The organism is Micromonospora antibiotica, assembly GCF_017599305.1.
GTDB lineage: Bacteria > Actinomycetota > Actinomycetes > Mycobacteriales > Micromonosporaceae > Micromonospora > Micromonospora antibiotica.
In genome coordinates this window covers 57672-110187 of sequence record NZ_JAGFWR010000022.1, presented here as the reverse complement: position 1 = coordinate 110187, position 52516 = coordinate 57672, and the positions used below count along the sequence as shown (strand labels likewise).

General features: G+C 68.3%; 38 protein-coding genes, 3 pseudogenes and 1 CRISPR repeat array (1 of these 42 running past the window's edge). Of the genes and pseudogenes, 24 read left to right on the top strand and 17 right to left on the bottom strand.

What is annotated here, in order from left to right; translation table 11 throughout:
• Positions 1-117: 117 nt before the first annotated feature.
• From JQN83_RS33440 to JQN83_RS26270, 12 genes and pseudogenes are all read left to right on the top strand, one after another.
• A pseudogene (locus JQN83_RS33440) lies at positions 118-435 on the top strand (helicase associated domain-containing protein); the annotation flags it as partial.
• 3 nt (positions 436-438) lie between these two features.
• On the top strand, positions 439-909 hold the full coding sequence (locus JQN83_RS33435; protein WP_244253267.1) for a helicase associated domain-containing protein: 471 nt from the start codon (positions 439-441) through the stop codon (positions 907-909).
• A complete protein-coding gene (locus JQN83_RS26315) occupies positions 906-1847 on the top strand; it encodes a hypothetical protein (protein WP_208569828.1) in 942 nt (313 codons plus the stop codon). Before JQN83_RS33435 ends, JQN83_RS26315 begins: the two co-directional genes overlap by 4 nt.
• A 147-nt stretch (positions 1848-1994) precedes the next feature.
• Positions 1995-2633 carry a hypothetical protein gene (locus JQN83_RS26310; RefSeq protein ID WP_208569827.1) on the top strand — a complete coding sequence of 213 codons (639 nt, stop codon included), beginning with the start codon at positions 1995-1997 and terminating at the stop codon, positions 2631-2633.
• A gap of 406 nt (positions 2634-3039) precedes the next feature.
• Positions 3040-4242 (top strand): DUF932 domain-containing protein, encoded by a 1203-nt coding sequence (locus JQN83_RS26305; RefSeq protein ID WP_244253246.1) that lies wholly within the window; start codon positions 3040-3042, stop codon positions 4240-4242.
• Positions 4243-4373: 131 nt separating this feature from the next.
• Positions 4374-4910 carry a hypothetical protein gene (locus JQN83_RS26300; RefSeq protein ID WP_208569826.1) on the top strand — a complete coding sequence of 179 codons (537 nt, stop codon included), beginning with the start codon at positions 4374-4376 and terminating at the stop codon, positions 4908-4910.
• Between the two features lie 139 nt (positions 4911-5049).
• The gene (locus tag JQN83_RS26295) at positions 5050-6684 is read left to right on the top strand and encodes a ParB/RepB/Spo0J family partition protein (protein ID WP_307799737.1); all 1635 of its coding nucleotides are present in this window, start codon (positions 5050-5052) and stop codon (positions 6682-6684) included.
• Positions 6685-6885: 201 nt separating this feature from the next.
• Positions 6886-7706: a CRISPR direct-repeat array (repeat unit 28 nt; unit sequence CTGCTCCCCGCGCATGCGGGGGTGATCC).
• 828 nt (positions 7707-8534) lie between these two features.
• Positions 8535-8933, top strand: a complete 399-nt coding sequence (locus JQN83_RS26290) for a hypothetical protein (RefSeq protein ID WP_208569824.1) — start codon at positions 8535-8537, stop codon at positions 8931-8933.
• 232 nt (positions 8934-9165) lie between these two features.
• Positions 9166-9843 (top strand): hypothetical protein, encoded by a 678-nt coding sequence (locus JQN83_RS26285; protein WP_208569823.1) that lies wholly within the window; start codon positions 9166-9168, stop codon positions 9841-9843.
• A 482-nt stretch (positions 9844-10325) separates the two neighbouring features.
• A complete protein-coding gene (locus JQN83_RS26280; protein ID WP_208569822.1) occupies positions 10326-11228 on the top strand; it encodes a hypothetical protein in 903 nt (300 codons plus the stop codon).
• Between the two features lie 304 nt (positions 11229-11532).
• Positions 11533-12174, top strand: coding sequence for a GGDEF domain-containing protein (locus JQN83_RS26275; RefSeq protein WP_208569821.1), 642 nt, complete (start codon positions 11533-11535; stop codon positions 12172-12174).
• Positions 12175-12285: 111 nt separating this feature from the next.
• A complete protein-coding gene (locus JQN83_RS26270) occupies positions 12286-12963 on the top strand; it encodes a hypothetical protein (protein ID WP_208569820.1) in 678 nt (225 codons plus the stop codon).
• An 11-nt stretch (positions 12964-12974) separates the two neighbouring features.
• Here JQN83_RS26270 and JQN83_RS26265 read toward each other — a convergent pair whose 3' ends face one another.
• Entirely contained in the window at positions 12975-13403 is a 429-nt protein-coding gene (locus JQN83_RS26265) for a hypothetical protein (protein WP_208569819.1), read from the bottom strand.
• A gap of 282 nt (positions 13404-13685) precedes the next feature.
• On the opposite strand from JQN83_RS26265, the gene mobF reads away from it, so the two are divergent.
• Both mobF and JQN83_RS26255 read left to right on the top strand, forming a co-directional pair.
• Positions 13686-17891 carry a MobF family relaxase gene (mobF, locus tag JQN83_RS26260; RefSeq protein WP_208569818.1) on the top strand — a complete coding sequence of 1402 codons (4206 nt, stop codon included), beginning with the start codon at positions 13686-13688 and terminating at the stop codon, positions 17889-17891.
• Positions 17892-18266: 375 nt separating this feature from the next.
• Positions 18267-19101, top strand: a pseudogene (locus JQN83_RS26255) (IS5 family transposase).
• Positions 19102-19343: 242 nt separating this feature from the next.
• Here the strand turns inward: JQN83_RS26255 and JQN83_RS26250 are convergent.
• Positions 19344-20081: a hypothetical protein gene (locus JQN83_RS26250; protein ID WP_208569817.1), complete on the bottom strand. Its 738-nt coding sequence runs from the start codon at positions 20079-20081 to the stop codon at positions 19344-19346.
• A 448-nt stretch (positions 20082-20529) separates the two neighbouring features.
• Here JQN83_RS26250 and JQN83_RS26245 point away from each other — a divergent pair, with 448 nt between their 5' ends.
• Positions 20530-24651, top strand: a complete 4122-nt coding sequence (locus tag JQN83_RS26245) for a DEAD/DEAH box helicase (protein ID WP_208569816.1) — start codon at positions 20530-20532, stop codon at positions 24649-24651.
• A gap of 96 nt (positions 24652-24747) precedes the next feature.
• Here JQN83_RS26245 and JQN83_RS33910 read toward each other — a convergent pair.
• The 14 genes and pseudogenes from JQN83_RS33910 to JQN83_RS26175 form a co-directional block, all read right to left on the bottom strand.
• Positions 24748-24918, bottom strand: a pseudogene (locus JQN83_RS33910) (helix-turn-helix domain-containing protein); the annotation flags it as partial.
• Between the two features lie 144 nt (positions 24919-25062).
• The gene (locus JQN83_RS26235) at positions 25063-26388 is read right to left on the bottom strand and encodes an MFS transporter (protein WP_208569815.1); all 1326 of its coding nucleotides are present in this window, start codon (positions 26386-26388) and stop codon (positions 25063-25065) included.
• 197 nt (positions 26389-26585) lie between these two features.
• Positions 26586-27116, bottom strand: a complete 531-nt coding sequence (locus tag JQN83_RS26230) for a MarR family winged helix-turn-helix transcriptional regulator (protein WP_208569814.1) — start codon at positions 27114-27116, stop codon at positions 26586-26588.
• A 148-nt stretch (positions 27117-27264) separates the two neighbouring features.
• Positions 27265-28350: a M23 family metallopeptidase gene (locus JQN83_RS26225; RefSeq protein WP_208569813.1), complete on the bottom strand. Its 1086-nt coding sequence runs from the start codon at positions 28348-28350 to the stop codon at positions 27265-27267.
• The gene (locus JQN83_RS26220) at positions 28347-28841 is read right to left on the bottom strand and encodes a hypothetical protein (RefSeq protein WP_208569812.1); all 495 of its coding nucleotides are present in this window, start codon (positions 28839-28841) and stop codon (positions 28347-28349) included. The genes JQN83_RS26225 and JQN83_RS26220 overlap by 4 nt, the downstream gene beginning before the upstream one ends.
• A complete protein-coding gene (locus tag JQN83_RS26215; protein ID WP_307799735.1) occupies positions 28838-29062 on the bottom strand; it encodes a hypothetical protein in 225 nt (74 codons plus the stop codon). Before JQN83_RS26215 ends, JQN83_RS26220 begins: the two co-directional genes overlap by 4 nt.
• Entirely contained in the window at positions 29059-29319 is a 261-nt protein-coding gene (locus JQN83_RS26210) for a hypothetical protein (RefSeq protein WP_208569811.1), read from the bottom strand. The genes JQN83_RS26215 and JQN83_RS26210 overlap by 4 nt, the downstream gene beginning before the upstream one ends.
• Positions 29316-29918: a hypothetical protein gene (locus tag JQN83_RS26205; RefSeq protein ID WP_208569810.1), complete on the bottom strand. Its 603-nt coding sequence runs from the start codon at positions 29916-29918 to the stop codon at positions 29316-29318. Before JQN83_RS26205 ends, JQN83_RS26210 begins: the two co-directional genes overlap by 4 nt.
• On the bottom strand, positions 29918-31768 hold the full coding sequence (locus JQN83_RS26200; RefSeq protein WP_244253244.1) for a type IV secretory system conjugative DNA transfer family protein: 1851 nt from the start codon (positions 31766-31768) through the stop codon (positions 29918-29920). The genes JQN83_RS26205 and JQN83_RS26200 overlap by 1 nt, the downstream gene beginning before the upstream one ends.
• On the bottom strand, positions 31768-33096 hold the full coding sequence (locus tag JQN83_RS26195; protein WP_244253243.1) for a putative type IV secretion/conjugal transfer ATPase: 1329 nt from the start codon (positions 33094-33096) through the stop codon (positions 31768-31770). The genes JQN83_RS26200 and JQN83_RS26195 overlap by 1 nt, the downstream gene beginning before the upstream one ends.
• A gap of 212 nt (positions 33097-33308) precedes the next feature.
• Positions 33309-34778: an SCO6880 family protein gene (locus JQN83_RS26190; protein ID WP_208569808.1), complete on the bottom strand. Its 1470-nt coding sequence runs from the start codon at positions 34776-34778 to the stop codon at positions 33309-33311.
• A 16-nt stretch (positions 34779-34794) separates the two neighbouring features.
• The gene (locus tag JQN83_RS26185) at positions 34795-36744 is read right to left on the bottom strand and encodes a hypothetical protein (RefSeq protein WP_208569807.1); all 1950 of its coding nucleotides are present in this window, start codon (positions 36742-36744) and stop codon (positions 34795-34797) included.
• An 88-nt stretch (positions 36745-36832) separates the two neighbouring features.
• Positions 36833-37204: a hypothetical protein gene (locus JQN83_RS26180; protein ID WP_244253242.1), complete on the bottom strand. Its 372-nt coding sequence runs from the start codon at positions 37202-37204 to the stop codon at positions 36833-36835.
• A 29-nt stretch (positions 37205-37233) separates the two neighbouring features.
• Positions 37234-38088, bottom strand: a complete 855-nt coding sequence (locus JQN83_RS26175) for a MinD/ParA family ATP-binding protein (protein ID WP_208569806.1) — start codon at positions 38086-38088, stop codon at positions 37234-37236.
• 481 nt (positions 38089-38569) lie between these two features.
• Between JQN83_RS26175 and JQN83_RS26170 the strand changes: the two genes are divergently transcribed.
• From JQN83_RS26170 to cas6e, 9 genes are all read left to right on the top strand, one after another.
• Positions 38570-38998, top strand: coding sequence for a hypothetical protein (locus JQN83_RS26170; protein ID WP_208569805.1), 429 nt, complete (start codon positions 38570-38572; stop codon positions 38996-38998).
• Between the two features lie 291 nt (positions 38999-39289).
• Positions 39290-40204 carry a hypothetical protein gene (locus tag JQN83_RS26165; RefSeq protein WP_307799731.1) on the top strand — a complete coding sequence of 305 codons (915 nt, stop codon included), beginning with the start codon at positions 39290-39292 and terminating at the stop codon, positions 40202-40204.
• Positions 40205-40631: 427 nt separating this feature from the next.
• Positions 40632-43148 carry a CRISPR-associated helicase Cas3' gene (gene cas3, locus JQN83_RS26160; protein WP_208569803.1) on the top strand — a complete coding sequence of 839 codons (2517 nt, stop codon included), beginning with the start codon at positions 40632-40634 and terminating at the stop codon, positions 43146-43148.
• On the top strand, positions 43141-43536 hold the full coding sequence (locus JQN83_RS26155) for a hypothetical protein (RefSeq protein ID WP_208569802.1): 396 nt from the start codon (positions 43141-43143) through the stop codon (positions 43534-43536). Before cas3 ends, JQN83_RS26155 begins: the two co-directional genes overlap by 8 nt.
• Positions 43533-45116, top strand: a complete 1584-nt coding sequence (casA, locus tag JQN83_RS26150) for a type I-E CRISPR-associated protein Cse1/CasA (RefSeq protein WP_208569801.1) — start codon at positions 43533-43535, stop codon at positions 45114-45116. Before JQN83_RS26155 ends, casA begins: the two co-directional genes overlap by 4 nt.
• Before the next feature lie 14 nt (positions 45117-45130).
• Positions 45131-45730, top strand: a complete 600-nt coding sequence (gene casB, locus JQN83_RS26145) for a type I-E CRISPR-associated protein Cse2/CasB (protein ID WP_208569800.1) — start codon at positions 45131-45133, stop codon at positions 45728-45730.
• An 11-nt stretch (positions 45731-45741) separates the two neighbouring features.
• Positions 45742-46902: a type I-E CRISPR-associated protein Cas7/Cse4/CasC gene (gene cas7e, locus JQN83_RS26140; protein ID WP_208569799.1), complete on the top strand. Its 1161-nt coding sequence runs from the start codon at positions 45742-45744 to the stop codon at positions 46900-46902.
• Positions 46903-46907: 5 nt separating this feature from the next.
• Complete coding sequence (gene cas5e / locus JQN83_RS26135; RefSeq protein WP_208569798.1) at positions 46908-47660, top strand: type I-E CRISPR-associated protein Cas5/CasD; 753 nt, start codon at positions 46908-46910, stop codon at positions 47658-47660.
• A complete protein-coding gene (cas6e, locus tag JQN83_RS26130; RefSeq protein WP_208569797.1) occupies positions 47651-48361 on the top strand; it encodes a type I-E CRISPR-associated protein Cas6/Cse3/CasE in 711 nt (236 codons plus the stop codon). The genes cas5e and cas6e overlap by 10 nt, the downstream gene beginning before the upstream one ends.
• 371 nt (positions 48362-48732) lie before the next feature.
• Here cas6e and JQN83_RS26125 read toward each other — a convergent pair whose 3' ends face one another.
• Positions 48733-52516 carry the 3' portion of a hypothetical protein gene (locus JQN83_RS26125; protein ID WP_208569796.1) on the bottom strand. Its footprint extends 107 nt past the window's final position, so 3784 of the gene's 3891 nt are visible here — the last part of the coding sequence; its start codon lies beyond the right edge, outside the window; its stop codon occupies positions 48733-48735.

Here is a 52516-nt window from a genome sequence, read left to right as displayed (position 1 = left end):
TCATCTGCCTCGCCCGACGCCGCTGCGACGTCCTATACGCCATGCTCCGCGACAAGATCCCCTACCAACCCCGCCCCACCAGCCCCGTCCCCGCTTGACGAAACCCATAGGGACACCCCCCCCCGCCACACCACCAACGGCATCCGCCTCGACAACTGGGTTCGCCAACAGCGCTTCACCTATAAGACCGGACGACTATCCCAGGACCGCATCGATGCCCTCAACCGCATCGGCTTCGACTGGGCACCCGTCACCAGGGCCTGGGAACGGGGACTCGCCGCCGCCACCGCCTTCCACGCCGAACACGGCCACCTCAACCCGCCCCACCGGCACACCATCGGCGACGTCAACCTCACCGACTGGCTGATTGCCCAGCGCCACCTCCACCAGAAGGGACGGCTTCCCGCCGACCGGACAGCCGCCCTGACCCAGCTCGGCATGAACTGGGGACGCAAGGTCCGCACCAGCGAGGAATGCTGGCAAGCCGTCCTTGAGTTCTACCGCACCCACGGGCATCTCCGCGTGCCCTCCGGAACCACCATCAATGGTGTCGATGTCTACCTCTGGGTAGTCTCCCGGCGATTCGACTACCAGAAAGGGCGACTCACCTCCGAACGGTTCCGGACACTCACCGATATGGGCATGCAGTGGGACCCGCCGGAGAAACCGTGGCCACGCAAATACGCCGCGGCCACCGCCTACTACCGACGCGAAGGGCACCTCAGGCCACCACCGCGTCACGTCGAGGACGGCGTCAAGCTCACCCAGTGGCTCATCGAACAACGCCGCGTCTACCGCAGCGGCCGTCTGCCACCCGACCGCATCGACGCCCTCAACGCCATTGGCATGCAATGGGACTGGACAAAACCCCCCACACCCACCGACCGCCGCCCCAAGGAGGAATTGTGACACGAGTGAGCGTCGCGCTATTCAATTTTGAAAACGGCGGCCTGCGCGACGGCCAGCACGACCTGCACCCTCTGGTGGACGCATTCCACGACGTCACCACCCCTCCTGCTTTGATCCTGCTCTGTGAAGCGAAAGAGTGGCAGACCCACGGCAACCAGCCCTTGCTCCACGCCGCGGAGCTACTCGCCGATCGGTTCGCCACGCCATACGTCGGTGTTCTCGGCCATGACCCACGCGGCCCCATGCCCCCGGCGATCCTCTATGACCCCACCCTGCTCAGCCTGCGCACCTGGTACGACCCAGACGACCGCTACGCCTTCGACGACAAGCGCAACGTGGCCCGCTTCGCGCTCCGGACCTCCAGCGAACGCCACGACAGCCGTACCGAGTTCCTGGCCTTCATAGCGCACTGGGACGTCCACTGCGGCATCCGCCGCCGGCAGCAGGCCGCTCTCCTCGACCGCTACGGCGCCACACACCTACCCGCCGTTGGCGGAGGCGACCTCAACGCCACCGCGTCCGGCCCACACCTGCCCCAACGCGACTGGACCGTTGCCAATTACCGCGCCCGCCGACAAAAGGGCCAGCGGATGCCCGATGGCACCTGGGTCGCCGATACCGAGGCCGTCGACCATCTCATCGGCCACTGGGACCCCCACACCCGGACCCGCACCGACGGATGCGGCTTCCACTCGATCGCCGAACTCGCCTGGCAGCGCGACCCCGCCACCCCGCTGCTGCCCACTGTCAACGGTGGCGATGACGTGGGTGGGGGCCTCCTGATCGACTGGCTCCTCGTCAACAGGGCCATGCTCGCCCACGTCGTCCCCGACACCTACCGCGTCCACGTACCGTTGGGCCAGCCCTACCCCTCCGACCATCGCCTCGTCACCGCTGACCTTTGCTTCGACACCCTCAACACACCGCCGAGCCTATGAGGCTGCACCTCTGCCCCCACCCTGTCAGAGTCATCTCGACGAAGAAGCCGCCAAGAGCGAAGAGCAGCCCATCGCCCTTGCGCTGGTAAGATCGTCGAAACTTCGGTCGCGCCCGAAGCCTAAGCGGGGTGTACAGGCGCGGATGAGGTGTTGGTTGAAAAGCGGCGGCCGGGGTTGCCGCATCGCCGGCTTGCCGACGATGTCCCGGCCGCCTCAACCGTCAACCGTGACCAGCAGGCGGGGGTTGGCGTGGAGATCCGCAACATCGACGGCCGCCCGCACACCGACATCGCGGGGGCAGCAGAGCTGACCGGCAGGTCGCAGCAGACCGTACGGCTCAAGACCTCCCCCAAAGCCCGCGCCCAGGGTTCCGGCTGGCCCGCGCCGACCCTTCAGGGCAAGAAGGCTTGGTTCGCCGTTGAGGACCTGGAGCACGTCCGAGATGTGGTGATTCCCCGGCTCGCCGAGCTACACCGCGCCCGCGTCCACCACGTATCACTCGAAGGCGACCCAGACGCGCTCATCTCCGCCACCGAATTCCGGGAAATCATCGACCAGCAGAACTGGGGTTGGGGAAAGTACGTCGAGCTCAGCAAGGCCGCCTGGGAATGCGGCGAAGACGGCTACCTTCCGCTGCCAGACAAGCAGGAGCCAGCGCCCGTGCAGGGCGTTGTTCGCTACTGGCGGCGTCACCGCGTACAGGAATGGGTCAACTCCCGGCCGGGAAAAGTCGCTGGGGTGGCCACGCCTGAACCGCCTACCCGCTCCCCCGACGGCACCCCGTAGCAACTGCCGCCTCGCCCGTCCCCCTAAGCCTACGTTCGAGCGCTTGGCGCGGGCCACCTCCCGAGCCGAATCGACCTTCGGCCGATGGCCTCCGGCCAGGGCAGCGTCCCGCCGCTGCACCGCGGCGCCTCGCCGGCGAGGCAGGCTCCGGGAAGGGAGACGTACGCCTTCCCAGCAACCTGCCGCAAGGGCAATCATGGGGTGGGCTGGTTGTCCAGCCACACCCCAAGCTGGACAACCAGCCCACCCCATGATCGATCGATGATCAGGCCGCCGGGAAGTCTCCCGTCCCACGATGGAACGACAGCCATCGCCACTCTCCGCAATCCAACAATTACGCAAGATCACTCAGAATGGCCACTCGTCGGGTCAGTCATCGCGAGATAAATGCTGTATCATTAAATACATGAGGGAGGGGACGGCAACCCCCAATCTCGAAACCAACATCCTCAATCGGAGGGAACCACCCGTGAACGTCGCACTCAATTCGATCCCGCTCACCACCCGAAATGCGATCCTGCCCCACCTGAACGCCATTCTCCAACAACAACACGCGTGCAAGCTGGACATCGTCGCCGGCACCGCCATGCTCCAAGCCGAAGGCTGCCACCTGCGCATCACCGGCGCAGAGCCCATGATCAGCGAGTCCGGCGTCACCCCCGCAGACGGCCTCTACCTGCCCACCGAGATCGGTGACGCGGGAATCGGCGACAAGCTCGGCATCCCCGCCAGCTACCTGCGCAAGACCCGCACCCAGGCACCCAGCCTCTGGGACACCAACGTCAACGGCTGGCTCGACCTGCACCAGGGCAAGCGCTACCTGGCACGGTGCCTCTCCGACGGCAACGGCGGTGGCATCCTGCGCGCATTCCTCAGCGACGGCTACAAGATCATCGACAATCTCGACGTCCTCATGGCGGTGCTGTCGGGCATTCGGGACTCCGGACTGCAGGTGCACTTCTCGTGTGACCTCAGCGAACGCCGCATGGTCGTCCGCGTGTACTCCGAGGCCATCAAATCGCTGGCCCCTGCCCTCCTGGGCAACTACCGCAGCCCCTTCACCGGGGCGACCGGTGCCGACAACCCGACCGTCTTCGCCGGTCTCGTCTTCACCAACAGCGAAACGGGCGGCGGCGCGTTCAGCGTCGTACCCCGGATCGTCGTACAGGTCTGCAACAACGGCGTCACCATCACCAGGGACGCGCTTCGCGCCGTGCACCTGGGGGCCAAGATGGACGAGGGCGCGATCCGCTGGAGCAACGACACCCAGCAGGCCAACCTGACTCTCATCGGCAAGCAGGCCCGCGACGCCGTACGCCGCTTCCTCGACGTCCGGTACGTGCAACGCAAGATCGAAGAGATCGAGGAGAAGGCCGGGCGACGCATCCCCGACCCCGATCACACCATCAAGGTCATCGGCCAGCGACTGCGCTTCACCGAAGACGAGCAGCGACTCATCCTGAACCACTTCATCGACGGCGGGGACCGTACCGCCGGAGGGATCCTGCACGCGGTGACCAGCGCCGCGCAGACCCTCACCGACCCTGACGCCGCGTACGACATGGAAAGCGCCGGGATACGCGCACTGGAGATCGCCGCCATGGCGTGACCTACCTACCGGGGTGCCACCGGCCACCATCGGTGGCACCCCGGTAGGCCGCCGACTCCGATAACTCAGCACGCCCGGCAGCTCGCACCACCGCGAGCAAGGCCGTCACGCTCCCGCACGTTGGAGTAACCATGCCCATGTTCATCGGGCTGCCCCACGGCGTATCGCTGCCCCGCAATCTCGCGGAACCCGACGCCCGGCACCTCGTCACCGTTCTCGCCCGCACCTACCAGTGGACCGGCCCCCTCTTCGGCCGGGCAGAAGTAGCGGCATACCTGCACGATCAGCAGGACCACCCCGACAACGCGTCAACCCTGACGCTTACCGACGCGGACTGGCAACGCATCCGGCAGACCGCCGCCTGGCGGAACCTCGCGAGCACCGCCCGCCGTGCGGTCACCGCAGCCGACACCATCGGCCAGGCCCTACGACAGGCCGGGCTCCGCTGCGCCGAATGCGACTCGCCAGTCACCGGCCCACCCACCGCAACGTGGGGACTCTGCCCGGTCTGCCTCAACAGCGCAAACCTCGCCGAGCTGCAACGCCGGCCGTGCCCAGCCGGAGACGGCGAAACACCGCACGGCTGGGGCGACGGCACCTGCACCAACTGCGCCATGCCTGCGCCGGTGAGCCGATCCCGCCTCACGGCCGTCGTCACCGCAGCCTGACCAACACCGGCAACCCCACAGCACCCCACGCCGTACCGCCGCCGGGTGACACATGGCGGCGAACCTACGACCACCGGCGCGGTCTGGACGGCAACCAGCCGCGACGGAACCCCAACACCTACAACGAAAGGCACGAACCGTGCTGACCGAAGCGACACCTGCACCGCAGACCACCCCGCCGGATCACGGCCCGGCCGAGGCGGACGTCCGCCTCACCGACCAGCCGGCCGCGACCACCGTCGACGAAGCTGGCGAGAGCGCACCGAACCTGCCCGGCCGGTACCGCCTCGTCAAGGTGACGGACCTCCGTCCCAACCCGGACAACGTCCGCGACGACGCACAGGCGCTGCCCGGCATCGTCGAGAACCTTCGAGAAGACGGCGTACGCGGCTTGGTCTCCGCACTCACCGTGACACCTATCGGTGCGGACTCCGAAGGCCCCTACCTGATCGTCGACGGTGAGCAGCGCTACTGGTCCGCCATCGAAGCCAACCAGGAATACGTACCCGCCATCATCCGCGACGACCTGGCGGAGAACCGCGAGCAGCTCATCAGCATGCTGCGGCAGGTCCACCGCAAGGACCCCACGGCAACCCAGCAGGCCCGGGGCATCCAACAACTCGCCCTCGACGGCATGGACGACAACGACATCGCCCGCCGCACCGGCTACGACCGCGAACAGGTACGCGCCGGACGGCAACTCGCCACCCTGGACAAAAACACCACCGACCGCACCCATGCCCTCGGCCTCGACCTGACCCAGGTGGCGGCCCTCGCCCAGTTCGCCGACCGACCCGACTGGATCGAGCACCTCCTGGAGCAAGCCGAAGAAGGCCCCTTCGCCTTCGCCCGCGCAGTGGAACGCACCCGACGTACCCGCGCAGCCCTCGACGCTCAGACCAGCCGCCACGCCGCACTCACCGAAGCCGGGATCGCCACCCTCGCCACCCGCCCCGCGTACGCCGACAGCACGGTCAAGGAGGTCACCGATCTACGCGACGCCGACGGGCAGCGCATCGACGCCGAAACACACCTCGAGTGTCCCGGCCACGCCGTCTTCCTGTCGATCGAGCACGACGAGCTGACCGAGACCGCCTACTGCACCAGCTGGCACGCCAACGGGCACACCCTGCCCGCCTACCTCACGCCATCGACCCGCAGCGGACCCATGAGCGAACAGGAGAAGGCAGAACGACGCCGCGTGATCGAGAACAACAAGGCCATGGACATCGCCAACACGGTACGTCGCGAGTGGTTGACCACGTTCCTGACGGCCAAGACCCCACCCAAGGGCACCGCGAAGCTGCTCGCCGAAGCCCTCGCCGACTCCGGATACATCCTGTCCACGTGGATCAACGGCGGCCGGAGGATGCTCGACGAACTCCTCTACCCGGGTAAGGCCAAGCGGGCCGGCATGAAGCGGGTTCCCGCTCGAGGCAACGACGGACGGTACGCGGTGATCTCCCTCGCCGCCATCGCCGCCGCGAACGAGAGCGGCATCAGCAGAAGCTCATGGCGGGTGGCCGACCCAGGAGTCGCGAACTGGCTGCGGTGGTGCGTCACCAACGGCTTCCAACTCAGCGAGGTCGAACAGCTCATCCTCGACACCGCCGACGGGCGCGCAAAGCAGCACGCTGACGTCACGGCCGCCGTATCGCAGTCCGCGCCGCATCCGGGCACGTCCAAGACGGACACCGTCGAACGCAGCGCGGCGGGCGATGACTCGCCTGGGGTCGATGCGGATGGGTTTGTCGGTTCGGCTCCCGTCGTCTGATCCTGTCAGGCGGGGGTCAGCCAGGCTTCGGCCCGGCTGGCCCTCGCCGCACCAACTCCATCAACGGGTCCGAGTTGACTACCATGCTGTACGTCAGCGGGGACCTCAACCAGCGGAGCCAGGACCGACCACGTGAACGGGCCGCCAACCAAAGTGAATAAAAACAGCGTAGTTGATCTTTAGTGCCGCAGGTCAAGAAGTCTGCTCCCCGCGCATGCGGGGGTGATCCCGCCAAGGACCGCAACGCCGACGCGTTTATCAACTGCTCCCCGCGCATGCGGGGGTGATCCCAAGCGGAACCCGGCCTACGGCCTGGCGGAGGCCTGCTCCCCGCGCATGCGGGGGTGATCCCAGGCGCTCGTACTCGACGTCGATCGGGTCCTTCTGCTCCCCGCGCATGCGGGGGTGATCCCAGCTCTCGCCAATTGCTCATCGCTCATCAGCACTGCTCCCCGCGCATGCGGGGGTGATCCCGTTCCGCCGTCGCGGCCGGTGCCGTCGCAAGCCTGCTCCCCGCGCATGCGGGGGTGATCCGCATTCCGATTTTCTCGGGCGGCGCGACCCTGGCTGCTCCCCGCGCATGCGGGGGTGATCCCAGGTGATTCGCCGACGAGTAGGCCAGTCGCGGCTGCTCCCCGCGCATGCGGGGGTGATCCGTCGTACAGGGTGCTGTCGCCCCCGCGCTTCGCCTGCTCCCCGCGCATGCGGGGGTGATCCCGTTTGGCGCAGTCCCTCTGCCTTAAATCCGTCCTGCTCCCCGCGCATGCGGGGGTGATCCCGCGTCGGCCAGCCAGGCGTGCACCGCGGTGCCCTGCTCCCCGCGCATGTGGGGGTGATCCCGACGCCGGGGTGAGCCCGGCCTGACCGCTGGCCTGCTCCCCGCGCATGCGGGGGTGATCCCGCGGTCATCGGCTTCCTCATCGCGCTGCTGTGCTGCTCCCCGCGCATGCGGGGGTGATCCCTCGACGGCGTCGTCGCCGGCGAAGTTGTGCGCCTGCTCCCCGCGCATGTGGGGGTGATCCCATGGTCGACTCCTACATCCGGCCGGCGACCGGCTGCTCCCCGCGCTGCGGGGGTGATCCGTACGCCAAGAAGCCCTGGATGTCGGCGTTCAACTGCTCCCCGCGCATTCGGGGGTGGTCGGCTGGCGGATGGCGATCCCGTGCGCCTACCGGCGGTGGCGCGCACCTGGCTGTCCGTACGAGTGGAGTTGGTCTTGGGCGTGGCGTCGACCTGTGGCCTCGACCCGGCAGGGTTTTCGCGTTGAGCCGATCACACCCCTTCACTCAGTTCGCCGAGGCGATCGACTTGGCGTCCGCCCCGCTGGGAGGCCGATTTCCGCATCGACCCGCTGGAGAAGTTCGGCGGCCTGCCTGCCGAACCAATGCCGCACTTCAGCTGGGAGACTTCCACGATCAGTGCGGACGACGTCGGGACACCGACGACGGCGAATCGTCACCGCCGCAACCGCCGTCCCGACCACTTACGGACCTACCGCCGCTCCTGCCGTGGTGGGGGCCGCAAGAACGCAGCCGGTAGCGACACCAGCCTGCTCTTGGTCGCCCGCCCGGCACCGAACGCGTGCGCCGGCACGGGCTTGCGCTCCGGGCATCGCACGTAACCCGGAAAAACACTCCTGTCCTCGGCTCGTCGCACTCCGGACCGTTGCTCCCGCGGTCACCGGCCGGGCCGGGCAGCCCGGGTGTCCCGGCACTCTTCGCAGCCGGCCCGCCCTGCCAGCTCCGCATCCACCAGGCCAGGCCCGTACGACAGCCTTAAATAAGGTGTATAGTAATTACAACATCGGGGATGGCGAACCCCCGACGGCAGCAAACCACACAGGAGTTCACATGCCGACCCAGCCGAACACCGGACCTGCAACAGCAACCGCCTGGCCGCTCGACTCGAAGGACGACCTCGCGCGGATACTCGATCGCGACGGCCGCTGGCGGCTCTTCCGAGACAACAACCCGCACGGCCTCCGGCTCGATGCCCACGGAAACCGATGGAGCCTCACCCGGGAGCACTACACCCGGACCACGACCGCCAGCGGCGAACGATGGGAACTGGTCGGCGAACCTTCGCCGACCTGCCTCGGCGGCTGGGACACCCAACGCCAGGAGTACGTCGCCCGGCGGTTGCCCGCCGGCACGGTGATCGCCAGCGGCGACACCCAGTACGGGGTCCTGGCTCGCGCCGCTCGCCGGTGCCTACCGAACGCGCGGCATCCCACGAGGTCCGGCGGGTAGGACAGGTGAAGTCACACAGCGACGATCCAGGCGGCGACCGGGGGGTTAGTTTGGCGAACTCCCCCCGACCGCCTGGCGTCCGACGCCACACAGGCCCCAAGAGCCATCACCGCCGGACACGTGCCCGCCATCGTACGACAGCGTCTGCACACGCTTGCTCAACGTGACCCGGCAACCCACCCGGCACCCGGCCATCCGGTCCACCACCCGGCGCGTGCGGCATCATCACCTCATGCCCACCCGCTCCCCCGACCCCGATCTCGTCAACCGGGCCGAAGCAGCAGCGATCCTCGGCATCTCCGTCAGCCGCCTCGACCGGCTGTACCACGATCGCTCCACCACCGGCTTCCCGTCCCGCGCGGACGACGGCCGCTCGTGGCACCGCAGCGACATCACCCGGTATCGACCCCCGGCGGAGCAGGTCACCCGAAGCGCCCAGGCCAGCATCGACCGCTCCGGCGACCCCGACGAACTGGTGGACGCCGCCACGGCAGCCCAGATCCTCGGCTACCGGGAACGCAGTGCCCTGCACGGCAACAACCCGGTGTGGCTACGGCTGAAGGAATGCGCCGACGACGTGTCACTGACCCCCGGAGGGCGCAGCCGCAGACGCTGGAAGCGCAGCACCGTCTGGACCATCGCCGAGAGCCGCATCGGCAGAGGAGGCACCAGCGCGACTGCGGGCCGGCCGGCAGGCACCCCCACCGGGCACCCCGATCGCTCCGGCGACCCGGACGAACTCGTCGGACGAGCCGAAGCCGCCCGGGTACTCGGCTATAGCCACCCCAACGCGCTCCCACCCCAGGCCTTGGACCGCGCCGACGAGCAGAGCACCGGGCCGAGTGGACGCCGCCGGCTCCGCTGGCGGCGGAAAACCCTGTGGACCATGCTCGACGAACGCGGCGCCTGAGCACACCGCCGTCACAAACCCATCCGCCGGTACGCGCCGCAGCCATCCGGCCTCACCGTCACGGCCCTGGCGGGCCGCATAACCGGAAGCGGCCTGCGGCCGCACTGTTCGAACCCCCTCCTTCCAACGGTGGGGCCGGGACAGGCTAGCGGCGTGCTCGCTCCGGTCAAGTCCGGGCGCGGCTCGGAAACATCATGCACACCCCGCATGATCTTTCCTCGAAACCCCGCGCCCGGACTTGACCTCCACTGCGCGCGCCACGGTCGAGCAAGCTCGCCCCCACCGCCGAAAGAAGTGGGGGGCGCATCAGCTGCCGACCCCCGCACCGTCCGAGGCGCAACCGGCGGACCCGAACATCAAGACCATCTGAAAAAGCCTGCCGGCAGAGGCGAGCCGACTTGTAATGGTGTATAGTAATAGTTGTTCAGGAGGGGACGGCGAACCCCCTCCCGACGCCACACAAACCCGAGGAAAGAGGGCTCATGAGCAGGCACGACCTCACACCCCTACCGCAGTTCGCGCGCCACGAAGTGGCCGTCGGCTGGGACCGGCCGCTGCGCACGTACTTCGCCGTCGTCACGGACCCCGACATCGACGACGAGATCGCCGAGGATGCAACGCCCCTGCACCTCGGAGCAGCCGAACAGGTCACCGACCCGGCCGTGATCATCGAAGCCGTCCGCCCGTACGCCCACATCCCCGACGACCTGCACGCCACATTGCAGGCGGATCGCGACCGGGAGGGCCTGGGACACTCGAACCACCACGTCTTCTTCACCACCTCGGAGGACACCAGATCCGCCCCGCCGTCGCATTGCCCGACACAGCAACACACCGGCAACCTGCCCGAACGTCCAGAACCGAGCCGACACGAGGGCACCGGCAGCCGGCAACCGCTCGCCCTGCTACACCGGCCCACGATCGGCGGACTCGTCGTACCGTGGATCACCGTCCACATGCCGGACGGCCGCTACCGGTTCGGCGCGATCGACGCCCACCGCCTCACGGCATGCCTGCACGACCAACGCTGCCAGATCTGCGGCCGGCCAACCCACTCGCCGTTCGTGTTCGCCATGCGCGACGTCGACATCGCCCGTCTCATCGCCCCCGAACCGCCGATGCACGCCGAGTGCGCCACCTACAGCGCCACCGCCTGCCCGATGCTCGCCGGCAGGATGCCCCGATACCGCGATGACCAGGCAGACGACCCCACCGCCTCCGGCGACCCGGACAGCGCCCGCGCCGGGCACCCGGCACACCCGTGGCACCTGCTCTGGGCGAAGACGTACCGCCCAATCGTCGACCTACGCACGCAACAGCCGGCCGCACGGATCGCGCCCGGCGACGTCCTCCGCGTCCGGCCCATAACAGAGCCGACCACCTGAACCACCACCTGCGGAGCCCGGCGGTGAACCAACTGCGACCGCCGGGCCCCGCAGGTGACCAACCTCCACACCGAGGACGCCGCGTCGCCAACGAAGGTCGCCCAGAGTGACTGGCCGACCGCACCGGCCCGGCATCGGGCGCCCGTGCGGTGAACACCTGGTCGACGACGCGGGCCCCGCCGAGCGACCCGCTGCGAACCACTCCGGCGATCAACCGACCAAAGTTGCTGTATAGAAACAGCCATTTTCTGCGGGACGGCGAACCCCGCACCAACACCACACACCCCAGGCAAGGGAGTAGTCCATGCCGAGATCGGCCACTCTCGCACTCCTGTTCAGTACGAGTTGCTGTTGCCTCCTGCTCATCGCGTACAGCCTGCGGCTACGCGGCCACCTGGCCGCCGCCCGCCACGAAGCCCGCCACGACGAACTGACCGGCCTCCCCAACCGCCGCGCCATGCTCGCCCACCTCGACCAGGTGCTCAGCAACCCCGCCCACCGGGTCGCCGTGCTCCTACTCGACCTCGACCGTTTCAAGGACGTCAACGACGAATACGGCCATGCCGCCGGAGACTTCGTCCTCCGCCACGTCGCCGTCGCACTCGTCCGAGCCGCACCACCCCGAACCATCGTCGGACGGATGAGCGGAGACGAGTTCCTCATCATCGTCGACGGTGACGCCGACACCGCCCGCTCCTGCGCCCAAGCCGCCGCCAACGCGCTCGCCAACGCAACGATCACACTGCGCTGGCAGCCATTCCACTGCCACGCCAGCATCGGCCTCGCCACCGCCGGCCCCGGCCACCGTGCCGCAACCGAACTCCTGGCACAGGCAGACGCCGCCATGTACGCGGCCAAGCAGGCAGGCGGAGGCGTCCGCGAATACCACCCAGACCTGACCGACCTCAGCAGGCGCACCGACAACGACCGGCGGCGCTTCCGATAAGCCGCCGACCCGACGTTGCCCGGCCGCGCGATGTGGCCGGGCAACGCGGACCAGCGCCACCGCGCCGGACACCGCCGATCCCGCTCTCCCTCACACGCAAAGGACATCGCCGTGAGCGCTCTCCGCCCCGCCGAACGCGTCATCATCGCCCACGTCTGCCAGGACTGGGCAGCCACGTACCACTCCGGGCCGCTGAGGCTCACCATCAACGACACCGTCCGCTACCTCAGCGACGGACACCTGGAAGACCTCACCGCGCGGCACGGCCGGAAGGCCATCTGGCAGGCCGTCGCGGCACACCTCCAGGACCACCCCGCCACCCTGACCACACCCCGCACCACCGCTCAACAACGCGACCAGCGCCAAACCGAACGCGACGCCCGCGCCGCCGCGCACCTCGACGCGGCCCGCCACCACCACCGCCAGGAACTCCCCTTCGAAGCCCTCGCACTCATCGACCGCGCAGAAATGTGCTCGCCCCGGTTCACCGACTTCGACAAGTACCGGGCCACCGTCCACCGCAGGTTCCCGCTGATCGTCACCACCCGCACCGACGGAACCGACCTGCGGTACCGGCACACGCTTACCGTCGCGAGCCACATCCCCGGCGCACCCGTCGCCTACCACGGGACGCACCAACGGCTATGGGTCTACCCGGGAAGGAAGGTCATCGAAGGACCCTGGCCCGCCGCCATCCCCGAGCAATGCACCGCCGACGAAACGGCCAGCCGCTGGCTCGCCCACCACACCGTCCTGGTGTGCACCGGATGCGGACTCGACATGACCTGACCGAAGACCAGTCACCCACCAACCGCCGCACCGGCGGAGGACTCCCCACCTGCGACCGGACCCACGCGTGGTGCAGCGTCCTCCGTCGGAGCCCGGCCCCGACGTCGCGACACCACCGCCCCCGTCTGCGCGATCCGCTCCCGCACAACCTTCCCGTCAAAGCCACGCCGCAACGCCCGCACCCTACTCACGTCGAGACCCGCCAACTCGGCGGCCAACCCGTCGTCACGGAGCACCGTCGCCAACACCACCACCGACAACTCATGCGCTGCCCTCGCCTCCTGCACCTCCCCGTCGAGCCTCGCCACCAACTCACGACGCCGCTCCACCACGTCCGCCAACGCCGCCCCTGCCTGCTCGACCGCCCGCACCGCGCGCCGCTCCACCTCCTGCCGCGCCCGAAGAGCACGAACCGCGTCATTCCCCGTTCTACTCGCCATACGACGACCGTAACGACCACCCATCGCCAACGACACAGCCTCCACCACAGGAATCTGCCAATTCGTTCGAATGCAGCCGCAATCCCAGGATCCACCCTCGATTCCCACCCGGACAATCTGCACCGCCTGCCACCTGCAACAACAACCGAACAACCGCACTTTGCAATTCTCAAGGCGATACACCCTCTTGCATTCTTCCCCGCAGCAATGAAGTTGATCTTCTACGGTTTCAGCATGTTGTCCATCACGAGAATCTCGCCCGGCAGCTGATACCGGTACGTGATGGAGCAGGTCGCGGCCGGCCGGCACGACATGCGCGCCCCCGCCGACAACGGTCCGACCCCCTACTACGTGGACCCGACCGCCCGCGGCGAGAGCCCCGGTTGGTGGGCCGGTGACGGTGCCGTCGTGCTGGGCATGAGCGGCCCGGTTGCCGAAGAACAGATGCGGTTCCTCGTCGGTCAGGGCCGTCACCCTCGATCCGGCTACCAGCTGGGGCAGCGGTGGCGTACCTACGCACCGCAGACCGACGCGACCCGGGCTGCCGCCGCCCAGCGCGCGCTACTGGCCCTCCCGGACGACGCGACGATCGAACAACGCGACAAGGTCTGGCACGACGCCATGACCGCGCCGGAACGCCGGGCGGTATCCGCTTTCGACGTCACCGTGTCACCGGTCAACAGTGTGTCGCTGCTCTGGGCCTTCGGCGACGCCGAAGTCAAACGGGACGTCATGGCGGCGCACCACGCCGGCGTCCGCATCGCGCTCGACCACCTGCAACGGCACGGCGCGTACGCCCGCGCCGGGGCTGGTGGCGTACGCCAACTCGACACCGCCGGCCTGGCCACCATGGTCTTCGACCACCGACTCAGCCGTGAACGCGACCCACAACTACACGCGCACATCGTGGTCAGTGCCAAGGTTCTCGCCCACTCCCACGACGGGTCAACCCAATGGCTCGCGCTCGACGGCCGCGCCTTCTACCGGGCAGCGATCGGCGCCCGTGTCGCCTATGAACGCGCGATCGAGGTCGAGCTACGCCGACGACGCGGGGTCACCTTCGCAGCCCGCCCCGGCTCCGGCATCCGGGAGATCGTCGGCATCAGCGACGAGTCCATCCGCCACTACGCCAAGCGCCGCACCGCCATCACCCAGGCGATCCGCCGGCAGGCGAACCCGCAGCACCGGATGTCCTCCCGCCGCTGGCGGGCCCGGGCGCAGGATGCCACCCTGCGCACCCGCCGACCGCACAGGGGCGCAGAGTCGACCGACGACGCCGTACGCCGGTGGCGCGCTGAAGACCGCAGGCATGGCCTGGACACCACCGGCCAGGTCCGCCGACTCCTCGCCGGCCGGGCCCGCGACACGACCGCCGTGACCGCTACCCGCGTCCTCCAACTGGCCCGACGTACCGCGGATGCCCCGAACGCAGTCGATGAGGCGATGCTGCACGACGCCGCCGTACGACTGGGCGTACCGCCAGCTCACCGCGAGCGAGTCCTCGCCGCCGCCGTCCGCGCCGACGACCGAATGGCCGTCGCCCGTGCCGTGCACACCCTCAGCCGAGAGCGTGCCGTCTTCACCCTCGACCACCTCGAACTGGCCGTCGGCCGGGTCCTCGACATCACGGCCGGCGGGTCACCGGCCGACGACTGGCGACGGGTCCAACGCCTCGCCGTCACCGCCATCACTGATCAGAGCGCCGGCCTGCGGGTCCTCACCCCACCGGCACTCGTGCAGTGGGGACCTAGCCTGCAACGCGGCAGCGACCGGCACAGCGAATACACCCGCCACCGGGACCTGCACCTCACGACCCGCAGCGTCCTCGCCGCCGAGCAACAGGTCATCAGCTACGCCCGGCAACGAGGTGCACGCCCCGCACCGGCCAGGGTCATCGACGCCGTCATCGACCAGACCGAGCTGACCGACGAGAAGGCAGAGATCCTGCGCTTCCTCATCGGAGACCGCCGCGTCACCGGCGTCATCGGCCCCGCCGGAACCGGAAAGACACATCTGCAACGGGCCGTTGTCGCAGCCGCAGCCAGCGCCGACGTACCCGTGCTCGGCCTCACCACCAGCCAGTCCGCCGCGAACCTCCTCGCCGACGCGACCCGCCAACCCGACGGCACCACCCTGCGTACGGAAAACACCGCCCGGTGGTTCCACGCCCAGCGTCGGCCGCCACCCGGATCGGTGGCCCGCGACTGGCGGTTCGCCCCCGGACAGTGGGTCATCATCGACGAGGCGTCGCAGGTCTCCAGCCACGACCTGGCCCGCCTCACGGTCCAACTCGACCAGGTACGCGGAAAGCTCATCCTCGTCGGCGACCCCCAACAGACCTCCGCCGTCGGCCCCGGCGGCCTCCTGCGCTATCTGGCCACCCTCGGCGTCACCCGCTCCCTCACCCATGCGCACCGGTTCACCCACCCCTGGGAAGGCCCGGCATCCCTGCGGCTACGCCACGGCGACCCCACCGTCCTCGCCGAATACGACGAGCGCGGACGCCTCATCGGCGGTCACCGTAGTGACCTCGTCGACCAGATGCTCTCCCGCTGGCTCGCCGACACCACCGCCGGACACCGCAGCATGATCCTCGTCGGCACCAACGACGAAGCCATCGCCGTCGCCGAACGTGCCCGCGCGCTGCGCATCGCCGCCGGCCACATCCAACCCGGCCCGTCGGTCCGCCTCCGCGACGGAGTCGCCGCCAGCGTCGGCGACATCATCGTCACCCGCCGCAACGACCGACGGATCGCCGCGGGCCCCGGCTACGTCACCAACCGGGACCAGTGGCGCATCGACGCCATCACCGGCGACGGGCAAGTCCACGTCACCAACGCACTGACCGGAACCGCCGCCGTGCTGCCCGCCGCGTACACCGCCCGACACACCCACCTTGCCTACGCCCAGACCGCCGACTCGGCGCAAGGACAGACCGTGGACACCGCCCGCGCGCTCATCGACGACAACACCTCACTGGCCCGGGTCTACGTCATGCTCACCCGCGCCCGCACGCTCAACGAGGCGTATGTCGTCACCGACGACGAACCGCGCGAAGGAACACCGCCCGCCCCGCCGACCGCCCGCGTCGCCGTGCTCGCCGACATCATCCGCCGAGTGATTCCAGACCGCTCCGCCATCGAGACCGAACAACAGCTCTGGGCCGATGTCGACGCGCTGCACAGCTGGACCCCGATCTATGACGATCTGCTCGCACGGGCCCACATACCCGCGTACCTTGCCACCGTCCGGCAGCTCTACGGCCCCGCGCTCGCCGAACGGCTCAGCCGCGACCTCGCGCTACCAGCGCTCATCAGCAAGCTCACCACGTACGCCACCGCTGGCCACGAGCCCCACGACCTGCTCCGCCGGGTCCTGCGTATGCGCGAACTGGACACCGCCGACGACATCGCCGCCGTCCTGTGCTGGCGGCTCGACCGGCTCATGCGGCACACCACCGCCGACCCCAACATCGCCGAGCGCGCCGACCAGTGGCTTACCTACGCGGAACGGCTTCCCGACGGTCTCACCGGTGACGTCGGTGATGCGCTACGCCAGGTCGCCGCAGTCTGCGACCGCCGCAGCGAAGCGCTCGCCCGCCTCACCGCCGAGACTCGCCCCGCCTGGAGTCTCGCTCTCGGCGACATCCCCGCCGACGACGCCGGCCGACGCCAATGGGTCACCCGGGCGGGCGTCGTCGCCGCCTACCGCGACACCTACCGACTCAGCAGCGCACATCCCATCGGCCCCGAACCGCCGAGCAACGACATCACCCGATGGAACGCCTGGCACCGCGCCCGGCTCGTCCTCGGCGCCGCCACCCTCGCCGGGCGACTCACCATCGCACCCGACGCCGAGCTCACCCGCCTCGTCACGGCACTGCATGCCGCTGATCGCGCGGCACCGGCCTACGTCGGGGATGAACTACGGGCCAGTCACCGCACGCTCACCGATGCCCAACGCCACCGCTACGAACTCGCGCAACAACTCGTCACCCTCGAAGAGAACCAGCGCGCTGCCGGCAATCACGTCCAACGGTTGCAGCCGCGCTGGTGGCATCGCGGCGCGCCGCGTGCTCGAAGAGTTGCGGCGCAGCGCAGTCTGAGCGCCTACGCCACCACGGTCGCAACCCAAGTAGGTCACCTGCAAGGGGAGCTCGACACCGCCGATCGTCAGATTCTGGGCCTCAAGCAACGGATAACCATCGTCGAGGCTGACCACGCCGTATGGAAGCGCTGGTACGCCGACGCTCTCCCCACGCGGTACGCCGGGCTTGCTGCCGCCGCTGAGCAAGCCCGGCGTGCCGTCAGTCGCAATAGTCGCCTCGCCGATGCGGTATCTGCCACCACAGCCCGCGTCCAGGCCGTCCACGACACCCGCCCAACGCCCCGCAGCAGGCCCGTGCCAGAGCACCTTCGTCAACACGCGCACGACGCACAGCAGCGCGTCACTACCGATCCCCAAAGCATCGAGACGGACGTTGACTGAAATGCCCCTTGGCTTGGATGAATTCTGCTCCAGGGTCGCCACTACGTCGTCCTCGACCTCGGCCAGCATAATCGTGGACACCCCGGCCCCTGTTCATCGATCAGGCCGTTCAACCACAACGCAAAAACTGCCGCCGCCATATTCTCACCGCGGACAGATGAACGCCCAGGTCGGTGGCCGTCTCGACGTTCGACCCGCCTCGGTGCACATAAGGATGATCCGTGACTGCATCGCAAGGACCAGCGATGACTTCGCACGCCGTGACCATCGCGTCGACGTCCGCCCACCTCTCATCAGTCAGTGCGTGTTTGACAAGGTCTGTTGTGGACCGCGTGGCGGCATGACTTTCACCGGCGGGACGGGCAGGGTGGCGCGGTGTCTGCACGCCGTGGCTACCCCTCCGACCTGTCCGATGCCCAGTTGGCGCTGATCGAGCCGCTGCTTCCGGAGCCGAACACAGACGGCCGTCGGGAGAAGCATCCGCGGCGGGAGATCGTTAACGCGATCCTGTACGTGGTGCGGTCCGGGTGCCCGTGGCGGTACCTGCCAGCTGACCTGCCGCCCTGGCAGAGGTGTACTGGTACTTCACCCGGTGGGAAGAAGCCGGCGTCACCGAGAAACTCCTGGCCACGCTGCGGATCAGGACACGGGTGCAACAGGGCCGTGCGCCGCAACCATCTGCGGGGATCATCGACTCGCAGAGCGTGAAGGGCGCTGACACCGTCGGGTGCGACAGCCGAGGCTACGACGCCGGGAAGAAGATCAACGGCCGGAAGCGATTCATCATCACCGACACCCTGGGGCTACTGGTCACCGTGACCGTACTCGCCGCGAGCTGGCAGGACCGCGACGGCGCCAAGAGTGCCCTGCTCCGGCGCCTACATGCTCACCCCGATTCGGCACGTCTTCGCCGACCAGGGCTTCACCGGACGGCTGGTCGACTGGGCCCGCGACATCCTGCGCACCACCCTGGAGATCGTCCGTAAGCCCGCCGACCAGCGCGGCTTCGCTGTACATCCTCGCCGCTGGGTCCGTGGAACGCACCCTGGCCTGGCTCACCGCCTGCCGCCGACTCGCCCGCGACTACGAACGCCACCCAGCCGTCTCCGAAGCCCTCATCCGCTGGGCCGCCATCGCTGGCATGACCCGCCGCATCACCCGCGGCCAACCGGCACGACGCCAAGCCCGCCGCACCTTCACCCGGGTCTAATCAACCCCATCTCAAACACGCACTCTCAGAGTCAACGGCGGGACGGGGCGCCTGACCCTCGACCTTACCGCAGCCTACACCCCTTATAGGGCGAATTTTCCGGTGTGGAGGAATAGCGGACCGAACGCGTCCCGGGCAGCCTCGTGCATAACCCTCGACACAGCGTCGCACAGGCCGAACCTACGTGGATGAGGCAGCCGGCGGATCGCTGCTGGTACCCGCACCGGCGAAGACAGCCGTCACTACTCGGCCGTCACTGCCGAGCGCCAGATCGCCTCAAACTGGTCTAGCCAATAGACATACCAAGCGCCGTCGTCACGGGTCAGATTGATGTGCATGCGCGACCGGATGGCATCATTGCGGAAGGCGTGAAATTCGACGTTGGCGTAACCTCCGGCCGCGTGAGGGTTTAGCGCAACCAGACTGAAGCCTGGGTTAAAGGCGATCTCCCCGTACGCAAACGTGCCTTTGACCTGCCATTCCGCCATCGTCGCAAGCCTCGTTCGCGTCTCGCGCAACGACGCGGACGCTGTCTGCACCGGATAGTCGAGCAGCGCGTCGAGTTGCTCCGAGATCGGGTCACCTGGGTCGAATTGTGCCAGTACCACGATCCGCACCGAGCCGCCTTCCCGCGCGAGCGGCCCGCGGCGCAAAATGTCGCAGCGCTCCTCGGTGAGGAAATTAGAGCCGACCGGCGCGAAGATCCACACATCCTTGGCGTTGCGCAGGTCGTCGGTGACCGGGTTACGGTCATAGTCGCTGCGGTCGAGGAAACGGTCCTCCCGATGGTTCGCGAGCGCGGCCCGCAGCAGAAGGAAGCCCAGCCCAGCGAAGAGCACGGACCACCGGGCGCTGTCTGGAAGATCCGCCCCGACGATCAGCAGTGCTGCGAAAACCAGCACGACCAGCGTGGTCGCGTAGAGATCAATATGCCGCCGATGTCGGATGTCCGTCAGGATTTGCTTCGCGTGCCGCCGCATGCTTGCCATAATGCCGTCCACAGCGTTGCCGTTTAGTCACCTTTTCAGTGGGTGCAAGCTCGGCCGTCAGGGTAGATCACACGCTGACGCCCTTCGCTCTCCTGCACGGTCGACATCACCCATTGACCCGCGTCCAGCCTAATTACCTGCTCTGTCTCGCCGCAGACGACTTGACGATCACATGGGCGACCACCTCGGCAAATCCCGATTTCATCTTGAACTCCTGGTCAGCGCACCGCCGGCCGACTATGCGATCGCCCCACCCACCGACGGCTACACACCACAAAGGAGTTTTTCTACCACTGCGAGACACTGAAGTCAACCACACATTTCGGCACAATGAGTGACATGCATAGATAAAATTGGCGGCAGGAAGAGCATGGTCCATTCACTACCGGGAAGGCAGGTGCCCGAGAGCTGTCGATCACTTCTGAGTACAATGCCGCACATGGCTCCCGAAGAGACCTGGCAACAAGATCTTGTTGAGCGTGCCCGCGCAGGGAAAGTGGTCTTGGTCTGCGGGACAGGACTCAGTGTCGCGATCAGTGGCAATACGGAAACGGCAACCTGGCACGGGCTCATTACTTCAGCGTTGGACTATCTGGGCGGCTTGCGTCCCGAGTGGGGCAAGGCGGTCGGCAATCTCAGGGGACTGATCGATGCTGACCCCTCGGTCGAGTCCTACATAACAGCAGCAGAGTGGGTCGACAAGGTCTTCAAGAGGCAAGCGCCGGGAGAATTCGTCGACTGGATCCGGCGCACCATCGGTTCCCTCGAACCGGCCAACCCCGGATTCGAGTCAGTTCTTCGGCAGCCAGTCCCCATTCTCACAACCAATTATGATCAGCTGATAGAGGATGTCTCTGGCCGAATTGGTCTTACCTGGACCGAGGCTGATCAGCGGGATCGTTTTCACGAGAACCCCGAGAGATACGTCTTTCATCTGCACGGCCGGCATAAGCTGCCTGACTCGATCATTTTGTCTGGTTCGGACTATCAACGCCTAGGGTCGAACCAGACAACAACTGAGGTACTTCAGGCCTTCGCCGCCAGCCACACGCTCGTGTTCCTCGGCTACGGCGCGGGCTTAGCCGATCCGAACTTCGCTGGCTTCCTACCCTGGTACAAACAGCGCTACGGCAATACTGGGCGTCGGGCCTACGTCCTGGTTCGGGCGGGTGACCTGCCCGCCGACCGGCTCCATGGCAAACTAGCCCACCTGTCGTACGGCGCGGAGTACGAGGATCTGCCCGGTTATCTCGACGAGCTCTTCGCCGCCTCCCCCGCGCCAGCAACGCCTCCAGTCGCTGCGGTCGCTCCAAAGCCGGTCGACAGCCACCTAGACCCGCTGAGGATGCTGCCTGCCCCGGTGCAGAGGAAGGCAGCCGACCAGATCGGGGGGGCGAGCGCGCGCGAAGATGTGCAAGAGCGAATGCTCAGAGCCGCGGTCGGGGCTACCGACTCCCGGCAGGCCGCGCTGATCAGCGCGGTCACCGGCACGGGCAAGACCACTGTGGCGCGGCTCGCAATGAACTACGCGGTCGGCACTGGGCACTCCGCCGTAATGATCTTCCCAACCAAGGCGCTGGTCGCCCAAGAGTCCCGGGAATGGGAGAGCTGGGTCGAGGCATGGCGGGACGATCGCAAGATCCGGGTCTATCCGTCCTCCCGGGACTATCCGGAAAACGACTCGCCGGTCTCTAAGGGCCGTTTCGAAGTCGCCATCGCGATCTACGAAAAGCTACTCGGCTACCTGATCTCCGGCCAGCGCACCCTGGGCAAAACCTCGTTGCTGGTCGTCGATGAGATGCAGACCTTGGTCGAGGATCAGAAGCGGGCGGCCAAGCTGGAGAGCCTGCTGACGATGGTGCGCCTGATGCCGCAGGAGGAACGGCCCGGCATCCTCGGCCTGTCGGCCACCATGTCTGCGCAGTCGACCGAAGTGCTGCGTAGCTGGCTCGGCGTGGACACATTTAGCTTCGTGCAGAGCAGCAATAGGCCGGTACCGCTGGACACGTACGTGATGGATAGCAACCGGTGGCGGCTTCAACGCGACGCGCACCTAAAGAGCCTCTCCGAGCGGGACGCCCAACTACCCGATCCAGTGACCGAGGAGCACGACCTCGCCGACATCACCCGCAACTCTATGCGCGACCGGATCCAGGTGCGCGGGCTGAGCACCGGACCGCTGGCCGTCTCGCTGGTCACCCGCCTGCTCAACGAGGACCCGAAGACCCGGATCCTGGTCTTCGTGCCGGGCCGGACAGCGGCCCAGGAACTCGCTCTGGCAATCCAGAAGTCACTCGACGCGACCATGGGAACCGTTGCCCGGCGGCGCGGATCACCGTGGCGGATCGGCCGATTCGCCGATCCCGATGTCGACCCGGACGTCGCTGAGCGGCGGTTCCTCGCGCTGCAGGACACCGACCTGCCGCTGGCGCCCGAGGTGGTCCGCGGCATGCGGACCGGGGTGGCGTACCACAGCGCCCGGCTTTCCCCACGGCTGCGGCGTGACTTGGAGGACGACTTCCGAGACCGCCGCGGCGTGCTAAGGGTGCTCGTTGCCACGGACACGCTCGCGATAGGCGTAAACCTGCCCGCCGACGTGGTGATCGCGACCAGTATCTCCGGGTACGGCTCGGACCGGCTCCGCCGGCTCAGCATGCCAGCCGAACTGGACAACAAGGCCGGGCGCGCCGGACGGCGTGGCGTAGCGAGCAAGGAACGCGGCGCCTTCTACATCTTGGTGCCCAGCGAGCGTGACTTGCAGGGGGTAGCCGGTCTCACTGCGGACTCGGTGCTGTCTCTCTCCTCGATGGACGGAGTTTTTCAGCGCTACGTAGTCGGGCATGAGCGCACTGATCGAGTGACCGGGAGGATCCGGGAACTCGACGACGTCACCCTGCTCTCGTTGCATGTGCTTTGTTCGGACGGCTTCGGCCGGCGGATGCCTCAGCTAGAGAACCGGGTCGGCTCGGTATTGAAGGCATTGCTCGCCGCCCAGGAACCCGACGTGCAGCTACCCACCGCCGCCGAAGTGATCGAGCGCCTATCCGTCCTGGGCCTGTTCGATCGGGACGCGGACGACAAACACCGGCCCACCCGGCTGGGTGAGGCGCTAGCCAGGTCCGGGCTGGCCCTGGGCAGCGCGCACGTCCTGGAACTGCTATCCCGGCTGGCGACGCAGGGCACCGGCGATGTCGACCTACTGTTTCATGCCTGCCGCAGCGACGAGATCGAGGGGGTGACCGCATGGGTGGGCCTGCCCGGAGTGCACCCGCGGCACTACCCGTCCCTCAAGGAGAACATCCAGACGTACGCGCTGGCTTATCTCCACGAGGATGAGGTTCGCCGCGAGTATTGCGCCCAGTACTTCGGCACGAAGCGGTATGCACTGCCGGCCAAATTCGTGGCTGAGGGGCAGGTCGTGGTGTCGAAGGAACTGCGCGAGCTACTGGCACGGGAGGTAGAGGAGGTCACCGACCGGGACGCCACCGCTCTGCTGCGCGCGCTGGTGGCCTTCGAGTGGAGCCGCGGCATCCCGTTCGCCGAGATTAAGGCCCGGTTCTCGGCGGCCATACGCTCCGACGAGAACCGCCGAAACGAGCGTCCGGTCGAGCTGTCGCTGCACTACAGCGACATTGAGCAGCTCTGTGAGCAGGTCGCCGGGGTGATCCGCGGCGCGGCCGAAATCTCCTTCTCGGACCGCCACGACTGGTCCACGCGGATGATCCTGCTGGCTTTACAGACTGAGGTCGGGCTGCCGGCCTGGCTGGCGCCGATCGTCAAGCTGCGCATCGACGAACTGCATCGCAACCGGCTCGCCCGGTTGTGGGAGGCACAGCCGGTAGCTGAGGGCTGGGCGACGGTGCTGGACCTACCCGGTATCGTGGACCACCCCGGCATCAGCGAGCAGAGCCGGCAGAATGCCCGGGATCGGCTGGAGAGGCGGGAACGGGAAGAATCCGACTTCCGGCACCGTGTAGCGCAGCAGTTGGCTGGCGTATACGTGCCAGGCACCGGCGGAATGTCCTTCGAGGAATTCGGCAAGGAGCTGCAGAGGGCTAACTCCCACAACGAGTATATCGATCTATGGGAGGAAATGGCCGACGGCCTGGGCATCGCCTTCGAGAGGCGCAAGTTAGCCGAGTACACCGAGATGCGCTGGAGCGCCGGAGCGGTCGAGGTCTTGTTGAAGATCCCCCACAACGAGGTGGGCCAGGAAGAGGTGCAGATGTTCGCGCCGGACGAGGGCCTGGTAATCCTAAATTCGCGGCTGCGGCCGTCGGCCTACAGCGAACTGGCCGGGAAGCCGACAGTTGCTCGGTTCATACCACCGGAGTTCGTGCTAACCCTGGTCGCCCGGCTGGTCAACGCGCGCGGCGACGCGCTGGAGGCCGAGGAGGTGCTGGAACGGCTGGCTGAGCAGCGGGTCAGTGTCATCGACGCAGAGAGTGTAAACGTCTCGCTGGACGTGGCGGGCTCGCACCCGCCGTGGCCGGGGCCGATGCCGCAGGTACCGCCGGACCCGTTCCGGCTGACCGAGATACCAGAGGATGAGGCGGACTGAAGGATACGGGGCGATCGTCGGTGTCGGCTCTGTCTCACATTCGGGATGCTGTTGGTGATCTTGATTGTGGATCGGGGGCGATCCGCCATGCCCCTTCGATGCCAAAGCCTGCTCGCGACCGGCCCGCCCCCGCTTGCGCCAGCCGTACGCTGCGGTCTGCGGCACCCGCAACCGACGCGCAACCTCCGGCACCGACACACCCTCGGCGAACCACCCCGCCGCCTGCCGCCGGACCGCCTCACGCTTCGCCCGCCCCCGCGCGGACAACCACCTCCATCGGGATACCTCATCTCAACGAACTACCCCAACCCAACGTCGTCACACGGACCACATCGGACGAAGCTGTCCATTCAAGATCTGGAGCACGCGTGGAGCAGGCCGCTGTACCCGCCCCCCGACGGCAGTTCGGCCTCAGGGGCCCAAGTGCCACGCGGCGAGGGCGGCCAAGGTCGGCAGGGCTGCGGTCGCGGCGAACGCGGCCGGCAGGCCCCAGAGGGCCCAGAGCGCTGCGCAGGTCGCCGCCCCGAGTGCGCCACCAAGGAAGAAGGTCAGGTTCGCCAAGCCCAGGGCAGCCCCGCGCACACCCACGTCGGTTACCTGGGAGATGGCGGTGGTCAGGGTCATCTGGGCCACCGCGAACGCCGCGAACCCTGCGCTCGCGGCACCGACCAGTGTCACCGACTGCCGGTCCGCCGCCGCGATCAGCACTGCGGCGCTGAACAGAGCCGCTATCGCAGCCATCACCTGCTGCGGCGGCAGACGGAGGCTGGCGGCAGCGGCCAGACGAGCGACGACCACCCCCGCGACGGCCCCAGGTAGGAGGAGCATACCTACAGCCTCCGCAGTGTGTCCGAGGCCGGTCAGTAGTTGAGGGACGGCGTAGACGGTCGCGAACAGGCCGCCGTACACACTCGCGCCGACTAACCCGCAATGCCAGAAGCGCCGGTCTCGGATCACTACCGCGGGGAGGAACCCGGCGGGACGCCGCTTGGTGTGTAGGGCGAGCAGCAACCCGCCAGCGCCCGTTGCCGTCAGCAGGATGGGAATGAGAGGGCGGGCCATCGGAGCGGTCGTCGACTCCAGCACCAGCAGCAGTCCAGAGGCCACGAGCGCCAAGAGCAACGCGCCCACCCAGTCCACGTCACCCGGCCCCTGCCGGTGCCCCGACCGGGTGAGGATCCAGCACATCGGAATAGCCGTCACAGACAGTGCTGGTAGCACCAGGGCGACGCGCCATCCGGCGACCAAGGCGAGTGACCCGGCGAGCGGCGCGGTGGCGGAGAACAGCGTCATCACCATACCGAGGTGGGTGAGAACCCTCGGCCGGATGGCATCTGGTGCCCCGGCAGCAAGGGCGAGCGCGGTCGCGGTCATCGCCCCGGAACCTGCGGCCAGCAGTGCCCGCCCGCCGATCACCACGAGCAGCGCGGGCGCGACGGCACAGACCGCCGTACCGATGACGAGGAGCGCCGCGCCGACCGCGAGCACGCTGCGCGTACCCCAGATATCGGTGGCGCGGCCGGCGACTGCGGCGCCAACCCCGAGCCCCAGGGCGTGGATGGCCAGGATCCATACGGCTGCTGCCGGATCGACGTGGAGGCCCTGGGCGGCGGCGGGCAGCGCGACGGCGGCGGCGCTGACCCCGTAGACAGCCGGACCGTACAGGAAGCCGAGCCGCCAGCCAGCTGTCGGTGAGGCATGAAGTGAAGGTGCGGTGGATCGTACGGTCACGGACACGCGGACTCCTCGTCGATGGGTGGACATGCGGGCGCAGAGCGGTGGGCCGCGAAGGCGCCGGCGAACGGCGACGGTCGCGGCCCTCCGCCCGCGTGCCGGGCGATGGGTGGGGGCCGGTCGTCTCGGCTGGGCGACCGGGTAGAGGGCACTTCGTGGCCTGCGTGGTGATCTGGTCGACGCCCCGAGGGGCGTCCGGATCAGCTGGCCGGGGGTGTGTCGGCGGCGGTGCGTTGTTGGGAACGGACCGCTACCGTGCGCAGGACCCGTGCCAGGCTGTCCCCCGGGGGCAGGCCGGGCCCGCCGAACAGTCGGGCCTGCTCGGCGTCGACCCGATGCTGGATCTGACGCGCCAGATCCATGCCGGCCTGGGTGGGACGCAGGATCACCCGGCGTCGGTCGTGCTCGTGGAGATCCCTACGGACCAGACCGCGATCGACCAGGGTCACCAGGACGCTGGTAAGCGTCGCCTTGGCGATGCCGACCTCGGCGGCGGTGGTGCGGGTGTCCACCGCGCGGCGGGCGCAGACGAGCACGAGCACGTCATAGGCGGTCCAGGTCATGCCATCGGCGCGCAGCACGGTGCGTTCGAGTTGTGCGCGGATGGTGTTGGCCGCGCGTACCAGTTGGGCCAGTGGCCCCGGTCGTGGTGGTGGTCCTGGTGCCCTGTTGACCAGTGGTCGGTAGACGCCAGCGACCCGGCGGGGCCGCCGGTTGGTGTCGGGGCTCATCGCAACCACCTCGGCCGGCGGATCGGCAGCCGGTGACGGCGGCGGCCGACGCGCCCGCCCCGGTCGCGCGGCGGTGGTTGCGGTACGGGTCGCTGTGGCTTCCCGGTCTCCTCACACATGTGTCCCCCATGTTGTTGACATCGAAGGGTCAGGTCGTCTTGCTCTCCAACGGGGCGCCGCGCGCCGCCATGAACGGGACCGGGTCGACGGAGTTGCTATTGTCCAGGTCGCAGCCGCCATCGGCGGTGCAGGCGTGTTCATGGGTTTGGAAGTGCAGGTGAGGGCCGGACGAGTGGCCACTGGTACCCACCAGGCCGATCGGCTGGCCGGCCTGCACGGTGTCGCCCTCGGCGACGTCGGGGCGTCGGACCAGGTGGCAGTAGCGGGTGCCGTAGCCGTCGGCGTGGATCAAGTCGACGTACCAGCCACAGCCGCGAGTGTTTGGACTGCCGTCGATGTTGCAGTTGCCGGTGCTCGGGTCGCAGCCGGCCCAGATGACCCGGCCGGTCGCCGCGGCGAGGATGACGGTGTTGCGCGGCACCGACAGGTCGACTCCGGCGTGCAGGCGTCCACTGCGTGGCCCGTAACCGCTGCCGACCTCGGCACGCAGTGGCGGGGCCCAGCCCGACGGTGCGACGGAGACCGGTCCGTCGCAGCGCGCGAGGCTCGCTCCGGGGAGTTCACCGATCGAGGCGACCCCGGCCACTGCGGCGACGACCTGTTCGGCGTCGCGCTCGAATTCGCCGTACCGGTCGGGGAAGGCGGACACCTGGACCCGCTGCGCGGCGACGGTCAACGGGAGTTGCTGCCATCCGTCGACCCGTAGCAGCTTGTCGTAGAACCTGGTCGCGGCGTATGCCGGGTCGAGGATCTGTACGGGGGTGCCCCATCCCTGGCTGGGTCGCTGTTGGAACAGCCCGAGCGAGTCACGGTCTCCGCCGCGAAGGTTCCGTAGGCGTGACTCGACCATCGCCGTGGCGACCGCGATGACCCAACCGCGAGCGGGCACTCCCCGCTGCTGACCGACTGCCACGATCCGAGCGGCGTTGGCCACCTGCTCCCCGGTCCAGCGGCCCACGGTGTCGTGGGTGCCCACGGCATCGACCGGAGCGGGTGACAGCATCGCGGGGCACGCGGCGGCGGGGGCTTCGATCAGCACCGCCGCCAGCGGCAGGCCACACGCCAGCGCCAGCAGCACCGCCACGGCACCGACACCGATCCGTCGACCGTTCACCGTGCGGTGGCCTCCTCCCGTACGCCGACGGTGGCGATCAGCCACCGTCGGCCGTCATGTACGCAGATCACCCGCAGAACCTCGGTGTCGGTGGGGACGTCCACCGCCGCATGGGTCGGGGTTGCGGCGACGACCTGACCACGACCGGTGACCTTGGTGGCGGGAACGTTGGCCGGCTCGACCGTGGCGAGTAGCGCTGCATAGGCGGGCACGGCACGTGGGCGCAGGGCGGCCAGCCAACGGGAGGCTTCCAGTTGCGGACGTGCCCACCGGGCGACGAAGCCGACGGCGGCAGCTACAGCCTCCGGGTCCGCACCGGACGGGTCTGTCGGCCCGACTCCGTCCGGGTCTGCCGGCGAGGCAATCTGGGGCGTCGTCGTGCCTGCGTGGGTCGTCGGGACAGAAGCGGGGGCTGGCGTGGCGCGGGTGCAGCCGACCGCCATGATGGCGGCGAGCGCCATCACGCTGCCGAGGGTCGGGAGTCGTGTCACGTCGCCTCCTTCGGCCGGTCCTCGTCCGGGGCACCGAGCGCGGCGTTCACCCGCTGCCCGAGTAGACGTAGCTGGTGGTGCACGTCGACCAGCACGGCGTGCCGCTGTGCGGTCGGATGCCGGGTCGCAGTCTCGACGAGGACACCGATGTCGCCGCGTAGCTGGGTGAGGTTGGCGCTGATCGAATCCAGTGGTCCGTCGAACGAGGTCGCCCTGGTCACTCGTCGACGTCGCGGGTGTAGTCGCCGTCGAGGTACCCGTCGCTGGCCCAGTCCAGTTCCGTCTCCCGCCGCGTCAACTCGTCCAGGTCCGTCCATTGCTGCCTCTCTTCCTGCTGGTCGGCACGCCAGCTGTCGCGTGCCTCGTGGATGCCGGTGATGAAGTCGTCGAGGGTGTCGACTCCAACGCGCAGTCCGGCCATCGCGGTCTCGAACCGTTGCCAGTCCCACACGCTGGTGACTTCGGCGGGTTGTGTCATCGGGTGGCCTCCTGTCGCGGATCCGAGTCGGCCCCCACGTGGCGTGCGTTCACGTCGTCGTCGACTGCGCGTTCCGCCGCCTCGGGCCAGGGGTTCGCCCACACGCTGTCCGGGTTGGGTGGGGTGTGCTGGCCGTGGCGGCAGCGCGTGGTGTCCCACTGCTGCCAGCGGTGCCGGGCACGGTGCAGAGCCTCGTGCCAACGCAGCGGACCCTCGGGGTCGGCACGCGCGGAATAGGCGTGGTGCCAGGACACCGACAACGCCGTCAGCTCTTCCACCAGCGCTGGGTGCGCCGGCCAGCAGTTGCCGAGGTCCTGGGCGACGCCGTAACGGTCGACCAGCCAGGTCGTCCATGCCGTCAACCACGTCCACAGGTCGCGGGCGTCGTCACGGCTCAGGTCCCGCCAGCAGTAGCGTGCCGGCGTCCACCCGGTGGGGGCGTCGAGGACGTCGACGCGTTCGCTCAGTGATACGTGCGCCTCGGCGAGCCGGTCCACCGCAGCGCGTACGGTGTCGATTAGTTCGGCCAGCTCGGCGACGGCGCGTTGCGGCGGTGACGCCTGCTCCGGCAGTTCGAACAGGAAGGTGCGATCCGACATCAGCGGGCTCCGTTCAGCCGGGCGGTGAAGGTGGCCTGGCCCAGGTGGAACCGGTCCGCGTCCGGACGTTCCCACCAGGCCGGTTGCACCACCTCGACCGGCGGCATGTTGCCCAGCAGCACCAGGGCGTGCCCGGTGGGCAGGTTGCGCAGCTCGGCAAGGTCGACGAGGTTCTCCCGCCGGGTGTTCTCCTGTACCGATGCCCGTCCGCCGCCCCAGGAGGCCGCCGATGACCGCTCCTGCACCTGCCCGAGCAGCGACTGCGCGTCCTTGAGTGCCGACACGTCCTGGGTGCCGCCCATGACGAAGCGGGCGTTCGCGCCGTCGCGGAGGGCCTGGCCGCCGGTGCGTCCCCAGCGTTCCTCCAGTTGGTGGGTGTTCTGGCACGAGATCGACAGGGCGATGCCGGCGCCACCACCCTCGGAAGCGAGCGCAGGGAGCGAGGGCAGCGGCGCGATGTTGGTGATCTCGTCGCCGACGAGGTACAGGCAGGGCTCCACCCGACCGCCCTGCGCCACGAACGACCGCTGCAGGGTGCGGTAGATGATGTCCTCGGCGACGGCGGCGAACAACGGCGCGATCAGTGCCTGCCCGCTGCGCGTCCCGACGAGGTAGAGCGTGCCGCACTCGTCCAGCCACTGCTCGACCCGGAACTGCTGACCGCGTGGTGGGGAGCAGGCGTGCAGGATGCGCGGGTTGCTGAACGGGTCGAGGGCGCCGAACACCACCGACTGGATGGCGTCGCGGCTGCGGCCGGTGGACTCCCGGTGGAAGGCGAGCCGGTCTGCCCACACTGTCTGCTGATGGTGGCGCAGGATCCGCTCGGCGCGAGGATCGTTGGGGTTGGCAGCCCAGCTCGCCACGTCCGTCATCGTCGTGTGCTCGTCCAGGGCGGCGGCGTGCAGCAGGCCACGGATGATGGCTGCGGCCTGGTCCTGGAAGTACTGGCCGTTTTCGACGTCGCCCTTGAGTCCGGCGCCGGCGGCGAAGCCCTTCGCGCGGAGCGCGGCGATGTCCGGGTCCTCGGCGCCCTCGATCGGTGACCACCGCAACCGGGGCACCCCGGGCACCTGGCCCTGTGGCTCGAAGATCCAGGTCGGGCCGATCTCGGCCCGCAGCTCGTAGGTGGCTGCGGCGACGTCGAGGCGGGTGGAGGTGGAGATGACCGCGCCACGGGCGTCGGCCACCCGGGGAATCATGTAGCGGGAGGTCTTGTTCGCGAACCGGGCCGCTCCGGCGAGCAGCTCGGTGTACTCGTTGGCGAGGTACAGCGGCTCACCGGTCAGCGCATCGTTGCCGAGGAACCGGGCCACCTCCAGCGGGTCCGAGCGGCGGCAGTTCTTCGCCCGTACGGTCTCGGGGTGGTCGTCGTCGCGGAGGGTCAGGCCCGGGCGCAGGATGTCCACCCGGCGCAGTACCGCGTCGGCGGTCACCAGCCGGTCGAGATCCCTGCGGCGGGCGAAGCCCCGGCGGCGTATCCGTTGCCGCGCCAGTCGCAGTGTGGGCGCGGCGACGCCGACCATGGCGGCGGTGAACAGGACTGCCCACAGCCCGTACAGCACCGGTGTGGGTGGCAGGGCGTCCCGGGCCGCGGGCGGCCACGCCTGCGCGGGGTCGCCTGGATGGGCGACGATTCGCACGGCGACGCGCGGCGCGTCGGCGGGGGTGCTCTCCGGCCAGGTGGCGTGGGTAAGCAGCCCGCCGGCCTGCCCGGCCAGCCACAGCGTGACGGTGCCCAGCAGGACGAGCAGGCCGGTGATGCCCAGCAACACGAGCCGGGCCACGATGTCGGCGCGGGCCACTCCGCGGCGGGGCAGCCGGTGGCCGGGGGACATGAGCGAGCCGCCCATCACCGCACCTGACCCACCGGCGCAGCCAGCTCTCCGCGACCGCGTCTGGGCGCCTGCCGCATCCGGCTGTCGGTGTCCACCATGGCGCGTTCGACCGAAGAGAGTTGGTGTTTGACGACGTAGGAGCGCAGTCCCACCTTCCACAGCCCTACGCCCCGGCGGAGGTGCAGGAGCAGGTTGGTCTCCACGTCGGTCGTGCCCAGGAACTCGCGGGCCACGTCGAGGGAGCCCTGTGCCTGCCGGTACGAGACCCGTACCCCGGTATCCTCGATAAGGCCCCGGGCGATGCGTACCTGCTCGGAGTCGGCACTACCGCTGGCCGCGAGGTCGGAGAACCGGTGGAACGCCAGGATGTTCGCCGTACCGAGCGCTCGGGCCAGCTTCACCTGTTCCCGCATCCGCCGCATCAGGCCCAGATGTCGACTGACCAGTGCGAACTCGTCGTACAGGCACACCCGTGGGGGTGCGTCGGGGCGGGTCAGTTCCGCCTCCAGCCAGGACTGGGCGCAGGTCATCGCCATCGCCGTCATCTGGTCCGAGGCGCGGACCGCCCGGAGGTCCAGGATCGCGCCCGGTTGGTCGAAGTCCACCGACAGCGTCGCCGCATCCGGTGCGTCGAAGATCCCGCCGAGCGCGCCGGTGATCAGCCGTTCCAGGGCTAACCGCACCCGGCGGCTGTCGGCGGTGAACTGGTCGAGGTTGTAGTGCACTCCGGCCAGCCGGTGTGCCCACCACTGCGGGTCGCCCATGGCCGCCAGCACCCGGGACAGGGTCGGGGTGGGTTGGCGGTGCGGGCCGGTGCCGTCGTCGCTTCGCGTCACCGCGTCGAGCGAGTACTCGACCAGGGAACGTTCCGCCTCGGTCAGCGGGCCACCGAGTTGGATCTCCAACAGTCCTTCCAGCAGCAGTAGCCGACGGGCCCGCTGAATCTGCAACCACTCCGCCTCACCCTGCCCCGGCAGCCGGCGGATGCCCGCCAGCGGGTTCATGACCACCCCGGAGCCGGGACCGACCCGGACCGGCCGGATGCCCGCCGCCGCGGCGAGGGTGTCGTACTCGCCCTTGACGTCGACGATGTAGAACCGGACCCCGAACGGGATGCCGCGGAACGCGATGGTCTTAAGCAGTGACGACTTCGCGCTGCCGATCTCCCCGGTGACCACCATGTTCGGGGCGCTGAGCAGCCCCGCCCGGTACAGCTCGTGCATGGAGAAGACGAACGCCGCCCGCGAGTAGACCTCCTGCCCGATCAGCGGCCCGTCCACCCCGAGCCCCGGGTCGGCCACGAACGGGAAGACGCTGCACAGTTGCGCGCTCGTAGTGACCAACGGTGGGAGACGCAGCCGCCAGTACACCCTCCCGGCAGCCCGACCGTAGGCGCCTCGCCCATCGACCGGTGGCGGCCCCAGCAGCCGTTCCGACAGTCTTCGTGTCGTGCGCTGCTCACGGTCGAGCACCGTCTGAGCCGTCGCGAGGTCCCGCCGACCAGCGGCCTGCCCGAGGCGTTGCGACCACGACCCTTCCCTTTCAACCCGGGGCGTCACGCGAACCACCCCCGCAGCGGCTTGAGACCACGAGCCAGCGGCAACGCTCCGGCGACGAACGCCTGGTCCTGTTCTCCGTAGAGCACGACCGCCTGACATCCGCACCGACCCAGCACCCGCCGGACGGCTCGTACGTCATGGCGCAGCCGCTCCGCACTGTCCGCGGTGACGGTCACCAGGGTCGCGTACCGGTACCGGACGTGACCTGCGGCCTGTTCCCGATCGACCTGCTCGACTGCGCGGGCCTCCTCGTCCTCCCGCGCCGTGCGCACCAACCGCATCCGTCGTTTGGTGACCTCGTCCCCGGCGCGGGCGACCTTGTCCCGTCGCGTCGCCAACTGCGCGAGCTGCGCCGGCACCGGCTCCGCGACGGTGGTCACCGCCCGCCGGCCGACGGTGCGGGTGAACAGCGGCGTCATCCACGTCATCGGGACCGGTTGGCGGGGCATCTCGTACACCCACAGGGTCTGCGAGTATCCGGAGTCGTGGCGGTACGACGACCACCCAACCGTCTGCGCGGCGATCGGCCCTGCCGTGTGCGGCGCGACCTCCGCCTCGGTGTCGTCGGGATCGAACTGGCCGCGTAACACCGCCGCGTACGTCCGGGGTGTCAGCCAGCCGTTGGTCTCGATCCCGGCTTCGCGGACGGCGGCGCGGATGCCGGGCAGCCGGTCCAGCACGACCGTGGCGATCGCCACATCCGTCCCGCCCGCGTCCGAGACCTCGGCCGACAGCTTCCTGATGTCGAAGACGACCGTCAGGAACACCTCGTGCCGTTGCGCTCCCGGAGCCGCCGCCGCAGTCAGCTCCGCCAGCGACCGGTACGCCGATGTGTCGGTGCCCGTGCCCTGGCATGCCAGGAACCGCTGTGCCCGGTTGCTGACGTCCGGTACCGCCCTGGCCGTCAGTGACCAGCGTGCCAGACCGCTGTCGGTGTACTCGGTGCCCAGCAGATTTAACACGTCGGCCCACGACGTCAGCCGTTGGTGCTGCACGGAGGTGTCGGCGAGGACGAGGTTGCCGCCCGCGCAGGCCAGCGCGGCGGTCACGGTGCCTTCCCGCCGGTGGTGCAGCAGCCCTACCTCGGTCAACCCGTCCGCCGCCACCGCCGGCAACCACCGGTAGCCGGCGGCCGGACCGGGCAGTTGCAGGTGCTGCGTGCCCGGGGCGGCGGTGAGCACCCCGCCGCGGTACCGGTCCTGCCGGGTTGCTCGTTGCAGCAGTGCCCCGATGACGATGGGGGTCCATTCGGTGAGTCGGCGGCCCCGGACCCGCAGCAGACCCCATGTCAGCAGCAACACCGCAGCCGACAGCAGGCCGGTCGCCGTACCCGGCCGCCCCACCGCCAGCAGGTTCGCGGCGACGACCAGGCAGATCACGCCGGCCACCGCGGTGCCGATCTGACCCCAGCTGAAGCCGAGGATCGAGCCGCGTGTGGAACGCGGCGGGAAGTGGAACTGCGTCATGTCGTTCTCTCCTCGTCTATACCGGCACGATCGGGATCTCGGCGGCTCCACCGGCCGCAGCGGCACCGCCAGCTCCGCCCGATGCCCCGGTGCCACCCGAAGGTTCGCCGCCGGCCGATCCACGGGTACCGGCAGCACCGGGACCGGTCTCCGGGGGCAGCGCGGGAACGGGCGGGCTCGGCGCACCGACCGGGTTGCCCGTCGGCGACCCGCCCTCGGCCGGGGTGTCGGCACCGCCCGCCCCGGTTGCCATCGCTGGTCCGGATAGGGGTGCCTGCGGTGTCAGCGGCAGCGCGCCCTGTTGACCCGTGGTGTCCCCCGGCAGGGTGAGTTGTCCCTGCGCCATGTCCCCCTGGGCGGTACGGGAGTCCCGTTCCACTCCGTTGGCTTCCTCGGCGTTCTCACCGCCGCTGCGGTCGGCAGCCACGTCGGTAGCGGGATCACCGAACTGATCGCTGTCGCCGGCACCATGCACCGCCTCCACCGCCTCGACGGTCGCGCCGGCGCTCTTCCCGAGCAGACCGGAGCCGTCACCCGGGCTGGTCGGGATGGCGTCGGAGTTTCCCTGCATCAGCGACGCCGCGTCCACGTCCCCGCCACTGACCGGGTCGGACAGGCGGCGCGCGGCGGCATCCATTCCCACCGCAGCGGCGGTCGACGTCAGGAAACCCCGGGCGTCGACGTCGGCGAGGTAGCCATCCCACATGCTCGTCAGCCGCAGCAGGATCCACGGCGCGAGGACCATCAGGATGATGATGAACAGTCCCCGCAGCACATTGAGAACGTTGTCGCTCTCGTACGTGGTGCGGGTGCCGTAGATCCACAGCGCGGCGATGAAGAACTTCGAGCTGGCGAGGGCGTTGCAGGTCCAGAACCACTTTCGTCCCCACGATCGCGTCTCCGCCATCACCTGCCCCGTCATCGCCATTGCGCCGAACAGGGCCGCCCCGGCGGCCAGGAGCGACCGGAACAGCAGCATCACGAACACGAGCACCAGGCCGATCACGCCGATGACGGCCACCAGGAAGGCGAGCAGAACCGTGCCGGTGTCGAGGGTGAGCGCGGTGAGCGCGTCCACCCACATCCCGGGCTGCCAGTCCCGCTGCTGGTTCCGGTCGATCAACGCGATCGTCGCCTCGTCCCACGCTGCCATGAGCAGGTAGGCGATGCCACCGGCGAAGGCGATGCCGAACATGGCCCGGACCAACCCGCCCAGCGTGGACAGCGGCCCTGGCCCACCGATCCGAAGTCCGTTGATGGCGGTCGAGATGACGAACACCAGCAGCACCATGATGATCAGGACGCCGCTGATGTCGTTGTAGACGCCGTAGAACGGCTCGTCCACGGCGGTCGTGGACTGCTCGAACACGATCTCGGCCAGCTTGCCCAGCGCCCAGGCGAAGCCGGCGACCGCGACGTCGGCTAGCCCTTCGAAGCCGCTCCGCGCGGCCCCCTTGACCTGACTGCCCACCTGACAGGCCACATCCAACACCTGGCAGCCCTGAACCGCCTGCAACGACGAGTACGGCAGCAGCGACGTCCTCAGCGACTCGCAGCGGTCCCGCTTCGCCAGCCACAGTGCGGCGTTCGCCTCGTCCTCCGTTGCCCGCGCGGTGAAGCGTTCACAGCGCACCGGCTGTTCACCGGACGCCGGTATCACCTCATCGAGCACGGACGGAGTTCCGTCGGGGGGCGGTGACTGCACCGTCATCGACACCGCATCGCAACGCTCCCGGTCGACGACGGTGGTGGCCGTGCTGCAGGTGGTCACCCAGCCATCGCCGGCCTGCCACCGCGCCCACGGCAGGCACCAACCCACCTGCGGCAGCGTCTCGGCTTCCCTGGGACCGCCGGGCTGTCCGCCTTCGGGCGCCGGACACGGCACCACCGGTGAGGCCGGCACCGGCGTCGGGGCGGCCACCGCCTGCCCCGGGACGAGGAACGGGCCGATGAACAGTATCGCCATCGCCGCAATGCATGCCACAACCCGCAAACGCACGGTCGTCATCGCGCCGCTCGTCAGCGCGAACGTCCTCCCCTCCATGCCCGCAGCCCTAGATCTCGGTAAGCAGGAACGCGACGATGGAGGTGGCGGAGCCGACCACGATCGCCACGAGCCCGGCCTTCCACATCATCGACTTGCCGCGGTCACTGATGATGTGCGCGCCGAAGATCGGCCCGATGCCGAACGCGATCGCGCCTGCGGCAAGCCCTGCCACCGCAGACACCACCCCGAGGAAGAGCGCGGCGTTGGCCAACTTGTAGAACAGGTCGGACCGTGGCACCGCCGCCGGATCCGGACTGATCCGGCTGAAGTCGAAGCCCTCACCGGACGGCGTAGGCGTAGGCGTGGGTGACGGCGCAAGTAGCGCCGTCATCCCCGGCGCCCGAACGGTCATCGCGGCTGCCAGCCAATGCACCAGCATCGTTAGTCCTCCCCGTGGAATGCGACAGATCAGGTCAAGGAAGCGCCCGACAAGCCGGTGACCGGGCACCGGTCGATCACCGTCGCCGCCACCTCGGTCAACGCCGACCGGGTGGCCTTGCTCAGTGAGCGGGGATCGAGTGCGTCCGGACGCGCGAGCACCGGGTCGTACGGCACCCGCACCAGGTCGATGCCGGCCCGCTTCGCCAACTGTTCGACTGCCCGTACCTCCCGGGCGGTGCTCGGCGAGGTCGCCATGACCACCACCAGCGCGCCATCGGTCACCCGTTCCACACCCGCCGCCCGCATATGGGCCAGCAGCCGCAGGGTGTGCTGCACGGCGTCCACCGTTGCCCGGGACACCAGGACAGGCACCGTCGCCCAGCTCAGTACTCGCCAGGTCGGCGCGGTATCCGCGGTGGGCAGATCAAGCAGCATCAGCTTCGACGTCATGCGGAGATGACCGATCACGCCGAGCAGCTCCGGCCAGTTCGGCGGCCGCCGTTGCGTGGTCAGCCTGCTCTCCCCCACCAGCACCCGCAGTCCGGTGGGGCCGCCCTGCATCAGGCGCTCCGCGACCCCCCTGTCGGCCAGCGCTGTCCCGGCAAGTACGGCGTCCCACACGGTTGCGGGGCTGCGCCGTACCACCCGATGCTCCACGCCACCCCAGGCGCGGACGGTCGCATCAACAGCCACCACCGGCCCAGGCACCGCAAGCGCCAGCAACCCACCGAGGGCCACCACAAGCGTGGAGCGCCCCACCCCGCCGTCGGCCGATGAGACGCTGACCAGCGGGCAGCCAGCCTGCAGGGAAGCCGCCCTGCTCCACAGCTCTTCTACGCGAGTGCCCGCACCGAATTCACGCGGGATTTCGCGAGCACTCACGATGGACTCACCTCACCTCATAGCGGATTGGTCATGGCCACGGCCTCGTCGGGATGGAAGACCGCCCCGTAGGCTCGTTGCCTGCGGTCGATCCCCTTCTGCCACTTGCACCCGGGCGGCAGTGGGGGCGGGATGGGGCCGCTCACCCAGCGAACGCAGCACGACCCCGCCCTCAAGGCGTGCTGCGTGGCACCGGCCGGTCGACTTGGCTCGACGCGACCGGCCCCCGTTGCCCGCCCCGACGTGGACGCCGTCCGGGCGAGCGGCCCCGGGAGCAACACCCCCCTCGGGTGCCGCCTCCCGTGGATCGGACGTGGCCTGGATAGGGTCAGTCCGATCCGCTACGCTCCAACCAACTGCACTTCACTTCGAGGCGAACCGCAGTTGCCGGAGCGACAACGCGATCTAAACACGCGTCTTAGTAGGGCGTCAACTACAGTCCGCGATTCAGCCAACTGTAGTTGGAAGTGGGAGGGGCGCCATGACCGACAACCCAGCCGACCAGGCAGAGGACCACGCCTCCGCACTGATCCAGACAAGACTCCGCAGCCTCTTCGAGGGCAGCCAGGATGGCCGCGCCCCCTACACAGAGGCCGAGGTCGCGCGGGCGCTCACCCAGGCAGGTCACCGCATCACCGCCGAAGGCATCCGCAACCTGCTGCGCGCTCCACGGATCAACCCGAAGGCATCCACGCTCCGCGCCCTGGCCCAGTTCTTCGACGTGCCCGCCGGATACCTTCTCGGCGACCAGGAAGAACCCGAAGAGCACAGCCGCCGGGTACGGGTCATGGCCCGTTCCATCACCAAGCTCTCCCCCGCAGCGCAGGAGGGGATCGCCACCATCATCGACAACCTGCTCCGCGTGGAGGAGGCAGCGCGCGAAGGCCGCCAGGCCGCCCAGGACCGATAACCGCAGCAGCAGCGCCGGCGGGTTGCCGGCCACCTGGATCACCTGCAATGATCGGCGAATGATCGAGAGAATTGAGTCCATCGACCGCCGATGAGCGCAGCCCCCGAGCCTGGGTCACTCGGAATCCAGTTGCCTCTTTTTGATCATGCGTTGCGATGGCATCGTGAGGACCCCGATTCACCCCTTCCTCGTGATGGCGATCCCTATCCGGATGACGGACAGCATCGCGGGCGGAAACCTCGCCCCCGAGAGCCGAAGGATCCGCGTCGGCGTGGAGCTGCAGTCGCCGCCGTGTTGGACGCGCACTTCGCCGAGCCGTCCACCGTACCGAGCGATCTTGCTACGGCCTTCCATGACCTCTATGTTCCGATCCATCCCAACGAACACATCGCGGCTGCCGCCTGCCGGGCGGACACCGAACGAGTTCGGACAACCGGTCGTTGGCTCGTCCGGCACGCCACCGATCGATGTGCGGCAACTGTCGGTCTGGCTTTGCTGGCGACCCTCGGGGATGACGACGACATCACGCTGATCAAGACTCTCGGATTGCTGTCGCACCAGTTTGCTCCGCTGGCCGTCCACGCCCTTGAGCGCCGATGGCGCGGTGGCGGCTCAGACGCCCTGCTGTGGCTGGCCGACCGGGTCACCGGCTGGGGCCGGGTCTATGTCGTGGAGTCCCTGTGCAAGATGGGCAGTTCGAGGGCCCGGCCCTGGCTGCTCCGGCGGGCATGTGATGGCGACTGTCTCAACCGCTACTTCGCGGGAGAGGTCGCCACCGCCGCACATCTACACGAGGCGATCACTGCAGAAGATCCGGACAGCAAGTTGGTCGATCACACCGGCCTGCTGTTGACCATCATGGCTGACAGCAGGGGAATGGGCATGACACTCGATCACTATCCGCCCGCTCCCGTCGTCATCGAGGCCCATGCTGAACACACGGCTCGCTTGGAGCCGACGGTGGGGCGCTTCGTCACATGCGCGCAACTGGCTGGGTACCTGAGCCAGCCAACGGTGCAGCTGTCGTGGCCCAACGGTCGACGGGAACAGGTCCTGGACAACTACCTCTCCCTGCTTGATCGGGAGGACTGGTGCGCGGTCGCCCGCGCTGGGCTGGCCGCCGGTGATCAGCGGATCACCTGGCTCTCCGAGGCGCTGGCATCGGGACTCGGGCTGCGAGCATTCACCGATGACAGTGCAGGCTAAATAGCGTCCCGCAGGGGGACGGGGGCTACTCAAGGCGTGGGTGAGTCCGTCGCCGATGTCACGGGCCAGGGCGTTCCCCGCCGCGGTGACCCGACCGAGTCCGGTACTCAGCAAGCCGCCGGAAGGCCTCTCTGTGCGCTCGCTGCTGCTCCAGCGACACCACGGCGATGGCGAGCCGTCAGATGTCGATGCGCAGCGCCCCGCTGCTGCTACTGGAGGCCCGGCCGGCGAACCGCATGTTGTTCGTGGAGAGATGACTCCGGCGACGAGCCACGGATCGGAAGGTACACCGCCGCCACAGGGTAGGCAGTGCACCCTGGCATGCGAATCGCGCTCTTATGACGCCTTCCCGACAGGTGACTTGTGCAGACACTTCTTGGGACACATCCTCGTACCTTCGCGCGCTCAAGTGGCTAGCGGACGCTCCATGGCGTGCACAGACAATGCGTGGGCAACAGATGTTGGGCGGATCAGCGTGGCCGTTGGCCCTTCGGGTGATGAGCGAGTCGATGTAAGGATCTTCTGGGGTAAGGCGGGTAGCGCCAAGCAAGGTGAAGAGACCGTTCCACACCCTCTGATCTGCCACACAGTCGATACCGCCGCCGTCGCCGAACTGTTGTTTGATCGACTACTCAGCTCTACCTGCCGCACAGAACTTAGCGCCGCTTTCGATCCGCTCGGCGGCCCAGCCAATACCTGGGTCGGACTGCTCTGCGGTCTGCATGATCTCGGAAAACTCTCACCGGCCTTCCAGGCGTTACGGGCTGACGTCGCGGCTAAGTTCCTACCGCCACAAGCTGCGATGCAGGCTGACCGGTTGAGCCGGATTCGGGTGGGTGGTCGTCGAACTGACACCTTTCATGGTCTCCTGACGGCCTATCACCTACGCCGTTTGTTGAGTAGCTGGGGCGCGAAGCCAGAGACGGTCCGGACGTTGGCACAGGCTCTCGGTGGGCATCACGGCAGCTTCTTCTCGGACGAGGCGCTGCGCAACGTCGAATCGGCAGTTGTTGACCACGGCGGCGACCGGTGGGCGCGGTGGGCTGAGGAGTTGTTCTGCCGTACGGCGGAACTGTTGGGGCTGCTCGATCCGCGTACCGTTGCGTGGTCGGAGGTGACTATCGGGACCGGCGGTGCAGTCACCCTCGCCGGCCTGACTACGGTGAGCGATTGGATCGCTTCCGGCTCGATCCACAAGGCTACCCACGCGGGCAGCAGCGTCGAACTGACGGAGTACCTCCGAACCGCCCGGGGCCGCGCACGGGACCAGGTCGTCGATCGCCTCGGGTGGTCCGGGTGGATGCCACCGGACGACGTGAGCTTCGACCATCTGTTCGGTCAGCAGCCCAGACCCCTGCAACGGGCCGTCGAGCAGTTGATGGCTACCAAGACCCGGCCGGGAATTCTGATCGTCGAAGCGCCCACCGGCGAGGGTAAGACCCGCCTCGCTCTCCAGAGCACCGTCGGGCTGGTGCATCGACTGAGGCTGGCCGGATTTTTCATCGCCATGCCCACCAGGGCCACCAGCAACCAGATGTTCGACGAGGTCGACCCGTTGGTAGCGGGCATCGACCCAGCGCTCTCGGTCAAGCTCCTGCACGGCACGGCCGCTGAACACCTGGCCGACCGGCGGGCGCAGGCTGCGCGGATCGAGCCGGTCACCCCGGAGGACGTCGGCATCGACGACCCAGCCGGCGGCCAGGAGCAGGGCGCACGGGAGTGGTTCACCAAACTCAGGGCGCTCCTCGCCCCGCTGGCTGTGGGCACCATCGACCGGGTGCTACAGGGCGGAATCCGTTCTCCCTGGGCGCCGGTGCCCCTGGTCGGACTCTCCAACCGGGTACTTGTGATCGATGAAGTGCACGGTTACCAGGTGTACATGTCGACGATCCTGGACCGGATCCTGTGGTGGATGGGCCGGCTCGGGGTGCCAGTGATCCTGCTGTCGGCAACCCTGCCCCGGGTGCGCAGGGAGGAACTGCTCCGGCATTGGTACGCCGGTGCCCGGCGGTCCCGCCCGAACGAGGTGGAGCTGTCGTTGCCCGAACTGCACTATCCGCACGCGGTCTGGCTGGACGGCCAGGGGGTTCCCGAGGTCGCACAGGCGGCGGCGTCCAGCACCAACGTCGGCCGACGGGTCGGTCTGGTGCAGGTCGCTGACCAGGAGCTGACCGGGTGGGTGTTGGCGCAGGCGGCTGGCGGTCGTGGGGTGGCGGTCGTGCACAACCTCGTACGGCGGGTCGACCATACCGTTGAACTGCTCGAAAAGGCGGTGTCCGCGCTGCCCCCGGGTGCGCGGCCGCGGATCGTGTCGCTCACCGGCCAACTCCCGGCGGCGGTACGCGCCCAGGTCGAGCAGGAGCTTCGGGAACTGTTCGGCCCGGAAGGCACCCGCGCTCCCGCAGGCGGCTACGTCGTCGTCGGAACCCAGGTGCTGGAGCAGAGTCTGGACCTGGACTTCGACGCGATGGCCAGCGATGTGGCCCCCGTCGACAGCCTGATCCAGCGCGCCGGGCGGCTGCACCGGTTCCGCCAGGCAGATCCGGGCTCGCCGCCGACCCTCGCCCTCGTCGGCGTGACCGAAAAGGTATCCGGTCCGGTCTGGCCGGCGTACACCACGCACATCTACCAGGACGTCGTCCTGCTGCGTACCTGGGCGTTGCTGCGCGAGCGGCGAGAGCTGCGGATGCCGGACGAGGTTCCGGAACTGGTCGACGCGGTCTATTCGGACCCGGACGGGATCGCGTACCCCTCGGGGTGGGAAGCACGGTGGCAACTCGCCCAGGCCAAGCTGGAGAAAGCGCAGAACGACGACCGGAAGAACGCGGCGGGACGCTTTCTGCCACCCCCCACCCATCCTCGCGCGTTGATGGAACTCACCGCACATCCGCGCTTCACCGGCCAGACCCGCAAGCCGGACGGACGGGGCCCCCGCAGTGCATGACCAGGGCGAAAGCTGGCCGCTGGACGACTGGATCGACGTGGTCGTGCTCCGGGACGAGAACGGTCGGACAGTACCGGTGACGGGCCAGATTCCCGTCGATCTTGCCGATACGAAGCCGCCCCACCCGGAGTCGCTGTCGGAGTTGCTCGACTCCACGGTCCGGGTAGCCGCCGGCGAGGGAAACCTGTCGGTGGTGCTCGATACCCTGCGCGTGATCCCGGTCCCGGCGGTCTTCGCCGCATCACCCTGGCTCGTCGACTCCCGGCCGGTCGTTGTGCGGAACGGAATCGGTGCCCTCGGCAGCTTGTCGGTGCGCTACTCCGACAGCGCCGGCCTTCGGATCAGTGGCCCGGAGACGGACCTCGAACACGACGATCAGGACGGGTGAACCCAGTGCGTTTCAACCTGACCGAGCAGCCATGGCTGCCGGTGGTGCGGATGGACGGCACCCGGGACGAACTCGACCTCGTCGAGCTGTTGACCGACGCCCATCTCCTCCGGCGCATCCTGGGCCAGACGCCACCGATGACGGCGGCGCTGCACCGGCTCGTCCTAGCCTTCATGCACCGGGCGTACGGGCCGGCCAGCGAGGTGGAGTGGGCGGAGTTGTGGCGGGCGGAACGGCTGCCCACCCCGAAGGTGCTCGCCGACCGCTTCGAGCTGTTCGATGCCGAGCGGCCGTTCCTCCAGTGCCCGGCGGTGGCGGGGGTCGCCGCCTCCAGCGCGGCGAAACTCGTGCCGCACCGAGCCGTCGGCAACAACACGACGCTGTTCGACCACACGACCGCATCGGCCGAGGTGCGTCTGACACCCGCCGAGGCGGCCCGGTGGCTGGTGACCCTCCAGGCGTACGACCCGGGCGGGATGAAGACCCCGTACCGCAAAGACAAGGCATCCCAGGCTGCGCCAGCCAACGCGATGGGGATGGTGCTGGTCGAAGGCGGCACTCTCAAGGAGACGCTGCTGCTGAACCTCATGCCGTACTGCCCCGACGACGAGACGCCCAGGAGCACCGGCGTGGACGACCGGCCGGCGTGGGAGGCCGCCCCACCTGGCCCCGAGCCGGATCAACGGCACCCCGAGGGCTGGACCGACCTGCTCACCTGGCCGGCTCGCCGGGTATGGCTGGTGCCTCGACAGATCGATGGCAGCACGTACGTCGACCGGGTCGTGATCACTCCCGGCACCAGACTCGCCGGCGAGCCGCAGGACCAGGAGTGGATGGCGGCCCACCGACGCTCGAAGAGCAAGAAGGGACGTACAACCAAGGGCAGGTCCACCAAACCCACGTATGGCCCCTGGTACCCGTTACGGCTCCAGGAACACCGCGGGATTTGGCGGTTCAGCCAGGAACTTCTCCTTGCTCCGATCGGGTCGGAGGAAAGACACTGGCAACGACCGCTGACCCTCGACCATGTCGCCCGAATGGTCATGGACGGGGTGATACCTCGCCACGCGGTATACACCCTGCGGGTCTTTGGGCAGCAGCTCGACAGCAAGGGATCAGTCGTGCAGCAGTCCCTGGAGGAGACTGTCGCCATGCCCGTCGCGCTGCTGCGCGCTGACCACCCGGTCGCGGGGCCGGTGATCGGGCGCAGCATCGAGTTGGCCAACCTCATCGGCAGTGCGCTGAATCAGATGGATCGGGAGCACCGGGCGCAGTTCAAGGCTCCCGCCGCGCACGGACTCGACCTAGCGTACTGGCCGCTGTTGTCTCGTCCGTTCGATGCGCTTCTGGAGGCGCTGGCCCGAGCGCTCGAATCGGGGACCAGCCCGGTGCCCGCCGCCCGGGGCTGGGACCGCGAGGTACGGCGGATTGCCACCGAGGCCGCGGTGCGTTGGGCGGAGGGCTCTCCGCGACAGGGCCGCAACCTGGAGGTCGCCGGCCAGTGCTATGGCCAGTTCATCGACCAGTTGAACGGCGAGATCAATGCCTGTCGTGGTCACCTCGCCGGCTACATCGAGTAGGAGGACAGCACATCATGGACCCCAGCACGACCGTGGCCCAGCGGCGCGATGCCTTCGTGCGTGGCCTCTACGGGCTGCACTACGCCGTCACCTCGGACAATCCGCGCAGGTCTGGCGACGCCCGGCGATCTCTGGCCCGACTACGGCGTTCCTTCTCCGGTGGCCAGCAGGAAGCCGAGGCGTACGACGTCGTCTTTCCTTATGAGCCACCGGAGCGGGAGCAAAGGGTGTGGTTGTTGATTGCCGGACTCTTCGCGCTACACCCGCACGGGAACACCGTTCGGGGAAGGTCGCTCGGCACTGCCATGCGTGACCTTGTCGAGAAGCGACCCTCGGCAGCCCGGCGGTTCACCCAGCTGCTCTCTGTCGACGAGGCCGCGCTGCCGCACTACCTGCGGCAGGCCGTCCAGCTTCTGCGCTCAGGTGACGTCGCCATCGACTTTCACCGCATGCTCACCGACCTGGTCGACATGCAGGGTTCCGCCGAAGAGACCCACCGTGTCCGGCTGCGCTGGGCGCGGGACTACCACCGGCCGAAGCGTACGCCAAAGGTCATCTCCAGTACCGATCCAGAACCGGCAGAGGATGTCCCTGCCGAACCGGTTGACGCCTAGCCAGGAGAACCATGATCATCGAATTGCACCTGCTGCAGTCCTTCCCGGTCAGCAACCTGAACCGGGATGACGTGGGCCAGCCGAAGACCGCCACGTTCGGCGGCCAGGTGCGCGGTCGCATCTCCAGCCAGTCCCTCAAGCGGGCCGCACGTCTGCTCTTCCAGCGCTACGGGCTGGCGGCTACCGAGACCGGGGTGCGCACCAAACGGCTGGTGGACAAGACCGCCCTCATGCTCAAGGAAGAGCGAGGACGGGACTACGACGAGTCTGTCGGGGTCGCCTCATCGGCGCTGCTGGCCCTCGGCTTCGGCCTCGACAAGCGGCGGAACACACTCACCGAGTACCTGCTCTTCGTCGGTAACCAGGCGGTGGAACTCCTCGCCGACTACTGCGACCGGGACTGGAACCGGCTCGCCGCCGACGCGGCAGCGCGCGCCAAGGCAGCCGAGAAGAAGAAGACGGACGCCGCCGACGAGAAAAAGAGCAAGATCAAGCCGGACAAGCAGACGCTGGAAGCGGCAGGTCGAATCCTCGACGCCAGCCGGGTCGTCGACGTCGCGCTCTTTGGGCGGATGATCGCCGACAACAAGGACTTCAACGTCAACGCCTCGTCCCAGGTCGCCCACGCGATCTCGACCCACGCCGTGGTCAACGAGTACGACTACTACACTGCCGTCGACGACCTCCAGCCGCAGGACGAGTCCGGTGCCGACATGATCGGCACGGTCGACTTCAACTCCGCGTGCTACTACCGGTACGCCAACCTGCACCTCGACCAGCTCGGCACCAACCTGCGCGGTGACACCGACCTGGTGGCACGGGCGACCCGGGCCTGGCTGGAGGCGTTCATCGATGCCGTACCGAGCGGCAAGCAGAACTCCACGGCGGCGCTGACCCCGCCCGAGACCCTCCTGGTGGTGGTCCGGGACAAGGGCGCCTGGAACCTGGCCAACGCGTTCCTCAAGCCGGTCACCGGCCACGACCTGATGGTGACCTCGACGCAGGAGTTGTTCGGCCATTTCAACCGCCTCCGCCGGTTCTACGGCGAGGACGACCTGCGGGCGGTGGTCGCCGCTTCGATCAGCGCGGACGTGACCGGCCTTGACGCCCGGGAGGTAGCACCCAGCCGGCACGAACTAGTGTCCCGGGTGCTGGCCGCGACGAAGGTGTGAGGGCCGTGCCGATCCACTCCCTCGCACTCTGCCTCGACGCGCCTATGCAGTCCTGGGGCACCCGATCCCGCAACAACATCCGCGACACCGGTCGGGAACCCACCAAGTCCGGGGTAGTCGGCCTGCTCGCCGCCGCTCTCGGCATACCCCGCGACGACGCGTCGTCCCTCCTCGAGCTGGCCAACCTGCGGATGGGTGTCCGGGTCGACCGGGAGGGCATCCTGGAACGGGACTACCACGTCACCCAGAACGTGCCGACGACAACGGGCAGCGGGCACCGCACGGCCCTCAGCCACCGGTACTACCTCGCCGACGCGATCTACCTGGTCGTGCTCGAAGGCCAGGACTCCGCCCGGCTCGCCCAGATCCAGGACGCCCTACGGGCCCCGGTCTGGCCGCTGTTCCTCGGCCGCCGGGCCTTCCCGCCGGCCCGGCCACTGGTCACCAACGGCCGTCATGAGGAGGCCGATACCGGCCTCGGACTTACCGACCAGTCCCTGGAGGAAGCCCTCACCACCCATCCGTGGCTGGAGAACCGGACCGAAGTCCGGGCTGCCGAGCTGAGGAACGCGGGCCGGACTCCGTTGCGGACCGTAGTCGACTGCTGTCCGACGGATCCCGCTGCCGAGCTGCGGATGGACGTTCCTTTGTCGTTCGCGTCGCACGACCGCCGGTACACCGCGCGCACGGTCCGGACCGGAACCGTATCGCTAACCGACGAACTGATCACCATCGCGAAGGAAACCTCGTGTACCTGAGCAAGCTCACGGTCAACGTGTACTCGCGCGACTTCCGCCGAGACCACGCCGACCTCCGGCAGATGCACCGAACGGTAATGTCCGGGTACCCCGACCTACCCGATGACACTCCGGCCCGGCAGGCGAAGTCCGTCCTATGGCGACTCGACAGCGTCCATCGTGGTTTTACCCAATACGTTCAGAGCAGGGTCAAACCTGACTGGAGTCGCCTGTCAGGCGACTACCTCCTCGAACCGCCCCAGACGCGCAGCCTGCAACCACTACTCGACGCCATCACTCCCGGACGACGTTTCGCATTTCGGCTGGTCGGCAACCCAACCCGCAGCATCATCCACCAAGCGGGCCAGGACAGGCCACCCGCTGAGGAAGGCAAACGACCACGCGGCAAGCGGATCGCCCGACGCAAGCCCGAAGAGCAGATCGAGTGGCTGATCCGCAAGGGCGGGCAGCACGGCTTCGTGGTGCCAACCGCGTACAACGGACAGCCGGACGTGTCGCCCTCGCCGTGCCTCACCCAGACCGGACAGCTCCGCCCCGGCGACCGAGGACCAGTCACCATCGAGCCAGTTCGGTTCGAGGGGCACCTGATCGTCACGGACGCGGATACCTTTCGAGAGGCAGTGCGGCAAGGCATCGGCCATAGCAGAGCGTACGGCTGCGGCCTGATCAGCCTCGCCCCGGTCCGTACGCCCAGCTACTGAAGGCGCAGCGATCATGAAGAGCATTGAGCGGATAGGCAGGCACCCGACAACGCGGTCCACGGTTATCCGGCTCTTGGATGGTAGCCGGGCCTCGCCCGGTGGTGTCACGCTCGTCGCCGTCCGGGTCTTCTCCGTCGTATCGTCGCACCCGGCTCCGGTCCCGTTCTGCCGGTGACGTCGCCCGCGAGGGTAGGAGCCACGGGCGTTTCAAGGACACCGACGGCAAGTCGTCTGCCTCAGGTTTGGCGGCTGGCGGATCGCCTCATACGGAAACGGTCTGTTCGGTTGGATCCAGGGCAAGTCGCACGGGAGCATATCGATCGGCAGGCGCCCACTACGTCGCATGGTGGAGCCCGTCACCGTAGAGCTTGTCAGGGGCGCGGCCCGGGCTGGGGGTCGCGGGGGCTAGCGAGCGTCGCGTCGAGCTGGTGTGGCAGTGCGAAAGCGACTTGCGGCGCAGTGGCGTAGGCGGCGGGCTCGACTCTTCTGGTGACCATCAGCGGAACGACCCTCCAGGCACCGTCTCCGTCCACTCCGCATGCTGCCGCAGCCTCGCTCGGATACTGCCTGAGCTGCTCCGCCTTCTTGAGTAGCTTGGCGACATGGCCCGATCGGGGCCGCAAAAACTTGCCGACGTGCACGCGCAAGGTCACCGGGCTAAAGGCGGCGATCGGGTCCTTGACCTCGCAGAGCCACAGCCGCCGCGTGGCCGGATCGGCGATGAGAAGGTCAATCTCGCCGACAGGGCCAGCGATGCCCGCCTCAGTTAGTTGGTTCTGGGTGAATTGGAAGCGGTGCGGGAACCCCAGAGAGTCGACGATCGCTCGAACCTCGTGCTCCAACGCGATGTTGGACGCGTTTCGGTGCATCCCCATCGCTTGCGTGGCCTGCGGGGCGACCGAGGCATCGGGATAGGGAAGACGAGAACTACCGAAGTATGCGGCGTGCAGTCGCTGTGTTGCGAGGGCGACCCAGGGCATGATCCATACCTCCTGGTCGATGAGAGGTAGTGGTCGAAGCGGGATCCGGCTTTCGCGGCGCTCGACCTCGAGGTATTTACGGTCCCGCAACCCCGGCAGAGCGTCTGGGTTGAGCGTGAGGGTGTCGAGTGCGGCCCGGATCTGCTCCTCGGGAAGTCCCGACCAGGAGAACGCTTCAGTGATGAGATCCGTGACGCTGGTGACCGCGATGCCGTCGTCGTCGGTCGGCCAGTCCACGGCGACACCAAGGACGGCATGGACAGCGTCCACGCTTGCGGCGAGGTGATCGTCGACCGTGCGCAGGGAGGGCGGCAGGTCATCACGGGTCGGGCGGTAGTCGACAGGCGTCCGGTGGTTGTCTCGAAACGGTGGCCTACTGATCTCGTCCGGGATTGCAGATGGGATGGGCGCCGGTGCGCGGGTGCCGGCGGCGATTTCCTCGTCCCGCAGGGCTTGGTGGTATGCCTCGATGTCGACGCCCGGTAGTTGTCGGTCACCTTCGGGATCGTCTGTTGCCTGGACGGCGAACGTTCCGTCTGCCAAGACGTCGATGCGCAGGTCGTGCAACTGCAGTTCGTAGCTGTGGTCGAGGCTGGTCACGGTGAGCAGAAATTCAGTCAGGGCTGTGAGTTCGGCGGCGGCCATCGCGTCGGCGCGACGTTCACCGCAGGGCCGCTGCGCCAGCGCGAACTCGAAGAGGATTTCCGCTGCGCGGACGCTCATCATGGCCTCATTGTCGCGGGCCAGGTGATGCCAGTTGCCTGCCCACGGGCGGGTAAGCGCGTACGCGACCTGGCGAGTGAGCTGGAAGTGGCTGGCGTGCACTGCGTTGAGCCGGATCGCCAACTGGCGTAGCAGGCCGGGTTCGACGCTGGTGAGCTGATCGCTCAGCTGCTGTTCGATGGTAGGAATTAGCTGGTGCTGGCACAGCTCGTGAGCCTCTTCACCCGTGAAGGTTCCCGCGATTCTCTGATGGTGGATGAGGTCAAAAACGCGGTGCAGAGCACGCGCTCGCACGGCCTCAGTTCGAGGCAGTGTGTCGACGGGCGCCATCCGCGGCAGGCTTTCGGCGCGGATGAAGAACGTGATGATCGGGCCAGTCGTCTCCCATCCATGCAGGAAGACCTCCGCTGACGGGCCCGAGCTTTCGCCGCGCTCGACGCGAACTTGGCGGATGATCTCGTGCAGGGCGGCTCCCACAGTGTGGTGTCCGGTCCTACCATCGCCGAGAAACTCCTCCAGCACGCCCACGCCGAACCCGATCTCCACCACGGCATGCTTGGGTGCGAAAGCGACGCGGACCCAAGGATCGTTCTCGCTCCCGCTGGGGCCGTTGCCAATGAGCCGCAGGACGATCCGCAGCGGGACACCATCGGCAAGGCGTGCATGCCCAGCAGTATCCGGGTGACCGGACAGGCTGTGGCGGATGCCGTCGGCCATCCCGAACATCGTGTCCGGATCCAAGCCGAACGCCTGTCCGTCGGAGGCATCGAGCTGGATGATGACCGGCGGATCGACCCCGACTATAGCCATGTCGGCGTCCGACTTGGTGAACAGGTCCGCGCCGACTGGCGGTATGAGGCGGCCTACCGGCCAATCGTGGTGCGGGGGCATCCCGACCGCGGTCAGGACCGCGTCGACGGGTTCCCAAGCGGCGGCGTTGTCCCAGGTGACGTCATGATTATCGGGAACCACATGGAGGACCGTGCCGTGCTCGGCCGGAACGGGACCGAGCCGGCCGTGCCGCCGCCACGCCGCCCACACGTCGAGCAGATCGACGAACTCGACCCGCTCGAAGCCGTTATGACGGCCGAGGTCCTCGAGAAAGTGTTCCACGGTGCTCCAGTCGCCGCCGGTATCGGCAAGGATTTCCACCAGCTCGTCGACGTGGACGAGGACCGAGTCGGTCACGGCTTGGAATCCGAGCGACAGCGGCCCGCCGAATACCACCACCTTCACCGTGTCCGCGTCGGTCCGGTCCTGGCGACCGTTTGCGTACTCGCGGAGCCGGCCGGCCGCCTCGTCGAGGGCCTCGCTCAGGGTGGGCGGGGTAAGCGCGCTGGTGACCGTGAACAACGTCCGTGGCCCCGCTACGAAGGGTATCCCCGGCGACGGGAGTTCCGTGGACCGGTCCACAACCCTCCTCGAGAAGAGGTCGGTGGCATGCACCAGGGTCAGCGCTTGAATCCGATGCCGTGCCAGAGGTCGACTGCCAGCGCGGCGCAGGATCGCCTCACCAGCGGCGATCAGCGCATCCAGTGTCAGAGTCGTCGGGACCCCGATCGTGGCCTGCGCGCTACGGACGAAAAGCACCGCTCCCAGCGGCGGGGTGAACGCCGACACCCGGACCTGCACCTTGTGGGCGTCGCAGGTTAACCACGCGAGTGCCGCCGCAGCGCGTTGCGGGTTGCTGCATTGCTGCGTGATCTCGGCGGGCGCAAGTGCCTGCACCTCGGCGGCTGCTTCGATCTGCGCAGCGCTGATCACCGGTATCGACACCGTCCCAACACTGTCCTGCCCGGACTCCGGCCAGGACAGCGCGAGGCGCGCTATCGATCGGTGGCTGTAGGCGAGAATAACCTCCATGGCGTCGGTGAAACTGAACCCAAAGGTCTGAAGGACGTCCTCGTCGACTGCTCGGGCGGTCACAGCCAGGCGTCGCAGCGTCAGCGTGGGGTGCTCGTGATCGCCGGGGTGGACGCGCCAGCGGCGAGCACCGACGTTGAAGCCGACGCGACGGCGAGGATCATTCGGCAGCCGTAATGCCATTACTGGCCGGTCCGGCAAGGCATGCAACGCGGCTGCGGCGAGCTGATCCACATGCTCAGCGGCGGCGATGACGTCGCCGCGAGGCGGCCGACGCAGGCTCCGGAGCCACAACGGGGCAAGGTGCGCCGCCCACGGTGCCGCGCCGGGCGCGTCCATCGCCGCACCGAGGACCGCGCGCAAGGACGCCGCAGTGAACGGCGCCAAGGCAGCGTCGACGACCGACCAGCGGATCTGCTGCCGCACCGCGCGCTGGCGCTGTCGACCATCGCGTCGCTTCTGGATCATGTCAGCATCTTTACGTTTCGCCATCGAATTCTCGACTACATTCGGCTCGCGGCTACCGAGACTCGCGAGGTTCTTCACGATGTCCGGTCCCATTGCGCCGCCCGTACCACGAAATTGCGGT

What these genes read in the sequence shown, in the direction of transcription:
- JQN83_RS33435 (WP_244253267.1), top strand. Translation starts at nt 439, where the DNA reads ATGAACTGGGGACGCAAGGTCCGCACCAGCGAGGAATGCTGGCAAGCC.
- JQN83_RS26305 (WP_244253246.1), top strand. Translation starts at nt 3,040, where the DNA reads ATGAGGGAGGGGACGGCAACCCCCAATCTCGAAACCAACATCCTCAAT.
- JQN83_RS26300 (WP_208569826.1), top strand. Translation starts at nt 4,374, where the DNA reads ATGCCCATGTTCATCGGGCTGCCCCACGGCGTATCGCTGCCCCGCAAT.
- JQN83_RS26290 (WP_208569824.1), top strand. Translation starts at nt 8,535, where the DNA reads ATGCCGACCCAGCCGAACACCGGACCTGCAACAGCAACCGCCTGGCCG.
- JQN83_RS26285 (WP_208569823.1), top strand. Translation starts at nt 9,166, where the DNA reads ATGCCCACCCGCTCCCCCGACCCCGATCTCGTCAACCGGGCCGAAGCA.
- JQN83_RS26280 (WP_208569822.1), top strand. Translation starts at nt 10,326, where the DNA reads ATGAGCAGGCACGACCTCACACCCCTACCGCAGTTCGCGCGCCACGAA.
- JQN83_RS26275 (WP_208569821.1), top strand. Translation starts at nt 11,533, where the DNA reads ATGCCGAGATCGGCCACTCTCGCACTCCTGTTCAGTACGAGTTGCTGT.
- JQN83_RS26265 (WP_208569819.1), bottom strand. Translation starts at nt 13,403, where the DNA reads ATGGCGAGTAGAACGGGGAATGACGCGGTTCGTGCTCTTCGGGCGCGG.
- mobF (WP_208569818.1), top strand. Translation starts at nt 13,686, where the DNA reads ATGGAGCAGGTCGCGGCCGGCCGGCACGACATGCGCGCCCCCGCCGAC.
- JQN83_RS26250 (WP_208569817.1), bottom strand. Translation starts at nt 20,081, where the DNA reads ATGCGGCGGCACGCGAAGCAAATCCTGACGGACATCCGACATCGGCGG.
- JQN83_RS26245 (WP_208569816.1), top strand. Translation starts at nt 20,530, where the DNA reads ATGGCTCCCGAAGAGACCTGGCAACAAGATCTTGTTGAGCGTGCCCGC.
- JQN83_RS26230 (WP_208569814.1), bottom strand. Translation starts at nt 27,116, where the DNA reads ATGAGCCCCGACACCAACCGGCGGCCCCGCCGGGTCGCTGGCGTCTAC.
- JQN83_RS26210 (WP_208569811.1), bottom strand. Translation starts at nt 29,319, where the DNA reads ATGACACAACCCGCCGAAGTCACCAGCGTGTGGGACTGGCAACGGTTC.
- JQN83_RS26205 (WP_208569810.1), bottom strand. Translation starts at nt 29,918, where the DNA reads ATGTCGGATCGCACCTTCCTGTTCGAACTGCCGGAGCAGGCGTCACCG.
- JQN83_RS26200 (WP_244253244.1), bottom strand. Translation starts at nt 31,768, where the DNA reads ATGGGCGGCTCGCTCATGTCCCCCGGCCACCGGCTGCCCCGCCGCGGA.
- JQN83_RS26190 (WP_208569808.1), bottom strand. Translation starts at nt 34,778, where the DNA reads ATGACGCAGTTCCACTTCCCGCCGCGTTCCACACGCGGCTCGATCCTC.
- JQN83_RS26185 (WP_208569807.1), bottom strand. Translation starts at nt 36,744, where the DNA reads ATGGCGATACTGTTCATCGGCCCGTTCCTCGTCCCGGGGCAGGCGGTG.
- JQN83_RS26180 (WP_244253242.1), bottom strand. Translation starts at nt 37,204, where the DNA reads ATGCTGGTGCATTGGCTGGCAGCCGCGATGACCGTTCGGGCGCCGGGG.
- JQN83_RS26170 (WP_208569805.1), top strand. Translation starts at nt 38,570, where the DNA reads ATGACCGACAACCCAGCCGACCAGGCAGAGGACCACGCCTCCGCACTG.
- cas3 (WP_208569803.1), top strand. Translation starts at nt 40,632, where the DNA reads ATGGCGTGCACAGACAATGCGTGGGCAACAGATGTTGGGCGGATCAGC.
- casB (WP_208569800.1), top strand. Translation starts at nt 45,131, where the DNA reads ATGGACCCCAGCACGACCGTGGCCCAGCGGCGCGATGCCTTCGTGCGT.
- cas7e (WP_208569799.1), top strand. Translation starts at nt 45,742, where the DNA reads ATGATCATCGAATTGCACCTGCTGCAGTCCTTCCCGGTCAGCAACCTG.